This is a genomic window from Aneurinibacillus sp. REN35 (assembly GCF_041379945.2).
In the GTDB taxonomy this organism is placed as follows: Bacteria; Bacillota; Bacilli; order Aneurinibacillales; family Aneurinibacillaceae; genus Aneurinibacillus.
This window is the reverse complement of the sequence record NZ_JBFTXJ020000018.1, coordinates 1-56102: the sequence shown is the minus strand read 5'-3', so window position 1 is coordinate 56102 and position 56102 is coordinate 1. Positions and strand designations below refer to the sequence as shown.

The window sequence follows — 56102 nt, the reverse complement described above, 5'->3', positions numbered from 1 at the left end:
CCGAAAAATCGCCCGATTGCCTCTTTCCTGTTTGTCGGACCAACCGGTGTTGGTAAAACAGAGCTGACAAAGGTCCTTGCAGAAGAGTTGTTCGGTACGAAAGAGTCCATGATTCGGCTTGATATGAGTGAATATATGGAGAAGCATTCCGTTTCCAAACTAATTGGTTCTCCTCCGGGTTATGTGGGTCACGAGGAAGCGGGACAACTGACTGAGCGTGTCCGCCGCAACCCATACAGCATTATTCTGCTCGATGAGATTGAGAAGGCGCACCCGGATGTGCAGAATATGTTCCTGCAAATCCTTGAGGATGGACGCTTAACCGATAGTCAGGGACGCACCGTAGCCTTTAAAGACACAGTCATTATTGCCACAAGCAATGCAGGTGTAACAGAGAAGAAGATTACGGTAGGATTTGGCGCAGAGAACGCACCGCAGGAGACTGACGTCATGGCTTCTCTTGCATCGTATTTCCGACCTGAATTTCTGAACCGGTTCGATGGCGTGGTTTCCTTCCGTCAGCTCGGCAAAGAGGATTTACTGCACATTGTTGATTTGATGCTGCAAGATGTCGTAATGAATTTGAAAGAGCAGGGAATGGACATCACCGTAACAGAAGAGGCAAAGGAAAAGTTGGCTGAACTCGGCTATGATCCGTCCTTTGGTGCTCGGCCGCTGCGTCGAATGATCCAGCAGTACGTAGAAGATGGTATCGCAGATGTGGTGATTGAGGAAGAGGATGTCAAGCACATCTCTGTAGATGTGGAGCAGGATGCGATTTGCGTGAAGAAGAGAACGTTATAACGAAAACAAGCAGGAGTCGGGCAGATTTTGTTCGGCTTCTGCTTGTTTTTTTGTCGTTTGCCATGTGGATGCTATATCCTTTGTAGTATTTTATGGAGGAAATGGCAATAAATTAATGATTATGCATTACATGGACTGAATCGAAAGATATAATGAAAAGAGTAGGGGTTTAGATTGATTTTCATTATCATCAGAGAGAAGAAAGGAAATGGAATGTTTGAGAAAAAAAAGAAACCATCTTATATTATAGAATCTTGGGAGAGATGCCGGAAGGTGGAAGCACATGCTAGAACCGTTTGTTTTTCTCCAATGATGAGCCGCGCAGAATTGACAAGGAAACAAGCGGAATATGAGGAAATCCTGTCTGTGGTTCAGCAGTTTTTCCAACAGATGACACATATGCTACAAGATGCACCTATTCTTTTCATCGTTACTGATGAAAGAGGTTTTATTCTTCATATTGAAGGAGATCAAGCCATTCAATCATTGATTTCCAGCCAGGGCATACAGGTTGGAATGCAGTGTACAGAAGAAGCGATTGGAACTAACGCTGTCGCTTTAGCCCTGCGCGAGAATCGCCCGATTCAGTTGGTAGGTGATGATCATTATCAAGAGTTTCTATATGAAAACGCATGTTATACCGTCCCATTTCGTTATATGGATAGGGAGCGGCTGTTGGGTACGGTTACGATCATGACAACCATATCTGCACAGAATGAGCTTCTATTGACAATGCTGTCAACGGTTGTGGGTTCTATTGAACGGGAACTGCAGCTGCGTAGGCAGAATCGTCAGTTGGATATGATGCACCATATCATGATGGATAGCGCACGCAACGGTATTATTGTTACGGACCGAGAAGGAAAAGTGACGGAGTTTAATCAATTTGCTGAACGAATGACAGGAGTTAGGTACTGTGAGATCGTCGGAAGAAACGTGGAACAAATTGAGGCGATTGGTCAATATATCTCCGATGTGGTTGTCCATGATAAGAAATATGAAGATGTTGAAATCGTTTTACATGCTAAGGAAACATCGGAGCGATTTGTGTGTTTATTTGATGCCCTCCCCATTCATGATCAGCATAAACGCGTGATTGGTGCCTTTGGACAGTTTCGCAATATAACTGAACGATATGAAGCAGAAGCAAAGTACAATTATTTAGCATATCATGATGAACTTACGGCTTTGCCGAACCGCCGCTATTTTAAGTACAAGGTTCTTGACTGTATTGGCGAAGCGGAGCAGCAGCAAAAACAGATGGCGGTGCTGTTTATTGATCTTGATCGGTTTAAGCTTATAAATGATACGCTCGGCCACTCCAATGGCGACAGGCTGCTGAAGGAAGTGGGAATACGGCTGCAAAATCAGCTTACCTCACAGGGAATCGTCGCGCGAATGAGCGGTGATGAATTTATTCTGCTGCTGCCTCATATTGAAAAAGAAGCGGATATTGCTTGTATTGCTGATCGCTTGCTTCATGTATTTAAAGAGCCGTTTAATATGAGCGGCTACGAGTTTCATATTACAGCAAGCATGGGGGTGGCCGTATATCCGCAGGATGGAACGGATGTAGAAACACTGCTGATACATGCCGATACGGCGATGTACTGTGCGAAAGAGAACGGAAAAAACAAGTATGTTTTTTTTGCCGAGAGTATGTACAAAAAACCGCACGAGCGCATCCTATTAGAGACGTCGATGCATCGAGCGTTAAAAAATAAAGAGTTTATCCTGCATTATCAACCGCAAATAGATGTGCGAACAGGAAGCATACGCGGGCTTGAAGCGCTGATCAGATGGCATCATCCTGAATTCGGCTTGGTTCCCCCTCATACGTTTATCCCGATAGCGGAAGAGACGGGATTGATTGTGCCGATAGGTGAATGGGTGCTCCGCGAGGCATGTATGCAGAATAAACGCTGGCAGCGTTCGGGAATGCCGAAATTCCGGGTGGCTGTCAATCTATCCATGCAGCAATTCCTTACATCGAACTTAGTTGATACAGTGCGGTGTATTCTAGAGGAGACAGAGCTGGATGCCTCCTGTCTGGAATTAGAGATTACCGAGACGATGACCATGGATGTCGACTATGCTATCCCGACACTGAAGCAGCTGCATGAACTAGGTGTACAGATCAGTATTGATGATTTTGGAACAGGGTATAGCTCGCTCAATTATTTAAAAAAGTTCGCCATCCATCGGCTGAAAATAGACCAGTCGTTTGTGCGCGATATTATGACGGACCCAAATGATGCAAGTATTGTGGAAACGATTATTTCCATGGCGCATAATCTCGGGCTTGAAGTAATCGCTGAAGGTGTAGAAGATGTAGAGCAGCTTCATTTTCTGCAGCGCCAACATTGCGATGAAGTACAGGGCTATTATTTTAGTAAGCCGATGCCTGCGGCTGATTTTGAAAAGCAGCGCAAACAATTGCAGCAGGCAGCCAAAAGGAGCGTTGGTCTTTGAAGTGGACGCAACCTTTTGTTTTGTTTCCACGTAAGTAAAATGAGAAGCCAATGAATACCATCTATATAATACGGAGGGATCGAATATGATTGTAACAACGACCAGTACGCTGCAAGGAAAAGAAATTGAAGAGTACCTTGATATTGTATCAGGCGAAGCGATTATGGGGGCAAACGTCGTCCGGGACTTTCTAGCAGGTATTACAGACATCGTGGGCGGCAGAAGCGGCGCTTATGAGAATAAGCTGGCTGAAGGAAGAGAGATTGCGATGCAGGAAATGAAAGAAAAAGCACGTCGCCTCGGAGCGAATGCGATCATCGGCGTCGACCTTGATTTTGAAACGCTGCGTGAGGGCATGATGCTGTGTGTTGCCACAGGTACAGCTGTTCGCATTCGATGATGCGGGCTGCATAGGAATAAGGTTCTTTCTTCTTTTCCTTCCTGTGCTATAATCAGAAGATGTGAATGCCCCCACATGCTGCCAAAGGTGCATTGTGCGCCGGGCGTGTTCTGTTCTGGCGTGAGGGGAATACATTCATAATGCACAAGCTATTTTTTCATTGGGGAGGAGTGACGGAAGTGAGGAAGCTGTTTTTAGCCCTGCTTCTTTTTCTTCTAACGACAGCGACCGCATATGCGGACGCAGCGCCAGGAGATACCATCGTAACATACGGTAAAGATTTGACATCGACACAGAAACAACAAATTCAAAGTCGTTTTGGAGCGCCGAGCAATGCCCAGGAGCTTACTGTAACGAATCAAGAGGAACATAAATATCTTGACGGTCTGTTGAGCAAAAGTGTAATTGGGAGCCGAGCCCTTTCATCGGCAATGATTCAGCTTGCAGAGCCGGGCCAAGGCATTCATGTAGAAACAAACAATATAACTTGGGTCAGCAAGGCCATGTATGAGAATGCACTGGCGACTGCTGGTGTAAAGGATGCGAATGTAAAGATTGATGCGCCATTCCGTGTATCCGGCACGGCGGCGTTGACCGGTATCATGAAAGCGTATGAGACGGTTACAGGCACCAAGATTGATGAGAATCAGAAAAAAGTCGCTAATGAAGAAATGGTCACCACCGCAAAAATCGGGGAGCAAATCGGTGATAAGGAGAAGGCGGCTGAACTTTTGACCCGTCTGAAAGCCGAGCTTGCCAAGCAAACCGGCAATATGACGGATGATCAATTGCGTGAGATGATCCGCAACGTAGCCAATCAGATGGGCCTTCAGCTCTCTGATGCTGAAATTGAATCACTGGTAAGCATTCTGCGCAAAATTCAAGACCTTAATATCGACTGGAACAAAGCATTGGATCAGATTTCTAGCTATAAAGGGCAGGTACAGGATTTTCTGAATAGTAACCCGGAAGCCAAGTCACTGGTACAGGAAATTCTCACGTTCCTAAAGAATCTCATAGACCAGATCCTTGCCTGGTTCAGATGATAAGGTTGAGTTTAAGTTTGACATTTCTAAGAAAACAAGGTAGGATAATTTACAATTCAAACAAATGAATAACAGTAAGACACTCTTATCTAGAGAAGCGGAGGGATATGGCCCGATGAAGCTTCAGCAACCGCAGGCGCTGCCTGAAAGGTGCTAATTCCATCAAAGCATAGTTGATGCTTTGGCAGATGAGAGGAGGACCTGGTACATTATGCATCCAACCCTCTTCTCCGGAAGAGGGTTTTTTTATATGGCATTATACATAAGCGAAAACAAAAAACAGAGGAGGAAACATAGATGAAGACATGGAAGATTGCTCTACTTGGGCTGGGAACAGTGGGGTCCGGCATTGTGACGATTCTGCGTACACATGCACAACGGATTGAGAGGCAGACAGGCGCACGCTTTGAAGTGGTAGGTGTATTGGTGCGTGATCGTAAGAAGCCGCGGCAAGTAGAAGTGCCCCACCATCTACTTACGACAGACATTGAAGAAATCTGGGAGAGGGGGGCTGACATTGTGGTGGATGCGATGGGTGGGCTTGACCCAGCTCTTGGCTATATGGAAGAAGCGATCAGCCGTAAGTGCCATATCGTATCCGCGAATAAGGAATTGATCGCGGCATATGGTGCGCACCTGCATGATAGGGCAGAAGCGCAGCAAGTCTCCCTTCTGTATGAGGCAAGCGTAGGCGGCGGCATCCCGATTCTCAATGTGCTCAGCCAACTGCTGAATGCAAACCGTATTACACGTATATACGGTATTTTAAATGGAACGACCAATTACATTCTAACCAAGATGGAAGAAGAACAGCAACCATATGATGATGTGCTGGCGCAGGCGCAGGCGCTTGGATTTGCAGAAGCCGATCCGACGGCTGATGTGGAGGGACATGATGCGTTCAATAAAATCCAAATCATCGCACGTCTGTGCTTTGGTGTCGATGCACAGGCCATTGGCAGCGAGCGGATTGGTATTACGTCCATTACAGGAGAAGAGATTGAATTATACGGAAAGCTTGGCTATCGGATCAAGCTGCTTGCAGCAGCAGAAGAGAGAGGTTCCGGCTATGACCTGCGTGTTGCTCCGACACTCGTACCATACGGACATCAACTAGCTGGCGTGAAGAATGAGTACAATGCGGTATATGTGAGCGGCGATGTGGTAGGCGATTTATTATTTACAGGCAAAGGGGCAGGTATGCTTCCGACAGGAAGTGCGATGGTTGAGGATATTTTGAATGCCGTGCGCAAAACGACATTTGTGCCGGATCGGGACGTGCGTACGGTAAAAGAAGAAGCGCAGGATGTACGGCACGTTGCATCGGTGGTGGCATTGTACGAAGTACCGCAGCAGGCTGAGGATTCAGCAAAGCAACGGATTCTTTCATTCTTATCTGCGGAAGCCGGCTTTCTGCATGCAGTGGACACACTTCAAACAAAAGAAGGCACATATATCGCGGCGATACTTAGTGGAGCCGATAGACAAGTGCTGCAGGCGTTTGCCGATCATGTAGGGGCTTCGCTTCGTCTTCGTGCGATTCTCGATGACAGCCTTGCTGTCGCTATCGAAGAAGCGGGTGTGACCCTTTCTCGATAATCATGTGCTGTGAATATGTGCTTTGTTTGTGTGGAAAGGATAAATACGGCGAAAATGTGCGCGAGACAAAGTAAAATGTAATTTTTCATAATATAACGTATGTCAGCAAGAATCAATCGCCATATAGAGCGTTTATCTCTCTATAACTATAAAAAACTCTCTATTTCTATAGCACAGGCGATTGGAGAATGGTTATGGATTTTCGGTATAATAAATAGCAGCAGGAAAAAATGTATAGGAGAGATTTGTATGGCTCAACGAGTAGCCACCGAATACAAGAAACTTGTCCTTGAGTTAAGCACATTACAGCTGCAGTCTTTTATCGAAATGTTTCAAACCGGAGAGTTTAAATCAGAAGTTCGAGTGTATGAGAACGGCGAGAAAGAAATCGTGTTATTTGATAGGGAGCGCCTGATTCCCCTGTCCTTTAAACTGGTTGGTGCCACCTATACCTTTGAGGGCGGCTATACCATCCGGGATGCGAAATTAGCCAACCATATGCGACAAGCTGTACGCCGCTTCAAAGGAAGCGCAGTTGTCCACCGTGTCTATCCGTCATATACGATGATCTATCATTACAACGAAGGAAAAGTAATGAAAATCATTGAGCAAAAAGGCGATAGTCAATCGCTTGTATTTGAATACCGGGATACGGTAGGAGACCTTCAGCGTCTCTTTGAAGCGAGAGGAGTGGAGGACCAGATTGCATGGCTTCGGGTACAGATTGATCAACTGCTTGATTTCCGCAATGGCCGTCTTGCTGCTCATCTGTCCACAGAAGACGTCGATCGTCAGTTAGAGAAGCTCTCTCATCAGTTATTTGTAGCAGAAGCGTAGAATACTATACAAGCATTCTCCAAGAAATAGCAAAAATGCATTGCATAAATTGTAGAAACATGATATATTCTCCTTGTTGTGAACAAAATAGGAACCAGGATTCACTCAAGGAAGTTTCTCCTCGAAATAAAGTGAATGACGTAGGTCCTAGCGAGAGTTTTGAACATGAAATTGCTAGGAGGGGGGACCGGAAGATGGAATATTCTACTTTCGGAAGACATGTTGCGATTGATACTTGGGGTGTTGATTTTGAGAAATTGAACAGTGCGGAATATCTGCAGCATCACCTCGTCGAAGCTGCGGAAGCCTGTGGAGCAACGGTTTTATCCGTGCAAGCGAAGCAATTTGAACCACAGGGCGCAACGGTACTGGTTCTGTTATCGGAAAGCCATATTTCCATTCATACGTACCCAGAACGAGGATTTGCCGCATTGGATTGCTATACGTGCGGCGATACGGTAGATCCTGAGCTTGCCATCGAATACATGGTAAATGTTCTGAAGCCGAAAAAGAGCTATGCTCGCAAGCTCATTCGCGGCGTAGGTGAGATGGAAGTTGTAGAAGCGGACGTACTCAAACAGAAGCAAGATGCATACAAAAATTAGGTAAACAAGAGTCCATCCTGGATCGCACCGGGATGGACTTTTCATATATTTGACAGAATTCTCTCTTGCTCTTGGTAAAATTGGCCTTTATTATGGGTAAAGGTAAGGGAATATATAGCGGAGGTTTAATGCATGAATCAACTACTTGATATGGAGAGCAAGCGCAAGACGCCGGAGGATGTACTGGGCTATATAAACAGCGGAGACGATCTGATTGTCCCACTCGCCAATGGAGAGCCGATTGTGCTTCTTGATACAATTGAGAAGCACGCGGAACGTTTTAGCGGTGTACGTATTCATCAGATGCATGCGTTGAAAGAGCGTGACTACATTTATGGCAAATGTGGAGATCATTTGCGCCATGTGGCCTATTTTTTGAGTGGTGCTTCACGCAAAGCGTTTCTTGCCGGAGAATGTGAGCTTGTTCCCAATCATTTTCATGAAGTACCGCGCTTGCTTAAAGAGACAACAAAGGCATCTATGATTCTAGCAGCAGCAGCGCCTATGGATGAACATGGTTACTTCTCACTCGGTACACAAGCAGATTATGTTGCTTCCTTCATCGGCAAAGTGCCGTTTTTCCTGGAAGTGAATCCGAATATGCCGCGTACGTTTGGTGCCAATCAGGTGCACATCAGCCAGGTTCTTGGTTATATTGACGTTGATTATCCCCTGCATGAAGCGAAGGAGCCAAAAATTACAGAGATTGACCGTCGCATTGCTGCTCATGTGGTAGAACGCATTCAAAACGGTGCTACACTGCAGGCGGGCATTGGGGCAATTCCTAATGCAATCATTGGTTTCTTGCAGAATCATAAAAATTTAGGGATTCATACAGAACTTCTAACGGATGGTGTAGTAGACCTGGCGGAAAAAGGTGTTGTTAATGGAATTGAAAAAAAGACACATGCCGGAAAAATCGTGGGTACGTTCGCGCTTGGTTCTAAAAAACTGTATGATTTCATTGATGAGAATACAGGAGTGGAAATGCTGCCGGTCGATTATGTGAATGACCCGCGCATCATTGCTCAGGAAGACAATATGATTTCAATTAATGCGACAACAGAAGTCGATTTCATGGGGCAGTGCGCATCCGAAACGATTGCTGGGCGCTATTACAGTTCAAGCGGCGGACAGGCTGATTTTGCGCGGGGCGCTCGATTTGCCAAGAATGGAAAGGGGTTCATCTGCCTGCATTCTACAACGCGCGATGAGTCAATCTCCCGCATTCGACCTCAATTGACCATCGGTTCTGCGGTAACTACATCCAAGAATGATGTAGACCATATTGTTACAGAATATGGGGTAGCGAGCATGCGTGGTAAAAGTATTGCGCAGCGTACCAGAGAGCTACTCGCCATCTCGCATCCAAAATTCCGTGAAGAGTTGGAGTTTGAAGCGAAGAAATTCGGTTTATTATAGTACCACAAGAAGTCGTTCCGCTGTATGCGGAGCGGCTTTTGCCATACTCAGAGGATAAATAAAAGTAAAAAGAATGAGGAAAAGTATAGAATAAGCCCGGCACATGGGCCGGGCTTATTCATGTAAACCTTATCTATGGGGCAGCGGTGATTCATGTATCACTTGCATGGAATAGTAACCGTTTTGCACAGGATGCAGAACTAAGCGTGCCTTTTTTTGCTTGGGGATGAGACGCAGGATGGTTGTAATCTCCTCTTCGCTGACAACGGTTTCATGTCCATGCGTAAGTTGGTGAAGCACATCATCATAATAAGGCGCAGCAGGCAAGCATTCGCAATGGTACGTATACATTCCGCATTTACAGATATACTTGTCTTCCATGGCAGAAGACTCCTTTCGCGATGATTTGTCATGTGCATCCTGATGTCATATTTATTATAGCATATGATATCTCAAATATTGGGAAGTGTATGTGATAATTGTGAATTTTTTGTAGCTTATAAAACGGTTGTGTATCTTATGAACCGGGTATAAAGGAGTGAAATCGTGAAGAAGGCGTTCTTTCTCGATCGGGATGGAGTTATTAATGAAAATCCGCACCCGATTAACCATGTAGGGCAATTTTTATTTATGTCCGGTGCGCTTGAAGCCATTCGCATGCTTCATGAATCCGGATACAGCGTATTTGTGGTAACCAATCAAGGTGGGGTCGGATTGGGGTTTATGAAGCAGGAAGCGCTCGATGAGATTCATCAGCATATGGATGAAGCCATTGTAGAGGCGGGTGGTAGGTTGGTTGAGATCGTGGCTTGCACACACAAGCCGAAGCAAGGATGTGCCTGCCGTAAGCCTGAGCCAGGGATGCTGCTTGATCTGATGAAGCGTCATGAGATTGATCCTGCACAGAGTTATATGGTAGGAGATTTCTATACAGATGTTCAGGCTGGGCATCGGGCTGGTCTGCAAACCATCTATATTAGTAAAGAGAATTTACAGAACAAAAGCCCACAGCCGGATTATATCTTTGGCTCACTTTATGAAGCGGTTGTTTCGCTTATTGGTACGAGCGAACGCTCAACATAAGCAGCACATATAGTAATAGAAAGAAAACATGTGAAATTGGAGGATGAAACCAAATATGAGCGAGATGAAGAGTTTATATGACCGTTATAATGTCCTGTCTACAAGTGAGCTAGAAGACATTCTATATGATATTGAAATGTCGGCGGCGCTGACGCTTGGTATGAATACATATACGGAGCAGCAGCATAAGCAAGTGCTGCGGCAGATTTTACAGGAGCGAGGTGTAGATCTCAGCCGATTGTTCGAAGGCTAGGTTAGATGAGTGTAGATAACATACAGATGATGCATTCTCGCTCTTTTGTTTTTATGATAAGATAAAACAGGTGAGCAACAAATCTATCCTAATAAAGGAGCCAAAGAGATGTATCATCGTACACAGACCAGACCTGTAAAGGTTGGGAATTTAACAATCGGCGGAAGCGATCAAGTTATTGTGCAAAGCATGACAACGACCAAGACCGCAGACGTAGCCGCGACGGTAGAACAGATTCACCGTCTTGAAGAAGCGGGCTGCCAGATTGTCCGTGTGACTGTAAACAATATGGAAGCGGCGGAAGCGATCAAGGAGATCAAGCAGAATATTTCGATCCCGCTCGTTTCTGATATTCATTTTGACTATAAGCTTGCACTCAAAGCGATTGAGAACGGTATTGATAAAGTGCGGATCAATCCCGGCAATATTGGCCGGCGGGAGAAGGTAGAAGAAGTGGTTCGTGCCTGCAAAGCGCACGGAGTGCCGATTCGGATCGGTGTGAACGCAGGTTCGCTTGAGAAGCATCTGCTTGAGAAATACGGCTATCCAACAGCAGAGGCGATGGTGGAGAGCGCCCTGCACCATATCTCCATTCTTGAGGAACTTGATTTTCATGATATTATCGTATCGCTGAAGGCGTCTAATGTACCGCTTGCGATTGAAGCGTATCAGAAAGCTGCCGCCGCATTTAATTATCCGCTACACTTGGGCATTACGGAAGCAGGTACATTATTTGCCGGTACGGTAAAAAGTGCTGCAGGGCTCGGTACACTGCTTGCGCAAGGTATTGGATCAACGATGCGCGTCTCTCTTAGCGCAGATCCGGTAGAAGAAATTAAGGTAGGGCGCGAGTTGCTGAAGACATTCGGGCTTTTATCTGATGCCGCCACGTTAATCTCCTGCCCGACATGCGGTAGGATTGAGATTGACTTAATCTCAGTTGCCAACGAGATTGAAGATTACATTGCAGCGATTAAGGCACCAATCAAAGTGGCGGTACTTGGCTGTGCGGTCAACGGCCCGGGAGAAGCGCGTGAAGCCGATATTGGCATCGCAGGAGCACGCGGTGAAGGCTTGCTGTTCAAGCATGGTGAAATCGCACGTAAGATTCCGGAAGATAAGCTTGTCGAAGAGTTGAAAAAAGAAATCGATGAATTAGCAGACATTTATCGTCGCACCGGCTCCCTGCCGCGTCCCGCGCATATGCAATAAACAGGAAAGTAAAAAAAGCGTCTAAGCGATGTTGCTTATGGCGCTTTTTCTCTTTCTGCATACAATGAAGGGATATTGTAAGCTGAAGGAGGAAGCAGGATGCTACCATTTTATGCTGCCGGCAGTTATCAGCCAATTATGTATCGTCCGCCAATGACACAGATGATGCAACAGCAGACGCCTAGTATGCAGACAAATTCGTATGCGATGTATCAGACAAATCAGCAGGCAGTACTGCCACTGTTGCAAAAGGCGGTACAGGGGGAGCGCAACGATGAACTGTTTTATGACTATTTAATTCAGAATGCCCCATCACAAGAAGATATTGATATTATTACATCTATCCGTAATGATGAGCGCAGGCACCGCCGGATGTTCAAGCAGATATACTATACGCTAACAGGGCAGATGATCGAAGCAAGCAGCAGTGAGCCTTTTGAGAAGCCGACAAGTTATCTAAACGGTATCCAGAAAGCGTTGTTTGGTGAATTGAGTGCGGTAGAATTATATCGAAGGATTTACTTTATGGTTCCCTATAAGGTATTTAAAAATATGGTGTTTGAAATTCTTACGGATGAAGTAAAGCATGCTTCAAAATACAATTATTTGTATGCAAAGAATAAATAGGAAAGATTACCTGTAATTTCACCCGATATTCGGGTGTTTTTTTATTTTCGATGAATCTTTTTGAAGTTTCATGTAGAATCTTGTCGATCCAAAATAAACTTAATTTATCAACCAGTAACGTAATTAAATAAATCCTCAATGAAAGCGGTGACAAAATGAAAAAATTCGGACTCGTATGGCAGATTTTCCTCGGTCTGATTTTAGGTATCGCCGTCGGGGCCATCTTCTATGGTAACCCGAAAGTAGCGGCCGTTCTTGACCCGATCGGAGCAATTTTTATTCATTTAATTAAAATGATCGTTGTACCAATCATTATTTCTACATTGATCGTAGGGGTAGCCGGTGTTGGTACCGGAAAGAACCTTGGACGACTGGGTGGTAAAACGATTATTTATTTCGAAGTGATCACAACGGTTGCCATTATTATCGGTCTGTTGGTAGCAAACATCTTCCAACCAGGCGCTGGCATTAATATGAACAACCTTGCACAATCTGATATTAGTAAGTATGTAAATACAACACAAGAAACGCAATCGCACGGATTTGCCGAAACATTGGTAAACATCGTACCAACAAACGTGGTCGATGCGATGGCAAGCGGCAACAATTTGGCGATTATCTTCTTCGCTGTTATGTTTGGTCTGGCTTTAGCAAAGCTTGGTGAACGCGGTAAGCCGCTCATTCATTTCTTTGAATTAATTGCAGAGACAATGTTTAATCTAACCAATATGGTTATGAAATTTGCTCCATTCGGTGTATTCGCACTGATTGGTGTAACCGTTTCAAAATTCGGTCTCTCGTCGCTGATTCCGCTCGGCAAATTAATGATTATTGTATATTTAACAATGATTTTCTTCATTGTTGTTATTCTCGGTATTATTTCCAAGTGGGCAGGCGTGAACATCTTCCGCTTGATGGTTATGCTGAAAGAAGAGCTCCTGCTTGCGTACTCTACAGCAAGTAGTGAAGCAGTACTTCCGCGTATTATGGAGAAGCTTGAGAAAATGGGCTGTCCAAAAGGAATTGTATCTTTCGTTATTCCGACTGGCTACTCGTTCAATTTAGATGGTAGTACGCTGTATCAAGCGCTTGCGGGTATATTCATCGCACAGATGTACGGCATTGACTTATCCATCACGCAGCAGATTACCTTTGCGCTTGTACTGATGCTAACATCCAAAGGGATTGCCGGCGTACCTGGACTCTCCTTCGTTGTTCTTCTGGCAACGCTTGGTTCAGTAGGAATTCCGATTGAAGGTCTTGCCTTTATCGCGGGAATTGACCGTCTGCTTGACATGATGCGCACGGTTGTAAACGTAGTAGGTAACAGTGTAGCAGCAATTGTTATGTCGAAGTGGGAAGGCCAATTTAATAAAGAAGAGGCCAATGAGTATCTTGAAAACTTTGGCCGCACTGCACAAAGCAACTAAGAATATGCATATGTAAAAGGGGCTGTCCCAAAAGTCGAATGAGACGAATGGGACAGCCCCTTTTTTTCAAACAATAGGATTATACGACATAAATGTCGCTCCCTTTTCCAAAAATCTGATGAGTGGCGCCGTGGCGATCAAGTACGATAAGCAATACACAGCCTTCGGCAAGTTGTTTTTCATACTTGTCTGCTTGATGCTCGCTAAGTCCAAGGTGTATTAATTCATTACGTACTACTTTATCTTCTGAGCGGAATGCATTAAGTATGGCATCTTTAAAGCCAATCTCCTCCCAATCAATATTGTTTGTCTCAGCAAGAAGATTAAGCCAATCCTGCTTGGCATCACTATGGGCAATAATAAAAATATCTTCCGACTTATACCCGTGCTTATGTAATCGGCGTGCATCTTCTAAAAGCTTTGTTTCTTCCTTATATATGCGTACAAAAACTTGTCCTGCGGTCATATTGTTTCCTCCTGTACGTGTGATTATCTTATTGTTACCTCTTCTGCGCGGTGTGAAAACACAGATGAAATTTTACTTGCATAGGAAGCTAACTCTTCCATAATATTAAGAATGGAGTGGGACTTCACTTGAATGTCGTATTCTTTACGCTCTATATTATTTTGATTTTACTCATCATCGAGATGTCTACCATGCTTTTGCAGGCGACAGGGCTTAAACGGGAAGTGGCCAAATTTCAAGCGATTTCACTTTTGACCGGTACCGGCTATACGACAGCGGAATCGGAGCTGATTATTGAGCATCCGCTTCGGCGGCGCATTGCTTCGTTTTTGATTATTTTCGGAACCATTTCCTTTGCTGTTATTTTATCGTTTGTGATCAGCTTTTTTGTTACGACAGTGATTCATTTCTCAGATCTCGGTATTGGTCTTGTCATCCTGGTCTGTGCTTTATTTTTACTGCGCACACAGGCGCTGCGTCGGATAATCAGAAGAAATGTCGGGAAACGGGTGGAGCGCTATCACAGGCGTCATATTCCAAGTGAAGAAGCGTTGGTGGATGAGAGGGGCTGTCTGCAGCGGTTTCGTGTAACGGCCGCCCATACGAGGATTGTAAATATTGCACTAAAAGAGTTGAATTTAGCGCAGCAAGATGTGAAAATTATGAGTATAAAGAGGAACAAGCTAACCATCAAAAATCCGACGGGAAGTACAACAATACAGCCTGGCGATATTGTGTTAGTATATGGTGATGCGGATACTATCCGTAAGTTTTTCATTCTCAGCGGGGGTAGTACAAACAAAGAAGGGTAATGAAAAACAAGATAAGGGGTTTGATTGAGTATGAAAAAAGGGTTGTATGAGCGCTACGTACCGGATACGCTGCTGTATGCGGGCGAAGCAGGACAACTGCATAGAGGACATGACAGCGTGCTAAGGCGCGACATTCTGCTGTATATTTTTCCGCGGACTTCTGCCCATGAAGATAGAATTATGCATGTATCTTCTGCACTGCAGATTCTTGACCGTGGTGAGACGGCGGAAGAAGCGTTTGTCATTCTGGAATATGTACCAGGCTTTCTTTTGGATGCGCAACCGAAGGCACGCAAGCTATCATTGAAAGAAGCGCTTGGCATGGCCCGCCAATTTGTTGGCATTTTAGAAGAAGCGAACCGAACAGACGGACGCGGTCTTCTGTTTACGAAACATAATCTCTGGCTGACGGAGGCCGGTGAAGTAAAGATGGTAAACAGCTGGGCGGTGAACCCTGCGGCAGCTGGACATGAAATCAGTGACATTTTTCGTCTGATGCATCACTTGATGTTTGGCGAGGTTAGCATTGAGCTTCCCATCAACCAGATCATTGAAGAGATGGCGCTGTCTTATCCGGGCGATCCGTTCGTTATCCGCAAGTCGCTGCGCGCGATTTGGCGACGTGAAGAGAAGAAGGGTAAGGAGCAGTACGGACACATGATTGCCCAGACACTAGAAGATCTAACGTCGCTGTATCATTACATCAAAAAGACGCAGCCAGGCGTACGTACTCGTGCGGTAGATACAATAGAGGAAGAAGCCGGAGAGAAAAAGACAGAGAATCTCGCAACGGGCTATCGACCTCGTGCTCAGAAAAATATGAGACAGGCAAAGCCTGCAAAGAAAACGCGGATCGGACGTAGGTTTTCTACGAAGCGAATCGCCGCGATTGCCGTAGTGGTTATCGCATGCGTTACTATATTTTCTGCCTTGCAGAATAATCAACCGGGTTCTGCCAAGTCTGTTGATCCCGTATCGCAGGCAAAGACCGAACCGGCTCCACAAGAGAAAAAGACTGGTATTGAGGTACCCGACGTGGAAGGTTTAACGCTTGCTGAAGCGGGTCAGAAGCTGAATGCCGCGGGTCTTCGTTATAAATATTATCTGGAGACTTCGATATCTAAAAGCGGAATCGTAATTAAACAAAACCCAGCCGCCGGAGAGAAAATTTCCCGCATTGATGTGGTGGAGCTTCAGGTTAGCGAGTAATTTCAGAAAACTTTGTTTTAAATAGCGCCATTGTGTGCTATTTTTTTATTTATAAGAAAATATAAACAGAAAGCAGGGATGATATGAATCAAGCGCTCGCAGGAATGAAAGTGCTCGATCTAACCCGTCTGCTGCCGGGGCCGCTATGCACGATGTATCTGGCGGATTATGGAGCGGAGATTATTAAGATTGAAGATCCTAACCTTGGCGATTATGCGCGTGATATGGAACCGATGCTTGCCGGGGCTGGTGCGCTGTATCAACTGCTCAACCGGGGCAAGAAGAGTGTAACATTGAATCTGCAGCATGATGAGGGAAAGGAAGTTTTGCGTAGGCTGGTCCGTGAGACAGATATTCTTGTGGAGGGGTTTCGGCCGGGTGTAATGAAGAAGCTTGGTCTTAGCTATGAAGAGCTGCAGCAGATTCATCCAGGTTTAATTTATTGTTCCATTACAGGATATGGCCAGAGCGGCCCCTATGCGGCGAAAGCGGGTCATGATCTGAATTATATTGGGTTTACCGGCCTGCTTCATGAGGCCATTGAGGCGCAGGGTACCTCGGGAGCATGCCTTCCGCCGGTACAGATTGCTGATATTGGAGCTGGTACATTGCATGCGGTCAGCGGTATTTTGCTCGCAGCTTTACAGCGAGTACGCACCGGGGTGGGCGAGTATATCGATGTTTCGATGACCGATGGAGTCTTGCCTTTTATGATTCCGGCGCTTAGCTATCATTTAGCGGCAAAAGAAAACGGCCATGCGGCGTTCAATCCGCTGACCGGCGCGCTGGCCTGCTATAATGTATATGAGACAAGAGATGGCAAATGGATGGCGCTGGGCGCGCTGGAAGCGAAATTCTGGCGCAGATTTTGCGAAGTGGCAGGGCTTGCGGACCACATGCCGGATTATTGGGCATTGGATAAGCAGGATTTAATTAAGGAAGAAGTTCGGGCATACTTTCAAGAGCGGACCGCCGCTGACATTATGGCTGCCTTTAAGGACGAGGATGTGTGTCTTACACCGATACTGCCGCTTGAAGAAGCGCTACGGAATGAACACTTGCGTGCGCGTGGTATGTTTGCGCAATGGGATGCACACCCAACGGTTGTACAGGTAAAAAATCCGCTGCTTACAGAAGCTGCGCTTGAGACGTTGGCTTATCCGCCGGCACGAGGCGCGGATACAGAAGATGTGTTGCGTCAGGCGGGATATAACAACAACGAGATTCAACAACTCAGAGAGAGGGAGATTATCTAACTTCTTCTGTTGGCCCCGCAATTAAGCTTGCTTCAAAGGCGTCAAGCAGTGTAAGGAAATGATTGGCCTCCCGCACGGTATGATCAGCAAGCAGCGGATGAATGTTGCCGCGCAATCGGCAGTTCTCAATCATTTCTTTGGCTGCTTGTTTGAAGTCGCGCAAGGATTCAACAGCGGGTCGGCTATCGCTAATCAGTCTCGTTAAGATTGGACCGGTCTGTGAGGCCGGCCGCATGGATTCTAGATCGACAGCTTGGAATAACAACTGATCGAATTGGTAGCTGAAGTCGCTTGCTTCCCCAATAAGGCTGCGCTCACTCGGATCAAGCAGGTGGGCAATGAATTTGGCATGATCGCCCATCAAGCGAAGGAAGAACACATTTTCGTTAATGATAGCATCCGGCAGCGGTTCAAGAATGCCCTTGTTTAACTGCTCCAGCCGATTCATGAAATAGGCCGCTTCTCTGCTGATATGATCAACCAAGAGCGGATAGTTATTGGTGATAATGGTACAGGAGAGAATAAGCTCAAGTACCCGCCGCTTGAATGACCAGATATGTGCAGCAGCCTGGTATACTTCCGTATTGAAGCGGGCAATTTGTTCCCGATCGGCATCGGGGGTAAGAAGATGTGCTTTCTCTTCAATGTTCTCGAACATGGAGTAGAAGTGGGCCGCTTCCTGAATCAGCTTTGGCTGGTCGACCGTAAAGCCGAGGCGGAGAAAAAGCGCATGCTCTTTCATGATCTGGCTCCAGAAGCGAATCTCTGTCAGAGAGCGTTCAGCAAATAAGTTTGACATATGGCGATCCTCCCATATTTATCGGGTTCTGATTAATAATTGTGCGTCTGTTATATGGGTATGAATCAAATTAGAAGTTTAGAAAGCGATTTTGTAGAGTTGCAACGTGTTAATTTCGGCACAAACGAGGTAAGATAGTGAGGAGAGAATTGGTTTCAAGGAGGATAAAAAGATGCAAGAAATAAAAACGGTAGAGCAATTTCGAGAAGCGGTTCAATCCGATACGCTGACTGTAGCAAAATTCTATACAGACTGGTGTCCGGACTGCCACAGAATTGATCCATTTATGCCGGAAGTAGAAGAGGCTTATAAAGATCGGCTTGTCTTTATCAGTGTAAACCGGGATACGTTCCCTGAGCTGGGTGAAGAGTTGGGGATCTTAGGGATTCCAAGCTTCGTCGCTTTTCGCGACGGCCAGGAGATCGTGCGCTTCGTCAGCCGTGCCGGCAAAACGCGTGAGGAAATCGAGGCATTCCTCGACCGGGCTGTACAGGTGGTACAAGCATTATAGTATATACTGGATTTATGTGATAGGCAGAAAACAAGAGAAGAAGATGCGTTCTTCTTCTCTTTCTTGTGCGCTATTTTCCATAGACCGGTGTATGGGCATCGAGCGGATGTATTGTAAGCTGGTCCGCATGGTGTTCGAGCCAGGATGCGATGATTAGCATCTCATCTACTTCTTCAATTGTGGGCGCTTTGAGTGTGCCTTTTGCTTGTTCGTATAAGCGATACGCTTGCGCGAGCATTGACTCAGTGTAAGGCCCTGTCCCCGACTCCTCTTTAAGCGTAGCGATGAGACGGCCGTGTACGATGACAAGACCGATGCAGCCAACTTCCGGGTTCGTAGATAGAATGAGCGCATGATGCCGGGCAACGGATCGCTTAATGCGGCCATTGTAGCGGGCAAGATTAATTAGCTTCTGCCACTGCTGGGCTTCCTCGAACTGAAGCTCGGCGGCGCTGCGATCTCGCCAGAACTCAAGCTTTGCCCGCATGATGGGATTGCATTCGAGTACATCGATTGCTGTCTGTACACCTTCACTATAGTACGCCTCGCTATTGGGATCGATACATGGTGCCAAGCACTGCTTCATATCAGCATACAGGCAGGAATGATGCGGCAGCGGGCCTGTACAACGCCTGAGCTTAAGCCAGTTGTTCAGCGCATCGACGGCCGGATACAGCCAGTTCGCCTTGCGATACGGTCCAAAGTAAGTTGCGCCGGGAATGACAGCATCGCGTGAGACTTCAATATACGGATAGGGCTGGTCGGTGCGCAGGACAATGAAAGGATATGCTTTGTAGTTACGAAGCGCCTGATTATACAGCGGAAGATGCATACGGATCAATCGTGCTTCTACGAGCAGTGCTTCAAGTTCGGAGGCGGTAAAGCGCAATTCTACACTGCATGCAGCATAAATCATGCGTTTCGTTTTTGATGTGTGCTGTTTATTGTTATAGAAGTAGGTGGAGATTCGTTTTTTTAAATTTTTGGCTTTGCCGATATAAATAATATTGTCGGCTTTGTCACGGTATAGATAGACTCCACATTTTTCAGGCAATGTGAGATGGAAGCCAGGCGTAATTGTATATCTCATAATCAGTCCTCGTTAGTTCATTCATTCTCTACTATTTTATCACAGCACATAGTATGTTACGTTTATTTTTTTATGAACAGATGTTTGGAAGGGGTAATAAAAAGAAGAGAGGAGAAGGGAATCATGTCAGTCATAGAACACAAAAAAGAAGCGCCGAAACAAGTTGGTTGCATGATCATTACAGTTAGCGATACACGAACCGAAGAAACGGATAAAAGCGGACAGCTTATCCGAAAGTTTTTAGAAGAGGCAGGTCATCACGTTGCCAGGTATGCGATTGTAAAGGATGAAAGGGAAGCGATTGCCCGTGCAATTGAAGCAGGCGCAGAAGATGCTAATGTTCAGGCCATTCTTCTCAATGGCGGGACGGGTATTGCGAAGCGGGATGTAACGTATGAAGTGGTCGCCTCCGTTCTTACAAAAGAGCTGCCGGGTTTTGGTGAGATATTCCGGATGCTTAGCTATACGGAAGACATTGGTTCAGCAGCAATACTCAGCCGCGCGATTGCGGGTGTATATAAAGACCGGGCTGTTTTCTCAATGCCAGGTTCATCCGGGGCGGTTCGACTCGCAATGAGCAAGCTGGTCATCCCTGAGCTAGGACATGTTCTGCGAGAAATCTATAAGTAGAAGACCTATGGAAAAAGGAAGCCCTCCTCATCGGCTTCCTTTTTTCCGTAATGTCTATTCTTTGTTTTCGCCCAAATCATGCGGTCGATCATTATATGCTGCGACATCCTGCCACGCATTTTCCCGTCCGGCATCACTTTTCTTCGTTGTGCGAGAGGATAGAATCTCTTCTTCAACAGGTCGGTTCTGTTGATGGTCGCTTGCATGCGGCACATAGGCACCGCTGTCTTCAGCGTCATGTGTTTCCTGATGTTCGATACAGTAGCGTGCCGTAGGCATTGCTTCTAGTCGTTCATACGGAATCTCTTTCCCGCATGCCTCACAGGCCCCATACGTTCCCTCCTCAATTTTCTGCAGCGAGTGCGTAATGTCTTCAAGCTCCTGCTCTTCGTGTTCACTTAATGTGAGGGAGAGAGATCGTTCATACATTTCAGAGCCCAGATCGGCCGGGTGGTTATCATAACCGGATAGTTCGCCGGTATCTTCATTCATCGGTGTAGATAAATCCGGTTCTGAATCTCCATTGATTCCTACAAGTTCTTTTTTCTGTTGCTGCAATTGCTTTTCTAGGTGTTGTAGCTGGTGATTGTTCATATGAAAGAACCCCTTTCGGAATGGATAGATAAAAAATAAGTGAAGCATCACCAGTTATTTTCCCTTTCCTGTATAAGTTGAAACGGGAGTAGATGTTAAGCGTTCGTTTAATAGAATGAAAATTCGATTAAAATTTCCGAGGAAATGATAGGTGAATACTACTGCATTTCCTATGAGTAGTTTGGCTTACACATAAGAGATGAATGTAAAAAGATGGTTGACATTCCTTTATAGTTCGATTATTATCGAACTATAAAATTGTTTCATATATATAGAACAAAAAGTAAAAATCCTCGTAGTTTTTATGATGGAGCTGAAATATATGTATGATATAACGTTCGATCAGGCCCCTGCCTATGAACTGGTAGTGAGCCTATACACATACCTTAATAAAAAAATATACAAAGAATTGGATATGGGCAAGGAGTGGGTAAAAGAAACGGGTTCTCAGCTATCCGCAGATCTGTCCGAACGCTTGGAGGGAAAGGGATGCTGCGAGCGTATGAGAGAAGCGTCTCTTTTGGTATGGCGCTGTCAGGATGAGCGGACAGCGGAAGGATTCTTAGCCTGGCTTGAGAGACAGTCACCGGGTGATTTGTTTGAATTGTTGGCCCCGTGGATGGATGCGTGTCCAAGCAATATCGGAAATACACGTGATTGGATGCTGTCTGTACTGACTGATTGGCATGAGCAGTATTTCCGTCATGTCGACCCGGCGATCTTCGCAGGTCTTGCTCGGGATAAAGAAGAGAAGAGCAGCCTGCTTAGCGACTGGAGTGCACCAGATATTGTAGAAGAGGTGTCGGGTGGATTGTACTTGCGCCCATCGGAGACGTTGAAGCAAGTCGTGCTTGCTCCCCAATATCATGCTTCGCCCGTTATTCTTTTGGATGCATACGGACCGATAACAACCCTGCTGTATCCGTCTGATGCATACATGACCCAGGAAGATATGCCGCCGCGTGCGCTGCTGCGTGTCGCCCGCTGTCTGGCAGATGAAAGCCGCCTGCGGATTTTACGGTTTTTGACGCATGGGCCGCGCACCTTCACAGAAATTGTAGGACACATCGGACTTGCCAAAAGCACAGTTTCGTATCATATGATTATGCTGCGGGGGGCGGGACTGGTTCGCGCATATGCGGAAGGAGAATGTGTCCAGGAGTATACGCTGCGCAAAGAGGGACTAAAGAAGCTGGGATCGCATCTGCTTTCTTTTTTGAAAATATAAGTAGACGCTTTGAAAGGAGGTGAGATCAAATGGAGAGCGTCTATTATTTGGATGAGATGAGGCGGGCAGGACAGAGAGAAATTGAGAAATATGCACGTGAAGCCTGGAAGTTCTCGCAAGTTACAGAAGAACGATACACAAAAAACACCAGCGCGGCAACGCTGGTGGTACAAAAAGATAGATTGCTGATCAAGCAATCGTAACCTACCATTATCATAACATAAGGCACCCCCGGTGACGAGGGTGCTTTTTTTATGGGTTGATATAGACGGGTGTGCCAATGGGAACAATCTGGGCCAATTCGTTTACATTCTCATTGTACATACGGATGCAGCCCTTGGATACATCCTTGCCGATGGATGCCGGATTATTGGTGCCGTGGATGCCATATCCCTGCTTTGATAAGCCGAGCCACATACTGCCGTATGGTCCGCCGGGATTGGGTGCGCGATTGATAATATAAAATGTGCCGATCGGTGTTTGTGTCAGCATTTTTCCTACCGCAATCGGATAGATGCGTATGGTCGCCCCGTTTTGTTTCAGTGTAAGTGTATGGGCCGCGCGCGCGATGTGGATGGAGTACGCCAAGAAATCACCTCCTGCACTAGCGTATGATGAAAAAGAGAAAAGCGTTAGGCGTAGGAGGAAGAAGCCAATGCCTGCTTGCCGAGCACGGCCATCTCGACTTTTTCTATGCTGTTGCAGTACGGTGTCAGCATATCTGCTATGTCCGTCTTGCATGGAGCGAGCAGATGCGAGGCGATCCGCCAATCACAAAACCAATCCCCCAACTCGGCGGGACTTTGTACAGTATCCGACCATGCATCTACAAGCTGGGGACTGTATAGACGCGGAACACCCGGTTTTAGCTTAGTACCGCTCAAGTGGGGAATGTACGGCGCATGCGGTCCTGCTTTTTGCACCGTACCAAAGAGGTGCGGCCAATAGTCACTGCGTGATCCGGTATGTGAATGAGCATCTGCCCACCGCAATACTTCATCAAGCACAACCGGTTGGCCGAACAATGCGGCATACAACTGCTTGCCCATCAGAATGCGTTTGCGCAGCGAATCAAAGTGATGCACACAGCAGCCGCACAATGGACAGGCAATCTGTGTATTGGCTGTATCGCTGGCCTGCCGTGGAAATAAAATGTGATTAAGGCCGAGTATATCCTGAAGAATGAAATCCATGGTCTGAAGCACTGTTTTCCGGTAGTGGAGGTTTTGGATAACCCGGTCTTCAATATAGCTTTGCTCATTAATAATGAGGCCCACGGTAAGCAGGTGCGAATCTCCTGTATGAAAGAATTCATCCCATATGCTCGTACTAAATCGTGAGACGCCAAAGTATGCGAGCAAGTGTGAGAGATTTCGCTGCTGCTGTCTCCCCGCTTCATAAAGCAGTAATTGCGGAAAGGCATCATGGAAGATCAGCCAGTTTCCGCGTTCCAGAAAGGAAAAGAAAGCATGCTGCTGCTCGTCAGATAGAAGCCGGGTTAACCATTCACCGCGCAGATCCGTCATATTCCAACCGGCGTTGCGTGAGACGAGATGGGCAAGCAGAGCCCAATGAACTTCCGGATGTCTGCGGTAAAATTCATAATAGGCAAGCGTTCGGGTAATGTTGTTGCGGTTGTATGCCTCTGTTTTAGAGCGGATGCTATAAACCAGTGATTTTTCATCGGGTGAGAGGCTATCCTCACATAAAGGAATGGACGGTTGTTCCGTTTGCTTTTGTTTAAGTGTAAAAAGCAGACGTGCAAAGCGGATGTTTTTGCTATGTGTCCATAGCGTCCATGTATCTTGAAGCAGATCAAGCCAAAGCATACGAAGTTCTCCTTTCAATGGATATGCTTTTTATCAGTGTTTCTAGCCAGTTCTTGCTGTATACGCAAGAGATGGTATAAGGCATACGATCGCAGGAGCAGCTAAGGAGTTATACACGATGTATAAAAATTCGCGCAATTTTTTGTTTTCGGGTCGGATGCCTTTCCCTTCAGTGATTCATTATGATGGAGGAGTACATACATAGGGCAGTTATACAGGGAAAGGGGAGGTTCATAATGAAAGAAGCGGTAATTGTAGCGGGTGTACGCACACCTGTTGGTGCGTTTGGTAAGTCGCTGCGGGACGTGCCGGCAACAGAGTTGGGCAGACAGGTACTTGAGGGATTACTGACAAAAACATTGTATCCCAAAGAAGCGGTAGATGAAGTGGTGTTCGGGCATGGTTATGTGCATGGTGGAGGGTTGAACTCCGCACGTATCGCTTCACAGCATGCCGGGTTTCCGAGAGAGGTACCCGCTCATATTGTCATTAAAGCCTGTGGATCGGGGCTAAAAGCAATAACGAGCGCTGCGCTTACAGTCATGGCGGGCCAAGAGAATGCGGTCATCGCTGGCGGCGTTGAGAGTATGAGCGGTGTGCCTTATATCGTAAAGAATCGTTGGGGCGGCAAATTCGGTAATGTGATCATGGAAGATGCACTCATGGCTGATGGATTGACCTGCTCGCTTGAAGGTGAGCATATGGGAATGACGGCAGAGCGTTTGGCGGAACAGTATGGAATCTCGCGTACAGAACAGGATGAATTTGCGCTTGCAAGCCACCAAAAAGCGATTCAGGCAATCGAGCGAGGCAGATTTATAGAAGAAATCGTTCCGGTCAAAGTAACAAAACGAAAAGAGACGCAGTTGTTTGCGGTAGACGAATCGGTACGTACGGATGTGCGTCTTGACAGTCTGTCAGCACTTCGGCCGGTATTTAAAAAAGACGGAACCGTTACTGCGGGCAATGCTTGTCCGATGAATGACGGAGCTGCAGCGGTATTGATGATGTCACGAGAGAAGGCCGAGGAAATGGGAGTCACTCCTCTTCTTCGTGTTAAAGCGTTTGCCAGTGCAGGCGTTGAGCCAAGCGTGATGGGGATCGGTCCTGTTCCGGCTACGCGTCGGGCTCTTGCCAAAGCAGGCTTAACGCTTGCAGATATTGGGCGCATCGAGTTGAATGAGGCGTTCGCAGCACAGGCACTGGCGGTAATGAAAGAGCTTTCGCTTACCCCGGATATTGTAAATGTGAACGGCGGCGCGATTGCGCTTGGTCATCCTGTCGGTGCAACCGGAGCGAAATTGACAGTAACGCTGATGAACGAAATGCTGCGTGAAGGTATAAAATACGGTATGGTAACACTGTGTATGGCTGGTGGAATGGGTCTGTCTGTTATTTATGAGAATATGACGGTGTAGCAAGAGGCAAGAGAGCCGAAGATAGCGTACCTACGCTGTTTTCGGCTCTTGCTTTATCGCCTGCTTCCTGCCGCCTTTTGTAAAATGTTCTCCGTGCAAAATTTATATTGTAAACATTGTATAAATATTGTCTAATAAAAGAAAAGGCAAAGAGTTTTATGAACACAAGTTCATACAGCGCTTGTTTTGGGTAAAGAAGGAGAAACGGAGGAAAGAATAGAGAGAAGGATTGACGAGAGGAGATTGTCGATGATTTCATTTGACTTTACGGGAAAAATTGTAGCTATAACCGGAGCAGGAAAAGGAATTGGAGAGGGCATTGCCAGAGCGTACGCGGAGCAGGGGGCCTCTGTGATTCTTGCTGAGCGGAATGAAGAAGATGGACGGAGAGTCGAGGCTGCGATCCGCGAAGTGGGAGGAAGCGCGCGCTTTGTGCCAACAGATGTGAGCCATCCTGAGCAAATTACTGCCTTGATAAAATGCATAGAAGAGGAATATGGTCGTCTTGATATCATGATTAACAACGCCGGTGTTTCTCGTTGGAAATCACCTTACGAGATTACGGTTGAGGAGTGGGATGAGATTCTCAATATCAATCTACGGGGCGTATTCTTAGGCGCGCGTGAAGCTGCCAGACTCATGCGTAAGCATAACGGAGGATCGATTATCAATATTGCGTCAACGCGTGCGTTCATGTCTGAACCCGATTCGGAAGCTTATGCAGCATCAAAAGGAGGAATCTTTGCGCTTACCCATGCGCTGGCTCTCTCCTTTGCAAAGGATGGAATTCAAGTCAATGCGATTAGTCCCGGTTGGATCGAAGCAAACGACTATGAAGGACTGCGCGAGGTCGATCATGCCCAGCACCCTTCTCGTCGCGTTGGAAAACCGGAGGATATTGCCCGTGCTTGCCTGTATTTGACGAGTGAGAACAACGAATTTGTGAATGGACAGAATATCATCATCGATGGCGGGATGACGAGGAAGATGATCTATGAAAGCTAAGCACCATCTGCTTCCGTCATTTTGGTACGCTGCTGCTCGCAGTGCAGAAGTCACAGCGAAGCCGGTGACGCGAAGAGTATGCGGGATTGATGTAACCTTGTATCGTCTATCGAATGGACAGATACGCTGCGTGCAGGCATATTGTCCGCATCGTGGTGCTGATTTTGGACTTGGACGAATAAAAGGGGATCATTTGGTATGCCCTTATCATGGTTGGGAGTTTGATTCCCGTGGTGTGTTAGCTTGTGTACCGAGCATAACAGACGGCAGCTGCCCCTCTCTTCAAATAAAGACATTCCCGGTGCAGGAAGCCGCTTCTTATATTTGGGTTTTCCCTGGTGAGACTGCGCTTTCGGAGCAGGTTCCCCTTGGAATTCCAGGGCGTGTACAGAATCCAGCACTGCGCGCTGTACCATTTGGCGGTATGTGGCATGCTCATCATACACGCGTAGTCGAGTCAGTACTGGATGTGGCACACCTGCCGTTTGTTCATCCAAATACAATAGGTACGCCCGATCGGCCCGGTTGTGAGACATTACAGTTTGGTGTGGTAGAATCATCCATGCTCATATTTCCACCCGGAAATAAGAGTAAGGAGGCACCGCCTCCGCTGCCGCGCGTGATTGAGAGCACCGAAGCGCTAGAACGGTTCAGTGAAGGACGGCCTTGTATTCGTTTTACCTTTCCTAATCAATGGCTGCTGCAAATTCCAATGGGAGGGGAGCGATACATGTATCAATATGTCACCTTTACACCAATTGACGAAGAGCGGACAATGATTTACGGTCTTGCCATGCGCACCCACTTTAAAAACATCCCATTTTTCGATAAACTGGTTGGACGGCAGAGCAATCGTGTGCTCAATCAGGATAAAGCTGTGGTGGAATCACAACGGCCACGCCAAGTACCGTATGAGATTCGGGCAGAAGCCCATGTGTTTGCGGATGGGCCGCAGGTACAGTATCGCCGCATGCTGCGCAATCATCTTGTAGAGAATCAGGATTCATCTCATGCATAGAAAGCGCAGCGATAAGCAGTAAGAGAGGGAAGGGGATCATATGCAGCAGATGATGGATAGACGCTTTCATCTAAGAGGGAACAAAACGACAGCCAAAAAAGAAATCGTGGCGGGTACGGTTTCCTTTTTTACGATTGTCTATATTATTGCCGTTAATTCATCCATTCTTGCTGAGGCCGGAATCCCTATTGAAGCGGGAATGATCGCGACCATTTTAACCGCCTTTACAGGTTGTGTATTAATGGGTCTTAGTGCAAATGCCCCCATTGTGCTCGTTCCCGGCATGGGCATTAACGCTTTGTTCTCCTACACGCTAGTACAAGGGATGGGCCTTACATGGCAGGAAGCACTGGCAGCAGTTGTACTCTCCGGTCTCTTATTTGGCGTTGTGGCGTTTACTTCGCTGTCCGCTTTGATTACACGGGCAATTCCGCAATCGCTTAAGGAGGCCATAACAGTTGGGATTGGATTGTTTCTTGCCTTCATTGGTCTGCAAAAAGGGGGAATTGTCGTATCGAGTGCGACGACATTTGTAGCATTGGGGGATTTCGGAAGTGCGCCTGTGCTGTTAACGCTGGCTTCACTCATACTTACGCTTGTGCTGTTTGTCAAAAACGTTCCGGGCCACTTTCTTGTAGGTATTTTCTTTGGCACGGCACTGGCGGCGTTGTTTGGGCAGCTCGATCTGGCACGGATGGGTGGTACCGACTTGTCGTTTTCCGGGTATGCGGCTGTGTTTGGTGCGATGTCATTTGATAAGGTGACGTCGGTAGTGTTTTGGGTGGCTACATTCTCAATGGCACTTGTGGTTGTATTTGAGAATATTGGGCTTATTGGCGGGCAGTTACGTATGGTGGGCAAGCCAGAGGCATTCGATCGCGCGCTGCGAACCAATGCGCTCTCCGTGATCGCCTGTGGAGTATTTGGAACAAGCCCAACCGTTGCTACAGTAGAGAGTGCAGCCGGGATTACAGCAGGCGGCAGAACAGGTCTTACAGCAGTGACGACCGGATTGTTGTTTTTGTTCTCCCTGTTTTTTATTCCATTCCTCACCGTCATCCCGGATAGTGCGATTGCGCCTGTGCTGATTATCATTGGGGGATTAATGATTCAGAGCGTACAGAACATTAATCTGCAGGATTTCTCCGAGGGATTTCCTGCATTTCTTATTATCGCGCTCATTCCGCTCACGTATAGTATTGTAGATGGGATCGCCTTTGGATTTATTGCATATCCGCTGCTTAAGCTCGCTCTTGGCAGGGCAAAGGAAGTTGGACTGCCTTTGTATATTATTGCTGCCTTGTTTGTGCTTAACTTTGTGCTGCATGCGATTGGAGCATAGAAGAGCGATGCACGGTTATTGCTGCCGGATGTGTTGAAGCTCGATATTGATCCTGCGCAGCTCTTTATAGATTTCTACGGTCTGGGCATAGGACACCTTAGGGTCTTTCGTTTTTTCGATCAGCTCATCTTTTATGTTTTGCAGAAAAATGATCCGATTTAATAAGGTCATCATACCGGGCTCCTTTCACTTTACTATATAATTATTCTATGCATGGGGAAATATGTTGTCTTATCATACGGCATATAATATAACAAGCTATCTGCATAATACGAGTGCCGACCTCAAAAAAGGTCGGCACTTGTCATATTTATTGGTAGTCCGGCATAAGATTGCGCCCTAGATACGGTTCAATTGTCTCTGATACAGCAAATACGGTATGCGCCAAATCATTATTGGCAAATGCGTGCTCACAATTTTCTTTGTAAGCGATTTCTTCTTTAAAGTATCGTAAGTGGCGATCGATAACTTCATCAGAGTATCCGCGCGCTTGCTGTTTTTTTATAATGGAATCAGGGTCCGTGTGAATACAGATGCGAATGACTCTATCTCCGTAGTGCCGCTTCAGTATTTCTGCTCCATAGTGATTCAAAATCAGATAAATGAAGCCCTTGCGTTGTAAATAATGCTCAATGTCGTCTTCTTTGATGCCATAGCGGATGTTATCAAGGTCGAGCGTCTCGATGAATTCGTCATTCGCTCCCATGATTGCAAACTGTTCTTCCGAGACGAAGTGGTAATCCTGTCCGTCTACTTCAACTGAGCGCCGCGCTCGGGTAGTATAAGGGATGACTCGCTGCATGCTCAGTGTCTCGCCTACCATGTCCGCGACTGTCTTGCGTCCTGCGCCATAGGGACCCGTAAAAACGAAGATCTTCTCATGTGCCTGCAATTCATACATGGACAACCCTCCTTGTTGAAATAGGGACTAATTATAATTATATGAAAAAAATTTCCATTATGTCTTGAGACGGTAGCACTATTTGTCTAAAAACATAGAAAAATTACTATTTTAATGAAGGATTGTCGAATGAATATAGTTGAGTGGAGCCAATTTTTTTTATACAATGTACGGTATATAAATACTGCGTATAAGAGGTGAAACAAATGAAATTTCGCTTCAGTTACCATGATGAGTATGAAAAATATTTGGCAGAGCAGATGCGGGCGGATCTTACCATTCAATCGTATATGATGGAGATGACCATTTTTTTTGCCTGGCTTGGTCGCGTTCATCCACATATGGAGCTGCACAGCATCGGCTATTCAACCGTAACACAATTTGTTGAAGAGGAATTGGCAGCCGGTAGGCAAATTTCGACGGTGAATAAAAAAATCTCTGCTTTGAAATCGTATTTTCATTTCTTATGGCTGAAAGGTGTCATCGGACTTGATCCGTGTGCCAAATTAAAGCGCCGTCCTGATGTGAAGGAAGAGCAGGCGTTTTATTTGACGGATGAAGAAATTGATTTCCTGTTTGATACGATCAAGCATAATGCCGCTTCGAAAAATAATGAAGCCCTATATTGGCGCAATATGGCCCTTGTCACGGTATTTCTTTTTGGCGGTCTGCGAATTCAAGAGGCGTCGAATGTACTGTGGAATGAAATCGTCTGGCAGGATGGCAGCGCAATTATCGGTATTTCCTTAGGCAGTATAAGGCGAACTGTGCTTACGGAAGAGGAGGCTCGTTACCTGCGTGCTCATCGTACGCAAGCCGAAGACACACCGTTTGTCTTCACCTCCCGTCAGGGGGAGAGAATGAGTCCGCGCAGCATGCAGTTTATTCTTACTACGCTGGGGAAGAAGTCGGGCTTGCATCTGCATGCGCAAAAGCTGCGTAATACATTCGTTGTCCATAAGCTGCTGCGGGGCTATAGTGTGGATGAGGTAGCGGATATGCTAGGCATTGAGCAGTTGATTTTGCCGGATCATATTATGGAGGAAGTGCAGACGGGACGATAAATAAGAAGGCGCTAATCAAGCGCCTTGAGTATATCGAAAAAGCAACTTAAAATTTCTTAACTTGATCTTACATTTATTTAAGATATAAAAAAATTCAATGCCAGATACCGAGGTGATTTAAAATCATCTCGGTATCTGGCATTTGATGTGAGTTCTAATAATGCGAAAATCAATCGTATATTACGTTTTTTCCTTGTTCCCTTAACTTTTTTAGAGATGTAAGCATATGATTTATTTCTTCATCGGAATGTCTTTCCCATGAACTTAATTCAGCTACTATTTTCAAAGGAGATTTAGACCTATAAGAACGTGTTGGATTTCCAGGGAATTTTTTGTCAGTTACGTTCGGATCATTTTCAAAATCGCCTAATGGTTCTACGACATAAATTCTCTCTTTTGATTTAGATTTCGCTAATTCAGCACCCCATTTAGCAGCGTCTAATGTTGCAGTAAAATATATATGGTTAGATTTTTTGTCCTGATAATTGGATAAGTGCAATGCTTCAAGCAGGTCTCCAATTTTCAGTTCTGCTTTAGTACCATGAAAGAACGGTCCGGGATCCAAGATATTTTTTTTGTCATCCATATAGACACACCCCTTATACTTTTTGACTTGCGTATAACAGTATAAGGTAATAGATGGGTGAAAAAGTAGTCTATAAATAATTACCAAATGTTGTTATAATATAAGTAGAGAGTAAAACATTAATGGTATGTAATCATTCTTTGATAATGAAAGTTTTTTGTAAAAGAGAAGGGCAGCATATGCTGTTCTTCTCAAAATGTAGAGATATACTCGACAACCAGAAGGCGCTAATCAACTAATCAAGCGCCTTTTTTGATGAAGAAGATGGTTCAGCAAAAAACATTTTTAGAAGCGGCGGAGTAATAATCGTAGTTAGAATGACAACGATCACGACCGAAGTAAAATATTCAGGGGCCAGCAATTTCGCTTCTAGGCCAATCGCTGCAATGATAAGCGCTACCTCTCCGCGTGATACCATACCCGAGCCAATCGCAAGCGAGGAACGCCGCGAAAAGCCGGTCATTCGAGCGCCAATTCCAGAGCCAATCATTTTCGTAATGACGGCAATAATCGTTAGAAGCACGATAAACCACAACTGGCTTCCAATACCCGCAAAAGAAACTTCCATGCCGATGCTGACGAAAAAAACCGGAACAAATATAGCATAGGCAATCGGCTCAAGCTTGTGTTCAACCTCCTCTTTGTATTCAGTCTGGGAAATGGCAATGCCTGCCGCAAACGCCCCGATAATTCCCGCAATTCCAAGAAGCTCTGCGTAGTATGCGAACGAAAAACATACAATCAGTGCCGCGCTGATGACTGACTCGGTTACTTTAAGGGGAGCTAAGATGCGCATGATCCACGGAATTAGTTTCCATCCAATAAGAATAGTTGTACCAAAGAAGAGGATTTTTTTGCCGATTACAGCACCCAGACTCACATCTCCGCTGCCTAATACACTCATGACAAAAGCCAGAAGCACAACGACCAATACGTCATCAACCACTGCCGCCCCTAGAATGGTTGTACTCTCGCGTGTATTCATCTTGCCTAAATCACGCAGCGTTTGCACCGAGATGCTGACAGAGGTTGCACATAATAGAAGTCCTAAAAAGATGGCATGCTCTTGCGCAAATCCGATTGATTGCCCCATTAGGTAGCCGCCGGCAAATGGAAGTATAATTCCACCAATCGCTACAGCTAGTGCTGCATTCCGATTGCGATTCAATTCCTTTATATCTGTTTCAAGTCCAGCCATAAACATAAGCAGTAGTACGCCGATTGTGCTTAATTCATCAATTAGCAGCGAACTGTCAATCCATCCAAGTACGGCAGGACCGATAATAATACCGATGATGAGCTTACCGAGTACGGCTGGCTGTCCGGCCCTGACGCTGATATCTCCGGCAAGTTTTGTGCTTAGTAGAATAACAACCAGTTCAAAGAAAAACAGCATGGTTTATCTGACTCCTCCTTCTTGCTGTTGACTGTATGGCTTCATTTGTCTATTTGCTCCGTTTTTTTATAATCTATTCCGGGTAAAAATAAGGATAAAGTTCCTCTTTTTTAACTATTTTATACCAGAATACATACATACTAAAGGAGCGATGAGATGTGGCCCGAATTACTGCTGTAGGAACTGCCGTACCTCCCCATATTTTACGACAGGATGAGATTCGCGAATTTGCACGCCGTCTGTTTGCGAATTCATTTCGCGATATTGATCGGCTGCTGCCCATTTTTCAGAATGGACAGGTCGACACCCGCCATTTTTGTGTACCGCTTGAATGGTTTGGGATCTCTCATTCATTTGCCGAAAAAAATGCGTTGTTTCAAGAATGGGCTGTACGGTTGAGTGTAGAAGCTGTAAAACATTGCCTTGCACAGAGCAAAGTAAAAGCTTCCGAGATTGATCATATTCTGTTTGTTACAACTACCGGCATTGCTACCCCAAGCATTGACTCCCGCATTATGAATGCCTTGAATATGAATCCCCATACGAAACGCACCCCGATCTGGGGATTAGGATGTGCCGGAGGAGCTGCTGGGCTTTCTCGCGCAAAGGACTACGTGACAGCCTATCCGAGTGAGCGCGTACTGCTTGTTGCAGTTGAATGCTGTGGGCTGACATTTCAACATGAAGATCGTTCAAAAAGCAATCTTGTCGCCACGTCGTTATTTGCTGACGGGGCAGCGGCTGTGCTTGTGGAAGGAAACGAATGCTCTTCTGCCCAAGGTGTAGGGATTGAGATGATAGATACAATGAGCACATTATGGCAGGACACACCGGATGTAATGGGGTGGGAGGTTAATGAATACGGATTGAAAGTGATTTTCTCCCGTGATATACCCACGCTTGTAGATCAGCTTTTTCGACCGAATATGGAGGCATTTCTTGCCCGTCATCACATGGTAGGGCGTGACATCAGGCACTTCATTACCCATCCAGGCGGTAAAAAGGTGATAGAAGCTTATGCTGAGATGGTACGCGTCGATCTTGCTTATTTTTCCCATGCGCTAGATATCCTACGTCGATTTGGTAACATGTCGTCCGTTACTGTATTGTTTGTGCTGCAAGCATTCTTACAGCAGGGGCTTGCACCGGATGAATACGGCGTAATAACGGCATTAGGTCCCGGCTTCAGCTCGGAGCTGCTGCTGGTAAAGGGGTGAGGCGTGATGCTTATATTTTACGTTGTATTTGTTCTTTTACTCACACAGCGCTTACTTGAACTTCGTGTGGCTAAGCGCAATCAAGCATGGCTGGAGAAAAGGGGCGGGATCGAGATCGGCGCAGGACATTATCCGTTAATGGTTCTGCTGCATGCAGGTTTTTTTATTAGCTTATGGATAGAAGCTGCCTGGCGCGGCTATCCGTTATCTGCCGGATGGCCGCTGATCGGGGCTGTGCTGCTCATCGTACAGATCATCCGCTACTGGGCGATTGTGTCGCTCGGTCCGTACTGGAATACCCGCATTATTTTTGTTCCGGGCGCTGACGTAGTACAGCGCGGTCCGTATCGCTTTTTACGGCATCCGAACTATACCGTGGTCGTATTGGAAATTGCCTTGTTTCCGCTGCTGTTTCAAGCGTATAGCACCTGCGTCCTGTTCAGTTTGCTGAACGCTTTCATGCTGCGCCACCGCATTCGTGTCGAGGAGCGGGGACTTGCGGAATACACAGATTATACAGCGACGATGGGACGTGTCTCCCGGTTCATTCCAAAAGTTCCTGAAGAAAAATAAGCAAAAGTCTTGCCAATCTCGTTGAAAAGGTTTAATGTATTTTTAATATTTAAAAAAGCAAATCTAATCGAGGTGGCTGGACAATGAAGTATGCATTTGCACAACGAACACGAAATTTCGAATCATCAGCGGTACGGGATATTCTCAAGGTGGTTGGTCAAGGGAATATCATTTCGTTCGCCGGGGGATTGCCCGACGATGATTTGTTTCCTCTTGGCGCAGTAGAGGAAGCGTACAAGCGGGTGTTTGAAGAGGGCAAGCATACGATGCAGTATGGATTGACCGAAGGCTTCACTCCGCTGCGCGAAGCGCTGGCGGACCGGATGGCTGTACGTAAGCAGGTACGGATGGACGCAGAGAATATTCTGCTGACAACCGGCTCGCAGCAGGCGATTGATTTATTCGCCCGTATTATGCTGAATCCGGGAGATATTGTACTTACGGAAGATCCTACATACCTAGCGGCGTTGCAGGTATTCCAATCCTATGAAGCTCAGGTTGTGCCCGTAGCATCGGACGCGCACGGTATGTTACCGGAAGACCTGGAAGAGAAGATGAAGTTACACCTCCCTAAATTCGTTTATGTGGTACCGACATTCTCAAATCCGCGTGGTACCGTGTGGTCAAACGAACGTCGGAAGGAATTACTGCGGCTTGCTAAGAAGTACAATGTGGTAATTTTTGAAGATGACCCGTATGGAGAAATCCAATTTGATGAGACAGCAAACTATACGCCGATCGCGGCGTTGGATAATGGAGAAACCGTTCTGTATACCAGTACATTCTCGAAAACCGTAGTACCGGCACTGCGGACCGGTTGGGTTATGGGTCCTGAGCAAATCATCCGTATGATGGCCCAGGCGAAGCAGGCAGCGGATCTTCATTCAAGCTCCATTGACCAGCAGGCATTATATCATCTGCTGCGCAATTTTGATCTGGACACACATATCGCAGGGTTGCGTGTGGTCTATAAAGAAAGAATGCAGGTTATGCTCAATCAATTGCAGCGTCCTAATCTGCCGGGTCTTGAATATGTTGTTCCACAGGGCGGTATGTTTTTCTGGGTAGCGCTGCACGAGAGCATTAACACGAAGGATCTGCTTCCAAAAGCGGTGGAAAACGGTGTAGCGTATGTACCGGGTGCTCCATTCTATGTAAATGAACCGAAATACAATACGTTCCGTCTGAACTATACGCACTCTGTACCCGAGAAGATCGAATATGGTATGAGCCAATTGGTACGTGTGCTTGAAGAAGCCTATGCCACTATCTCAACAGATAAAGCGATGGCATAAATTTTTTAAAAATACGATGCATTGTAGCAAAAAGCAGTCGTTTCCTAAAAGGAGCGGCTGCTTTTTTGTATGAATCGTTTCTTTATTATATTGCACGACGAAATTCCGTCACATCATTGTGTCGGAATTGTGAAAGAGAGTACACCTGTGAAAAACATCACACCAGCAGATGACGCAAAGCCGTAGTATAAAGATAACAAAACGGCCGTTTTCTTACAAAACGCTATGCCAACAAAAAAGGGAAGTGAAAGCATGAACACTTTTTCGCTTGAGAAATCATTTTACTCTCGTGCAAGCATGTATTCGTTCATTATCGTACTGGTTTTGTTTTTAACGATGTTCCTTGGCACGAATCAGTTTAAACATATTGACCTGGCGCTTTCGGGCTACATGGTCGCTTCGATTGTCTGCTTCATCGGCCTCGCTTTCCGGATTGTCGCTTTCACCATGCGTCCGGCAACCCGGCGGGTGGATAGACGAAGCCGCAAAAATTTAAAAGATAAGACACGCAAGAAACGCTCCGCCAAAGCGATTGCAATGACACTGTTTGAAAACATTGTGCTGCAAAAGTTCATTTTCAAGCGCGGACTGTACCGCGGCATTCAGCACTTCTTGGTCGCATATGGCTGTCTTGGTTCATTCGCCATTACATTCGGTCTCGTGTTCGGGTGGTTCCACTTTGAACTGGTCGATCCAAGTCACTATGCAGTCTCGGTTCTCGGCTTGAAGCCATTCGTGATGCATGTGGAAGGCTGGCTTGCTTTCATGATTTACAACGGTCTGAACTGGACCGCAGCGATGTGCCTGATCGGCATATCCATGATGTTTTACCGCCGGATTAAGGATCGGGATCTGCAGGTTACACAGCGTTTTGAATTCGATCTCGTGCCGCTGTTCATCATTTTAGCAGTCACCGTTACAGGTCTTGCACTTACGGTCAGCGCGGTTCTGTTCCACGGCACGTTATATATGACAATCTCGATGATTCATCAGCTTACGGTCATTACATTACTTATTTACTTTCCGTTCGGGAAGCTGTTCCACTTCCCGCTGCGTCCACTGGCAACGGCCGTTCCGCTCAATTATCAGGTAGGGGAGGACATACCGGTGCACAACTGCAAACGCTGCGGCACACCGTACGCCGCTCAGGAGCAAATTGAGGATGTCGTCAGCATTCTAAAAGACAACAGCTTCGATCTCGAGCTTGAGGATGGAAGCTATCTCGCCGAATACTGCTGGGATTGCCGCCGCAAGATGCGGGCGATGCGCCAGATGAATATGATAAGTCCTCGTACGAAAAATCCGTACGAACCGATTGATACGAATACAGGCATTTCAATGCCGGGCTTTAGCAAAAAGAAAGTCTAGGGGGATATAAATCATGGCAACTGAAACGAAAAACCTCCACCGCGAAGGTGAAAGCTTTATACCGACACACTGCTCGTACTGCGGCATGCAGTGCGGAATGAATATCCGCGTCAATGATCATACAGGTGAAGTTGTAGGGATTGAACCGCGCTATGAATGGCCGGTAAACCAAGGTCGCCTTTGTCCGAAAGGGGTTACCGCCTACCAACAGGTAGAGCATCCGGACCGGATTTTGCGCCCGCTCATTAAAAAGAACGGAAAGTTCGTTGAGTCTTCTTGGGAGGAAGCGTATGACGTAATCGAACGCAAATTTAAAGAAATTCAGGAGAAATATGGAAAGGACGCTCTCAGCGTGTATGGCGGCGTATCCATGACAAATGAAAAGTGCTACCTGGTCGGCAAATATGCCCGCGTCGGTCTGCAGACAAAGCACATTGACTATAACGGCCGGTACTGTATGTCCTCCGCGGCAGGCGGATTCAACGCGACGCTCGGCATGGACCGCGGCTCAACGCTGCCATGGCCGGACCTGATGCATTCGGATTGCTTCTTTTTATCCGGTTCCAATACAGCCGAGTGCCATCCGACCAGCATTACTTGGTTCTGGCGCGGACGGGACCGCGGTGCGAAGCTGATTGTCGCTGACCCGCGTGAGACGCCGACCGCCCGCATTGCAGACGTACATCTCGATCTGCGTCCGGGTACGGATTCAGCTCTTGCAAATGGTATTGCTCACATCCTAGTCAAAGAAGGCTATGTGGATGAGGAATATGTAGCGCAGCGTGTGAATGGCTACGAAGAATTAAAGCAAACGCTGGAACAGTTTACACCTGAATACACGTCGCAGTTGACCGGCGTTGCCAAAGAAAAAATCATAAAAGCCGCCCATATTTATGGTCAGGCACAAAAATCGGTCGTGATGTTTGCCCGCGGTGCCGAGCAGCAGCGCAAAGGCGTAGATAATGTAGGCTGCTATACCAACCTGGCACTTCTGCGCGGTCAAATCGGAAAATTCGCCAGCGGTGTTGCCACCTTTACCGGACAAGGAAATGGACAGGGCGGTCGGGAACACGGACAAAAGGCTGACCTGCTGCCGGGCTACCGGAAGCTTACAGATCCGGAAGCGATCAAATACGTATCGAGTGTATGGGGCATCGACCCTGCTGAAATGCCTGGACCGGGCGTATCCGCCTATGAAATGCTTGATTCCATTCATCACGGTACCGTGCGCGCGATGCACGTGATCTGCAGCAACCCGGCGGTGTCATCACCGAATGCGGAGCATGTGTGGAAGGCGTTAGAGAAGCTTGAATTCTTAGTGGTCAATGACTTCTTCTTATCAGAAACAGCCGAGTTTGCCGATGTCGTTCTTCCGGCAACAACGTGGGCAGAAGATGAAGGAACGACAACCAATACGGAAGGCCGTGTTATTAAAATCAATCGAATTCGCAAACCGCTTGGTGAATCGAAGACAGATTGGGTAATTATGAAAGAAATAGCAGAACGTATGGGAAGAGGGAAGTACTTCCAATACGAAAATGCAGAGCAGATTTTCAATGAGCTTCGTGTCGCATCCAAAGGCGGCAAAGCCGATTACTACGGCATTACGTATGAGAAAATCGAGAAAAATCAAGGTGTATTCTGGCCTTGCCCAGATGTAGACCATCCAGGAACACCGTATATGTACGAGGAATCGTTCCCGACACCGGATGGTAAAGCCAACTTCCGTGTGGTCGAATGGCAGGAAGCCGGAGAAATTCAAAGCAAGGAATTCCCGGAAATTCTAACCACAGGTCGTGTTGTGTTCCATTACCTGTCAGGCAACCAGACTCGACGCATTGACTTCTTGATGGAGAAATGCCCAGAGCCATACGCAGAGATGCACCCAGAGATGGCTAGCAAGTATAACCTGCAGGACGGGGAAGAGGTCGAACTAGAGACGCGCCGCACCAAAATGAAACTTAAAGTTCGCTTAACGAAAGCGATTCGTAAAGATACCGTATTTGTTCCGTACCATTGGGGTAAAGAGCTGTCCATTAATCAGTTAACGAACCCGTGTCTTGATCCCGTTTCCCGCATGCCTGAGTTTAAAGTGTGCGCGGTACGCCTGAGAAAATCTTGAGGAGTGAACCAGCATGAACAAAGTGCTATATCTTGAATTTGAACGTTGCATAGGATGCCGTGCCTGTCAGGCGGCCTGCCGGGAATGCGGTGGACACGATGCGAAAGAACGTAATTATGTGGAATACATTGATTTTATGGAAAGCCGCCAGACGTTTCCGATGATGTGCATGCACTGTAAAGACCCGGCTTGTGCTCGGGTCTGCCCAGCCAACGCCATCCAGATCACAAAAGACGGTGTGGTATTATCCGCGATGGAAGAAAAATGCATCGGCTGCCGCAACTGTACGTTTGGCTGTCCGTTCGGTATTCCGAAGTTCGACTTTGAGAAGAACATCATGTACAAATGCGATATGTGCTATGAGCGTACGTCACAAGACATTTCACCAATGTGTGCGTCGGTGTGTCCGTCTGAAGCAATCCGCTTTATCGGTTTTGAAGAGATGATGGAGCTGCGCCGCAAGCGTGCGCAGAGCAATCTGCTCGAAGGGAAGAAGCCGACCGAAAAAGATAAATGGAAATTCGTTCCCGAAACTTTCGGCGTCTATACCGAATAACGGCACCAAACTGGAAGGAGTGTACGGGCCATGCCTAAACACGAAACAGGAAAAAAGTCTGAATCTGATCTGCTTCACCTCGTAGATAACGTAAATCGTGAAGAAGACGTTGATTACAATCGCAGAAGCTTCTTAAAAGCAATGTTTGCCGCCGGATTAACGATGTCGGCCGCCACGCTTCCATTCTCAGTAGGTGCTCTGACCGGCAAAGACAAAGAAGCATTGCCTAAGACAAAAATTGTTGAGCTAAAAAATTTACCTAAGGGAGAATCCGTGGTCTTTAATTATCCGGATGAGAGCCAGCCGGCCGTGCTTGTTCATCTAAACAACGGCAAGCTAAAGGCCTACAACAGCAAATGCACGCATCTACAGTGCAGCGTATTCTGGAGCGCGGAGCAGGAAAAGCTAGTCTGTCCCTGCCACCACGGTTTCTTCTCGGTAGATAACGGCCAGCCGCTTGCCGGACCGCCGCAGCGCGAGCTGCCGCTGATCGAGCTTGAAGTCAAGGACGGCAGCGTGTATGCCGTCGGAAGGAAGGTGCGCCATCATGCCTAAGACGCCAAAAACGCCCAGACCTTCCCGGCCGTACTTCTATGCGATTATTATTCTTACATTCATCCAGGCGCTGCTTCTGCAATATGTAGTAGAATCCTATTTTGGACAGCATGACGCACGCATTCCGTGGATATCCGGAGCTTCCCTTCTGCTCTCCGGCCTGATGATTTTTCTTTATAAAAAATGGGCGGAAAAAGAAAAGTCCGCTCGCCAAAGGGGAAAAGAGTTATGAAAACGAAAGGTCAAACCGCCGCTCTTGTAATGTCAACCCTAGCCATGGTAGTCGCATTCGCCGTCTGGGCTTCGCTCTCACCAATGGCATCACAATTGCAAAAACTGTTTGATTTGACAGCAACACAAAAAAGTATTCTTGTTGCCACACCTGTATTACTCGGCTCGATCATGCGAATTCCGCTCGGTATTATGACCGACCGCTATGGCGGCAAAAAAATGTATACATTGCTTATGTTATTCTTGATTATTCCGCTTGTAGGTATTAGTTTTGCCAACAGTTATAATGCGTACTTATTCTGGGCGTTCTTCATCGGTATGGCCGGTACCAGCTTTGCGGTTGCTATTGCATATGTCTCCCGTTGGTATCCGGCGGAACAGCAGGGAACCGTACTCGGGATTACGGGTATGGGGAACTTCGGGAACGCGGTTGCAGGCTTTATCATTCCGACGCTTGCCGTTGCCTTTGGTCTCTCTAACGTTTTCTTGATTCTTGCAGGTGCAGTGCTTGTTACAGCAGTGGTTTTCTGGTTTACAACAAAAGAGCTTCCGAAGCCGGAGCAGACGAAGACATTCGCCCAGGCGCTTTCCGTTGTAAAATTTAAAAACACATGGCTGCTGTCCGCCTTCTACTTCTTAACATTCGGCAGCTTCGTCGCATTCAGTATTTACCTTCCGACACTTCTGCAGGACTTGTTCAATGTTTCTGCGGTAGATGCAGGTCTTCGGGCAGCAGGTTTCGTAGTGATTGCAACGCTGATGCGTCCGATCGGCGGGTATCTTGGCGACAAAATTGGCGCAGGCCGCATTCTGACATATGTCTTTTTGATGATGATCTTCTCAGGTATCCTGATTTCGTTTATGACATCGAGCATCGTTGCTTTCTCAATCGGATGTTTGACGATTTCCTTCCTTGCCGGTATTGGTAACGGCGCTGTTTTTAAATTGGTACCGACGCTGTTCCCTGGCAGCACGGGTGCGGTGACAGGATTTGTCGGCGCGGCTGGTGGTCTTGGTGGATTCTTCCCGCCGATCATTATGGGTACCGTTAAGGATATGACAGGATCGTACTTCATGGGCTTCTTCTTCTTCGTTGCTTTTGCGGTGCTTTGTCTGATCCTTAACAAGCGATTTTTTGATAATAAAAATAATGCATCATTCGTAGGGAAACAAGCGATGCAAAAATAAATGACAAGGGTAGCTCTCACGGAAACGGGGGAGCTACCTTTATATCCAGCAAAAGTGGTGAGAGGTATGATCAACCGTTTGTTTACAAGACAAACCGAAAAGCAGGCAATGACAGACCCGACGGATCATAGGTTGGATGTGCGGCGGCTCGACGATTTTTACATAGACAGCAAGCCGCTTCGGATCATGCAGGATTTTTTGCTTTCAGGCATTCATGTTGCGTTAACCGGTTCGCCGGGTACGGGAAAGACGGAACTGGCGCGAAAGCTGGCCCAAGCGTTTGAGTTGCCTGAAGTATTCATTAACGTCGGAACCATCCGCTCGCCGGGTGATTGGTGGGGCTATATGGAATACAGAGAAGGTGAAGGCACGTACTTTCATAAGACAAGATTGACCAGTGCCTTCGAATCCGGCCAGGCACACGTCATTATTCTCAATGAACTCAACCGGTGCGCCCCGCATTGCCATAACCCAATTTTTGATATTCTGGATGGAAATCAAAGCATATATATTGAGCAGCTTGATACGCTGCTTGAAGTGCCGCGTGGAACGATGTTCATTGCCACGCTCAACGAAGGCCGTCAGCATACGGGCATCTACAAAGCGGATGCAGCACTTGAAGACCGATTCGAGTTTATGCGGCTTGAGCTGCCCCCTGAGCCAGCAATTAGCCGCCTGCTTTCTTCCCGCTACGGCATTTCTGATAAGCAGGCAAAGCTTCTTGCGGCTGTTACGGTGCAGATCGCCCGGCTGGCGCAGGAAGAGAAGCTCACTCGCTCCTTTGGCATGCGTCCGGCTCTCCATGCGGCCCAGCTTTTAGCACGGGGCAACACAATGGGAGATGCTCTTTTTTATACGTTTGCCAACCGCTATCGACAGGGTACACCAGAGGAATATGCACTGGTTCTTCAACTGCTTCAGGGACTGACCCCGCCAGGGACAATGGAGGAGGCGCGATGACACGCGCACTGTCCACTGTATGGCTCGGAGCGGCAGCGGAATGGACATATCAAGGTGAAACAATCGAAGATTTGCATGCGCTTGGACATGTATTGAAATTGATGCGCAATGCGTTAGATATTGTACAAGGGGAGGAGAGGGTGGAGTTGTTCTATGCAAGCGAAGCATCTCCTACTTCCTCTCTCAAAGAGCGCAGGATCGCTCTTTCTTCTGCTTGGCTGATGAAGCCGCCTGTCGGCATGACATTTGCCGACGGCGTTGATATATTGTTTGCACAGGCGCTGCATGAAGCGGCGCACTGCCGCTATACGGATACAGCCGCAGCCGATCAGGATTTGAGTGGCTTGGAGTTTCCGATTTATCACATGATTGAAGATATGTATGTGGAAAAGCGGACCGTGCTGCGGTTTCCGGGCTATCGTCCGTTTTTTGCAAAACGGAATGCTCTTCTCTATCAAAATGCAAAAAGAGAGACGGGCAGCGGGGTACAATCCCGGATACTCAATCAGTTCCTGTATGCGCTTCATCAGACGGAACTTGATGATCGGCTCGATCCGCTGATTGAAGATATGGCGTGTGAAGTAGTCATGCTGATTGACGATGCATTGGAAAATAGGGTGGAGCTGAATCGGTTGGAGTTGGCGCAAAAGGTGGCGCATGCGCTTTTTTCAACGCCTGCTCCTAGTGAAGCGCCCTCGCTTATGATCGAGTTTGAAGGGGAAGCCGGCGGTGAATATACCGCAGGTTCCTTGTCCGGCTACGGACTCTTAGGCATCGTTCACACACAGCATCTTAGTGCTATGCATCAAGAATATAAAGCAGGTGGCCTATCAAATTGGGGTGCACGTCTTATCCAGCGGCAAGTGGAAGAGGCGAAGCAGACCATAGAGCGAATGAGTGAAGAAGAAGCGGATGATGCCTGTTATGTGACGGTGCCTGTCATTGACGCAGCGGTGCATGCGCGCTATATTCAATCTCTAGAACGTGCGGCTCCTTATATCGCATGGCTTCGTCAGCGTTTGATTTGGATCGAATCCCTCCAGGAGAGGAAGGAATACGGCTTGCGTACGGGAGAGATTTATGAGCCGGATCTCTATCTTGCCCCGTACGATCCCAGATTTTTCTGCCGTGAAGAAGAATCTGCATCACGACCGGTCCAATGGTCACTGTATCTATTGGTAGACGAGAGCTTCTCCACCCGTCTGCCATGTGCGTCTGACTCTGTATTAACGCGCTCTGATTTGTCGCTTGATCTGACTATGGTGTTTGTTCATGCGCTTGCGGATCTTTCAAATATTCATGTCACGGTGCTTGGATATTCAACACGACCAGGCACAGGCGTACTAGAGATTAGCGAGCTGTATACGGATGAGCACAGGGAAAAAGAGAGACTGGCGGCGCTGACGCCGAAGGAAGCGACACCGGAATACAGTGCGCTTGCTTACGTTCATGCACGGGCGCAGACGGATGAATACGCCACAGAGCGTCGTGCCTATATCGTGCTCTCAGACGGAACGCCGGATGATTATCGCTTTGTCACGCCGCATGAACATCGGGAAAAAATTAAAGCGCAGGTGGCACAAATTAAGCGGGAAGGTGATCTGTGCATCCACCTTGCACTTGCTTTTGACAGTGGACTTGATGACGTATATCCTCTGCATGTTCCGTACGTGCCAGACCATAAAGAGATGCTTAAGCAATGCAGCCGCCTTCTGGTCTCATTGCTACCAACCTACAACTAGGAGGAATAAGGATGCCGTATACCGTTATGATCCAAGAGCCAACAGCTGACTTTCTTACGATTACAAATCTGCTGCAGGAGCTTGGCTACCGCCAAAAAACATTAAATGATTACTCTTATTTTATCGAGCATAGAGAAAATAAAGCACATGTTGCGATTGATAAAACCATCACATTTATGATTCATGAGCAGATTTCCTTATCCGCGCTAGAAGTGATGCGCCGCATAATTATTGAACTGAAAAACAGGGCGGGAGGTACGATTGCGGACGGAGACTATCATATCGGATATTTGGCTGACGGAACAAAAACAAGCCTATTCCGCAACTGGGAGCGCTGGGTAAGTTTTCTGCACGCCGCACGCTTTCAAACGATCGAAGGCAGCCATGTGCGCGTATACGATACCGCCTACCGTGAATTGGGGGTAGGTGTGCTTCTTGCGTATGTTACACAAGAAGATGCGGAAGGGATTATCCGCATAACAAACTGTGATCTGAAGACAGAGGAGGGCGTGCGCGCCTTTTCGGCTGAGCCATATATGATCGTAGAGGCAACAGGCGAGTGGGTAGATCCACAGGAGGTAGAAGAGTAAGCATAATGTATGTGCAACTTTCGTAGGTTTCTCGCTTGAAATGCGATACAATAGAAGACGAAAACATTGTCAGAAAAGGAGAGGACAGGATGGATGGAATCATTCTTGCCGGGGGACAGAGCTCGCGCATGGGTACGCCCAAGGAGCTGCTTCTGATAGACGGAGTGCCGCTGATTGAGCGAACGCTGCGCCTTGTCTCAGCCTCCGTGGACCGCTGCACCATCATCTCCAACCATCCGGAGCGGCTTGCCGCTGTATCGGATAAGGCAGCCATGTATCCGGATGATGTGCCGGGACAAGGTCCGCTTGGCGGTATTGCAACGGCAATGCGCACAGCTTCTTCTGATATTCTTCTGGTAGTGGCTTGTGACATGCCTGCTCTTACATCAGAAGTGCTGCAGCGATTATGTGCGCATCACCCAGTTCTCGAATCCGACTACGATATTGTCTATCCTGTATGGAATGGACGCGCACACCCGCTGTGCGCACTGTATCACCGCAGACTTTACTCGCTTGTCCAATCGCTTCTTGCTGCGGATCGTAGGCGGATGTTTGATTTGATTGACGGGGCGCGAGCACTTTCCTGGAATGTGAGCTCGTTTGCTTCCACTGATCCTTTCTGCAATGTAAACACGGTACAGGAATATGAACAATTTCAAGAAGGGGAGAGACCATGAGATTTCATCGTGATCCGATTCAAGTAAAGGAAGCGCAGGAGCGCATTCTTGCGTTTGCCGCACCCAGCGAGAAGGAGAACGTGCCGCTGCTCGAATGTGAAGGGCGCAGACTGGCAGAGGCGATTCGTGCCACTCATGCCGTTCCCCATTTTCCAAAATCACCATACGATGGTTTTGCTGTGCGGGCGGAAGATACGGTTGGCTCCTCAGTCGAGATGCCGGTAGAACTTGAAGTGGTCGGAACGATTGCCTGCGGCGACGAACCGACCTTCGCAGTCGGTAAGGGGCAGGCCGCTCGAATTATGACAGGGGCTGCGATTCCGGAAGGTGCGGACTGCGTCATTATGTTTGAGATGACGACAGAGAATGAGACGCGTGTGGAGCAGTATGTAGGCATCAAGAAAGAGATGCAGGCTGGGGAAAACATTATCCAATTCGGCGAAGAGAAAAAGGAAGGCGATCTGCTGCTTGAGGCCGGAAAACGTATCGGGCCTGGAGAGATGGCGATCCTTGCAAGCTTCGGCTATGCGGAAGTTCCCGTGTATCACCTGCCGCGCATTGGCATTCTCGCAACCGGGTCGGAATTATTATTGCCGGAAGAGCCGTTGCGCTACGGTAAAATCCGCAACAGTAATAGCTACATGACCGCAAGTCAGGTTCGGCAAGCTGGCGGTATTCCTGTTTTGTACGGGAATTTAGAAGATGACCCGGATCAAGCTGTTGAGCGAGTGCTTACGATTCTAGAAGAGACAGATATGCTTATTACGTCAGGCGGCGTCTCGGTCGGTGACTTTGATATCATGGTAGAAGTGTTCAACCGGCTCTCCGTGGATCTGTTGTTTAATAAAATTGCCATGCGCCCGGGCAGTGTAACTTCAGCTGCGCGCTATAAAGATCAGTTTATCTTCGGTCTATCCGGAAATCCCGGCGCTTGCTTTGTCGGTTTTGAGTTGTTCGTGCGTCCGCTGCTCGCTGCGATGCAGGGCAAGCAGGATGTGAGCCTTCCGGAAGCTACGGCTATTCTCGGGGTCGATATGAAGAAGCCATCTCCTTTCACCCGATTCGTTCGCAGTTCATGGCGTATTGAAGAGGGACGGGTGGTAGTCTATCCGGTCGGCCGAGATAAATCTGGTGTGCTGACGAATATTACAGATGCCAATTGTCTTATGCAGATTCAGCCGGGCGGAAGCGGTGCGGCCAAAGGTGACACCGTTACGATTCTGATGCTTCCGTACAACGCAGGCCAGTAGGGGGAAGGCAGGATGACGCAGGAAATAAAGCATCCGCCTGTAATACAGGTCGTAGGGTATTCCAATAGCGGAAAGACAACGCTGGTTACGAAATTGATTGCTCATCTGGTTGTACAAGGTTATAAGATAGGAACCATTAAGCATGATGCCCATGACTTTGAGGTGGACAAGCCGGGTAAGGATACATGGAGACACAGGGAAGCGGGCGCTTCCATGGTCTCGATTACATCCGCACAGAAGACAGCCATTATGATACAGGAGCATCGTTCAGTAGAAGAGCTGCTGCCGCTTTATCATGAGATGGATCTCGTGCTGATCGAAGGGTACAAATTCGCAGGATATCCAAAAGTTGTGCTGCTTAGGCAGCCTGAGCATCTGGCGTTGCTTTCAGATGTTACGTCCGTGTTGGCTGTAGCAAGCTGGAAGCGGTTTGCAGACATTACGTATCCGCAGTACGACATAAACGATACGGAAGGCATCGTGCAGCGAATGCTTTCACATGTAAAAGGAGAGACACGATGAAGCTGTTTGAAATTACGGAAGAAGTCATCCCGGTGGAACAGGTTATGAACAAAGTTGTTCATCCTCACTGTGGCGCCGTGAATCTGTTCGTAGGTACGGTACGGGAATTAACGAAGGGAAAACGAACCCTGTATCTCGAATATGCTGCCTATAAGGAAATGGCAGAGAATCAGCTTGCAAGAATTGGCCGCGAAATTCAAGAGAAGTGTCCGGATGCGCGGGTGGCGATTACGCACCGCATCGGTCGGCTTGAAGTCACTGATATTGCGGTTGTCATCGCGGTAGCTACGCCGCACCGTGCCGATTCCTATGAGTATTCGCGCTATGCGATTGAGCGGATCAAAGAGATCGTTCCCATCTGGAAGAAAGAGCATTGGGATGATGGTGAAGCATGGATAGGCGATCAGAAGGAGACGACCGCTTATCCGAGTGGAAAACCGGAGATCGGAGGGAACTAAGTAAAAATGATTACCATAAAGCTTTTTGCAGCGATGGCGGATGAAGCGGGTGAAGACACATTGACACTTGCCTGGACAGAAGGTCTATCGACAGGAGCGGTGAAGGAGTGGCTGAGTGAGCAGTATCCGACGCTTAGCCCGCGCATTCCATCCGCGATGATAGCTGTTAACCAGGAGTTCGCTTTTGAAGAAGCAGCACTGCGCGACGGAGATGAGGTTGCATTCATTCCGCCTGTAAGCGGAGGTTGATCAGCATAGAACCAGGAGCATGAAGAGGCATACAGCGCCTTTCATGCTCTTTTTTTGCCCACAAAGCGCAAGGCGTCCCCGCTTATAATCAGAGAAGCGATACAGCACGTAAATGTTCCCATTTTTTATTTTGACGTTTCAGCGAAGAAAAGTTGAGGAATTCAGTGTAGAGTATAGGAATATGATGAAAGGTGGGAGAACTGATGTTTGGATTAACGGATGTCATTAAATTTATCATTTCCTTCTTCTTGATCCTTCCGATCGTCACGTTGCTTCATGAGGCAGGACACATTTTTTTCGCTAAGCTGGTCGGCGCAAAGAAGATTAGACTCGCTGTAGGAATAGGAGCCCCTCTCTGCAAAATAGGAATTTTTGAAGTGAAAAAATACTATTTTATGAACGGCGAATGTTATTATGAACGGTTGCGGTTCAACAACCGGTTTACGAATGGCTTGATCTATGCGGGTGGGATTATCTTCAACAGCGTATCTGCCTTGCTTGTAAATAGTCTCGTCACATCCGGCGTGCTTGAGGAGAGCATCTATTATTATCAGTTTATTTACTTTTCTTTTTATGTTGTATTCTTTTCCGCGCTGCCCATGAGCTATCCAAACGGCGGTTTCACCGATGGAAAGCTGATCCTAGATCTCATTCGCAATAGACCGAATGTAGGAATGAACGAAGTGGTATATGTTGTGGAAAAAGAAGACGAAGAGACGCCGGGCTGGCAGCTGATGAAGCAAACGGAAGAGAACAAGGAAAAGGTGCGTGATTTTCCGCATAAAGCGGCTGCCGTATACGAAGGCGAGCGGGCAGCGGAGAAAAATAAACCTAGCCGCTTATTCATCTATTCAAACGATGGAGATGTAGAAGAGGAACGGGTATATACTGCGCTACCGGAATAACGCCATCTCATTCAAAAAAGCCGATTGTTGCTGGGGGAACCAGTGAGCAATCGGCTTTTTGTATTGCGATTGATCCAGTTGTTACCATATAATGTTTGTACATTGCATGCACATAGAAAATATAAGGGATAAAGGTGGGAGAGACACATGAAAAAAAGGGGGAGACCGGACTTTATCCTTCTGATCGTTACATTTTTGCTGGTAGGCTTCGGTGTGGCGATGGTGTACAGCGCGAGCTCGATTTATGCGCTGGACCGGTATAAAGATTACGCATATTTTGGGAGAGGACAGGCTATTCGCTCTGTATTCGGCATTATCCTGCTGCTTGTTGCGATGAACATTCCGCGCCAATTTTACAGGAGGTATTTCCTTCATATTTTGGCTGTATCATTTATCCTGCTGCTCATTGTTCTTATTCCGGGTGTTGGAATATGGCGGAATGGGGCCAGAAGCTGGCTTAATTTTGGGGTGACGCTGGTGCAGCCCGCAGAACTGGCGAAGATTTCGCTGATCATTTATCTTGCAGCAATCATTACGAAGAAGGAAGCCCGTTTTTCCGAGCTTAAAAAAGGCTTTCTTCCGGCAATCTCTGTCGTTACCGTGTTTTTTTTACTGATTGCCGCACAGCCGGATTATGGGTCAGGATTTATTTTGGGACTTACCGCTGCCTGTGTTATTTATGCGGGTGGAGCTCGTTTTAAGCATTTGGCAATTTTGAGTGTGCCGCTGATTGTTTTTACGGCGATTTATGTCCTTCTATCTCCGTATCGCCAGCATCGCCTGTTTATATTCTTGAATCCGTGGGAAGATGGAGCAGGCGGGCTTGGCTTTGGTTATCAGCTTATCCACTCTTTCAGCGCCTTGGCTCACGGGGGAATGGTAGGGGCTGGATTTGGAAAAAGCATTGAAAAATATCTATATTTACCCGAAGCGCATACGGATTTTATTGTTGCCATTATTGGTGAGGAGCTGGGGTTTTTAGGACTTGTAGTATTTTTGCTTGTGTATCTGCTGTTTATCTGGCGCTTGCTTGCTGTAGCTATCCGTATTCAAAATATCTTCTCAAAGCTGATTGCCATCGGGATTGCAAGCATGATATACATTCAGTCCTTTATTAATATCGGTGGTGTCGTAGGACTTATCCCTCTAACGGGCGTTCCGCTTCCGCTCGTTAGCTACGGTGGCTCCTCTCTTTTGGTAACACTTTTAAGCGTAGGGATTGTGCTTGGCTTGTCGCGTGAAATTGATCAGACGAAAGCAGAGAAGCTGGCAAATGAACAAAAAAAAGCGAAAAGAGAGCAAGGCACTGTTTGGCAACGTACAAGGGCAAGCCGCTAACAAGACCTTGTATACAACCATAATTAAGGTATGTAAACAATATGTGTTATGAAAAATAAAACGAGAAATAGAGACGGACTCCCTTCTCTCATGCTAAACAGGCTGGAGCATGAATAGCTCCAGCCTGTTTTTTTATCATGTATCGCTTATGCTTTTCCCGGATAGGGTGAGAGAAAGCTCTCATATATAGGCAGCGTAGGAGCCAGCCATACTTGTCCGGTGCCTTCAAAAGTTTGCAGAAGGCCATCCCCGCTTGTCACGCTTCCCACGATTGATTTCGCAGAGCGCTCTACCGAGAAGGAGATGTCTCCAATTCGTGCGAATGCGAATGTACCGTCGACTTGCAGGCGATCATTCTGCAGCTCCACGACATGAATTTCATTAAGCGGTACCGGACAATGGATGACAAGCAGACCGGCTCCCGCGACTTCCGTCTGAAACAATCCTTCACCGCCGAACAGAGCGGAAGAAGCATTCTTCTGTGCTACGCTTGAAACCTTGAGTGAAGCATCGCCTGCAAAGTAGATGCCCTTGTCCAATACGACACGTTGGTTAGCTACGGGAATAATAGCATAATGGCCAAAGGATGGTTCAAGATAAATCTCTCCGGTGCCGGTGTAGGTCGGACGGAATGCGGCTTCCTTGGTCAATGCGCTGCTTAGGAAGCGCTGTGCCATACCGGTCATGCCGCCTACGCTGTTCTCAAGTGCGATTCGTCCCCGCAAATACTGCAGAGCACCCTGTTCCACGGTAAAGCTTCCTTCATTCAGTGTAGCTTTAATCTGGTGCAGCTTGACGCCGTTACGTCGTGCGTAATACAGATTAGACGCCATAGACACATGATGAAAGCCACCCAAGTTCTCAAACTCCAATACTTCTAACTTGAGGCTTCCATCTGTGCTGGTCTTTGCATCAAGCACGCGAACATTATCGTTATACATCACATCGCCTCCTCTTTTTCATTGTACTATATGATCCATAGCCAGAAAGTTTCATTTTTATCGGAATGTATTCTGCGTTTCTGGTAAGTTTCGTTTATAATGAGAGAGGAATTTATTGATGAATATAGAAAAAGGGATGTTTTAAATATGAACATTTTAACTGCAGAGAACCTTTCAAAATCGTACGGAATGAAGACGTTATTTGAGAACATCTCGCTTGGCATCCAGGATGGAGAACGAATCGGAATCATCGGTGTGAACGGAACAGGCAAGTCGACGCTGCTGAAGGTGCTGGCTGGCATTGTACCTCCGGATGGCGGCACCGTTACGTCAGGGAATCGGATGCGCGTAGAATTTCTATCGCAGAATCCCCAATTTGAAGAAGAAGGAACCGTGCTGGATCAAATCTTTGCCGGAGATTCACCGCTGATTCAACTGATAAAGGAATATGAGCATACGGTAGAGCGGATCAGCCGTGAGCCAGAGAACGAAAAGCTTCAGCAAAAGCTTGCGGATTTGAATGAACAGATGGATCGTACCGGCGCATGGGATGTTGAGGCAAATGCGAAGTCGATTCTAACGCGGCTCGGTATTTATGACTTCTCGACAGAGGTTAGGCTGCTCTCGGGCGGGCAGCGCAAACGGGTCGCGATGGCGCGGGCGCTGATCAATCCGGCGGATCTGCTGATTCTAGACGAGCCGACCAACCATATCGATAATGAGACGGTGGAATGGCTTGAAGGATACTTATCCCGCTTTAAAGGCGCCCTGCTGCTGATTACGCATGACCGGTATTTCCTTGACCGTGTCGTAAACCGCATCATTGAACTTGATCGTGGATACCTGTATTCCTATGACGGAAACTACAGCTATTTCCTTGAGAAGAAGGCGGAGCGTGAAGAGCGGGAACAAGCGTCGGAAGCAACGCGGCAGAATATCTTACGCAGAGAACTTGCGTGGCTGCGTCGAGGCGCCAAAGCACGAACGACAAAGCAAAAGGCAAGGATCGATCGTGTTCATGCCTTGCAGGAGAATAAACCGCAGGAGAAGCAGCAGGCGCTTGAGATTGAATTGAAATCCCAGCGACTTGGCAAAAAAATCATTGAGCTTGATCATATCTCGATGGCCTTCGGCGAGCGGACTATGATTCGAGATTTTAGTTACATCGCGGTACCGGGAGACCGGGTGGGGATCGTTGGACCGAACGGGAGCGGTAAATCAACCCTGCTCAACATCATTACCGGAAAGTTTGCTCCAACCGCCGGTGAGGCGATTCTTGGTTCGACCGTACGTATAGGTTACTACGGTCAGGAAAATGTGAATATGGATGAAAATCAGCGTGTCATTGACTATATTAAGGAAGCCGGACATGTGATTCATTTGGCGGATGGAAAAACCGTGTCTGCCGGACAGATGCTAGAGCGGTTTCTTTTTGCGCCGGATATGCATGGGACGCTGCTAGGGCGGCTCTCAGGCGGGGAGAAGCGCCGCTTGTATTTGCTTCGTGTCTTGATGGGTGAGCCGAATGTCCTGCTGCTTGACGAGCCGACGAACGACCTCGATATTCAGACGCTTTCCATTCTCGAAGACTATTTGGAGAATTTCCCTGGTGTTGTCATTATCGTATCGCATGATCGGTATTTTCTTGATCGGACAGCGGAGCGATTGTTTGCCTTTGAGGGCGATGGTGTGATTACCGAATATATGGGCAATTACAGTGAATATATCGAACTGCGTAAACTAGCAGAGAGCAGAAAGGCAGCGTCGAAGGAAAAGACAGAGACCGTGGTGCGGGAGAAAAAAGACAGGCCGCGCAAACTTTCCTATAAGGAAAAGACCGAGTTTGAGAGCATTGAGCAAGACATTGCAGCATTAGAGGAGCGAAGCGAAGCGCTTGCGCGTGAGATGGCGCAGGCAGGTAGCGATTACGGGAAAATTGCAGACTTGACGAAGGAAAAAGAACAGGTGGATGCTGAATTGGAAGCCAAGGTGGAGAGATGGACCGAACTGAGCTTGTTAGTTGAGGAAATCGAGGCCGAGAACAGCTAATCATTGGCTTTGCATCCGCTCAAGCAGCATGCTATGATAGAAAGAACGTATGTTTATTCACACAGATATGTGTATGACGATAAAGCAGTAGATTACTAAAGGAGGACGTTATGGCAAAAAAATCAATGGTTGTCAAACAACAACGGAAGCCAAAATTTAAAGTGCAGGGATATACACGCTGTGAACGCTGTGGCCGTCCGCACTCCGTGTATCGTAAATTCAAATTATGCCGTATTTGCATCCGGGATCTGGCCTATCAAGGTCAGCTGCCCGGCGTGAAAAAAGCGAGCTGGTAATATGCAACCGGTAAACAGGACATGCTGTTTGCCGGTTTTTTTGTGTGAAAGAGGGACGATGCACATTGACAGTTCCAGTAGAATCAAATATTATCAATATCAATAACGATAATATTAAAGGAGTGGTTTCATCATGATTATTGTAACGACAGAGAACATTGCCAACCATCGCATTGTAGAAATCAAAGGCCCTGCTTTTGGTTTGACCGTTCGGGCAAGAGGACTTGGCAAGGATATTACTGCTGCATTGAAAGGGCTGGTTGGCGGAGAAATCAATCAGTATACGGAGATGTTAGAAGATGCGCGCAAGCAAGCGCTCGATCGCATGGTGCAGAACGCTCAGACTATGGGAGCGAATGCCGTTGTGATGATGCGCTTTGATTCGGGTGAAATCGGTGCGAACATGAGTGAAATTGTAGCATACGGTACAGCTGTCGTAGCAGAGCCGATCGAGATATGAGTTGGGGAAATCTGATTGCCGGATATGTTGGACTTCAGTTCGCATTGGTGCTTGTTATTGTGCTGCTGTCCTGGCTGATCTGGGATAAGCGTTTTAAAAATAAGTCAAAGCAGGACGTACCACAGGGCTTTGTTCGGACAGAGGAAGTCTCCTTCGACCCGACTACGGGCAAGAGACTGCGTGTTTATTATCAGCCGGATACAGGGGAGCGCTTTTATAAAGAAGAAGCGGAGTAGATGTGTTTTCGAAAAAGGATTTTCTCGATATTTGTCGAAAAAATACAGAATAGTGAAGAAGAATAGGAGGATATCGAGTGGAGAACACAGTGCAAACGAACAATGAAGTAGTTTTTCAAGTCGTAAACGGGGTGGGACATATCCTGTTGAACCGTCCAAAGGCGCTCAATGCGCTATCGCTGTCTATGGTTGATGAGATCGGTAAGAAGCTTGCCGAATGGGAGCAAGATTCTGCCGTTACGCTTATATTGATCGAAGGAGCAGGAGAAAAAGGGTTGTGTGCGGGCGGGGATATGCGCTCGTTTTATGATAAACGCGACGAGGATGTAGAAGAGCATGCCCTGAACTTTTTTTCCATTGAGTACAAAATGAATTTGGCGCTGCATCACTATCCGAAGCCGATTCTTGCCTATATGAACGGTATCGTCATGGGTGGTGGGGTTGGCGTGTCCATTTTTGCGAGCGATCGCGTGGTGACTGAGCGCTCAAAATTGTCCATGCCGGAGATGAATATCGGGTTCTTTCCAGATGTGGGCGGAAGCTATTTCTTGAACCAAATGCCAGGTGAAATGGGGCTTTATCTTGCGTTGACGGCTCATTTGTTTACGGGAGCGGACGCTGTATATCTCGGTGCCGCTGATTATTATATCGAATCCGCACAGTGGAATGCGGTAAAAGAAGAAGTGCAAACGCTCGATTGGAGCAGGGTGGAGCGTGAAGAGGCTGGGGTCAAACTGCGTGAACTCATTACGAAATATGCCGTAGACAATATGCCTCCTGCACCGCTTGCAGAGGTGCAGGAAAAAGTTGATCAGCACTTCGCCTTTGACTCGGTAGCAGAGATTCTTGCTTCCCTTGAGCAAGCAGCACAGGCGGGAGATGAATGGGCGAAAGAGACGGCACAGACGCTGCGCGGCAAGTCGCCGATTTCGCTTGCTGTAGCCTTGGAACAACTGCGGCGCGGCAAGAGCATGTCGATTGCAGAATGCTTCCATATGGAGATGAATATGAGCATGCATTTCATGCATAGTCATGATTTCTATGAAGGGGTGCGTTCAGTCCTGGTGGATAAGGATCGGAACCCAAGCTGGAATCCGGCAACTATCGAAGATGTGAGACGTGAAGATGTAGATGCATTCTTTGTAAATCCGTGGGAAGGCAAAGCCCATCCGCTCGAAGACGAGCAGAGATAACTGAAAAAGGCGAGCGTCCGATGTATTGTCGGCGCTCGCCTTTTATAATAAAATAATTCGCACAAAGCGTTTGATATACATAAAAATCAAGTGGAAATGAAGGGGATCAGATGACGAACTTTTATTTTTTTACACGAGTGTTGATTAGCCAAAAAAAGTAAATAAAAAACGAAAAAGAGGCGCCTTT

At 47.1% G+C, this 56102-nt stretch carries 60 protein-coding genes, 1 pseudogene and 1 riboswitch (1 of these 62 running past the window's edge); of the genes and pseudogenes, 49 read left to right on the top strand and 12 right to left on the bottom strand.

Features of this window, described 5'->3' with window-relative positions; translation table 11 throughout:
* From AB3351_RS21700 to AB3351_RS21665, 8 genes are all read left to right on the top strand, one after another.
* Window positions 1-804 carry the 3' portion of an ATP-dependent Clp protease ATP-binding subunit gene (locus AB3351_RS21700; protein WP_371149209.1) on the top strand. The gene continues 1341 nt to the left of window position 1, outside the view, so only the last 804 of its 2145 coding nucleotides appear in the window; the start codon falls outside the window, past its left edge; it ends in the stop codon at window positions 802-804.
* 273 nt (window positions 805-1077) lie between these two features.
* Window positions 1078-3276, top strand: coding sequence for a putative bifunctional diguanylate cyclase/phosphodiesterase (locus AB3351_RS21695; protein WP_371149208.1), 2199 nt, complete (start codon window positions 1078-1080; stop codon window positions 3274-3276).
* An 85-nt stretch (window positions 3277-3361) separates the two neighbouring features.
* The gene (locus tag AB3351_RS21690; protein ID WP_371149207.1) at window positions 3362-3676 is read left to right on the top strand and encodes a YbjQ family protein; all 315 of its coding nucleotides are present in this window, start codon (window positions 3362-3364) and stop codon (window positions 3674-3676) included.
* 140 nt (window positions 3677-3816) lie between these two features.
* Window positions 3817-4722: a DUF1002 domain-containing protein gene (locus tag AB3351_RS21685; protein WP_371149206.1), complete on the top strand. Its 906-nt coding sequence runs from the start codon at window positions 3817-3819 to the stop codon at window positions 4720-4722.
* 82 nt (window positions 4723-4804) lie between these two features.
* Window positions 4805-4917: riboswitch (SAM riboswitch) on the top strand.
* Window positions 4918-5019: 102 nt separating this feature from the next.
* Window positions 5020-6321, top strand: a complete 1302-nt coding sequence (locus AB3351_RS21680; protein WP_371149205.1) for a homoserine dehydrogenase — start codon at window positions 5020-5022, stop codon at window positions 6319-6321.
* A 249-nt stretch (window positions 6322-6570) separates the two neighbouring features.
* Window positions 6571-7158, top strand: a complete 588-nt coding sequence (locus AB3351_RS21675; protein WP_371149204.1) for a non-ribosomal peptide synthetase module — start codon at window positions 6571-6573, stop codon at window positions 7156-7158.
* A 194-nt stretch (window positions 7159-7352) separates the two neighbouring features.
* Window positions 7353-7763 carry an adenosylmethionine decarboxylase gene (gene speD, locus AB3351_RS21670; protein ID WP_371149203.1) on the top strand — a complete coding sequence of 137 codons (411 nt, stop codon included), beginning with the start codon at window positions 7353-7355 and terminating at the stop codon, window positions 7761-7763.
* A 132-nt stretch (window positions 7764-7895) separates the two neighbouring features.
* Entirely contained in the window at window positions 7896-9185 is a 1290-nt protein-coding gene (locus AB3351_RS21665) for an acetyl-CoA hydrolase/transferase family protein (RefSeq protein ID WP_371149202.1), read from the top strand.
* A gap of 129 nt (window positions 9186-9314) precedes the next feature.
* On the opposite strand, the gene AB3351_RS21660 is transcribed toward AB3351_RS21665, so the two are convergent.
* The gene (locus AB3351_RS21660; RefSeq protein WP_371149201.1) at window positions 9315-9566 is read right to left on the bottom strand and encodes a hypothetical protein; all 252 of its coding nucleotides are present in this window, start codon (window positions 9564-9566) and stop codon (window positions 9315-9317) included.
* Window positions 9567-9731: 165 nt separating this feature from the next.
* Here AB3351_RS21660 and AB3351_RS21655 point away from each other — a divergent pair, with 165 nt between their 5' ends.
* From AB3351_RS21655 to AB3351_RS21635, 5 genes are all read left to right on the top strand, one after another.
* Window positions 9732-10268, top strand: coding sequence for a D-glycero-alpha-D-manno-heptose-1,7-bisphosphate 7-phosphatase (locus AB3351_RS21655; protein ID WP_371149200.1), 537 nt, complete (start codon window positions 9732-9734; stop codon window positions 10266-10268).
* A 55-nt stretch (window positions 10269-10323) separates the two neighbouring features.
* Window positions 10324-10521, top strand: a complete 198-nt coding sequence (locus AB3351_RS21650; protein ID WP_371149199.1) for a hypothetical protein — start codon at window positions 10324-10326, stop codon at window positions 10519-10521.
* A 108-nt stretch (window positions 10522-10629) separates the two neighbouring features.
* Window positions 10630-11733: a flavodoxin-dependent (E)-4-hydroxy-3-methylbut-2-enyl-diphosphate synthase gene (gene ispG / locus AB3351_RS21645; RefSeq protein WP_371149198.1), complete on the top strand. Its 1104-nt coding sequence runs from the start codon at window positions 10630-10632 to the stop codon at window positions 11731-11733.
* 99 nt (window positions 11734-11832) lie between these two features.
* Window positions 11833-12360 carry a ferritin-like domain-containing protein gene (locus AB3351_RS21640; protein WP_371149197.1) on the top strand — a complete coding sequence of 176 codons (528 nt, stop codon included), beginning with the start codon at window positions 11833-11835 and terminating at the stop codon, window positions 12358-12360.
* A gap of 155 nt (window positions 12361-12515) precedes the next feature.
* Complete coding sequence (locus AB3351_RS21635) at window positions 12516-13790, top strand: cation:dicarboxylate symporter family transporter (protein ID WP_371149196.1); 1275 nt, start codon at window positions 12516-12518, stop codon at window positions 13788-13790.
* A 79-nt stretch (window positions 13791-13869) separates the two neighbouring features.
* Here AB3351_RS21635 and AB3351_RS21630 read toward each other — a convergent pair whose 3' ends face one another.
* Complete coding sequence (locus AB3351_RS21630; RefSeq protein WP_371149195.1) at window positions 13870-14256, bottom strand: general stress protein; 387 nt, start codon at window positions 14254-14256, stop codon at window positions 13870-13872.
* 128 nt (window positions 14257-14384) lie between these two features.
* Here AB3351_RS21630 and AB3351_RS21625 point away from each other — a divergent pair, with 128 nt between their 5' ends.
* The 3 genes from AB3351_RS21625 to AB3351_RS21615 all read left to right on the top strand — a co-directional run bounded on the left by AB3351_RS21625 (window position 14385) and on the right by AB3351_RS21615 (window position 17533).
* Window positions 14385-15068, top strand: coding sequence for a TrkA C-terminal domain-containing protein (locus AB3351_RS21625; protein WP_371149194.1), 684 nt, complete (start codon window positions 14385-14387; stop codon window positions 15066-15068).
* Between the two features lie 30 nt (window positions 15069-15098).
* Window positions 15099-16277 (top strand): PASTA domain-containing protein, encoded by a 1179-nt coding sequence (locus AB3351_RS21620; RefSeq protein ID WP_371149193.1) that lies wholly within the window; start codon window positions 15099-15101, stop codon window positions 16275-16277.
* Window positions 16278-16360: 83 nt separating this feature from the next.
* Window positions 16361-17533, top strand: a complete 1173-nt coding sequence (locus AB3351_RS21615) for a CaiB/BaiF CoA transferase family protein (RefSeq protein WP_371149192.1) — start codon at window positions 16361-16363, stop codon at window positions 17531-17533.
* Here AB3351_RS21615 and AB3351_RS21610 read toward each other — a convergent pair.
* Window positions 17526-18332 (bottom strand): DUF2935 domain-containing protein, encoded by an 807-nt coding sequence (locus tag AB3351_RS21610; protein ID WP_371149191.1) that lies wholly within the window; start codon window positions 18330-18332, stop codon window positions 17526-17528. The two genes, AB3351_RS21615 and AB3351_RS21610, sit on opposite strands and share 8 nt — an antisense overlap.
* A gap of 172 nt (window positions 18333-18504) precedes the next feature.
* Here AB3351_RS21610 and AB3351_RS21605 point away from each other — a divergent pair, with 172 nt between their 5' ends.
* Window positions 18505-18843 carry a thioredoxin family protein gene (locus tag AB3351_RS21605; protein WP_371149190.1) on the top strand — a complete coding sequence of 113 codons (339 nt, stop codon included), beginning with the start codon at window positions 18505-18507 and terminating at the stop codon, window positions 18841-18843.
* Between the two features lie 70 nt (window positions 18844-18913).
* Here the strand turns inward: AB3351_RS21605 and AB3351_RS21600 are convergent, their stop codons facing one another.
* Complete coding sequence (locus AB3351_RS21600) at window positions 18914-19933, bottom strand: GIY-YIG nuclease family protein (protein WP_371149189.1); 1020 nt, start codon at window positions 19931-19933, stop codon at window positions 18914-18916.
* Between the two features lie 123 nt (window positions 19934-20056).
* On the opposite strand from AB3351_RS21600, the gene AB3351_RS21595 reads away from it, so the two are divergent.
* The gene (locus AB3351_RS21595) at window positions 20057-20563 is read left to right on the top strand and encodes a MogA/MoaB family molybdenum cofactor biosynthesis protein (protein WP_371149188.1); all 507 of its coding nucleotides are present in this window, start codon (window positions 20057-20059) and stop codon (window positions 20561-20563) included.
* A 54-nt stretch (window positions 20564-20617) separates the two neighbouring features.
* On the opposite strand, the gene AB3351_RS21590 is transcribed toward AB3351_RS21595, so the two are convergent.
* The gene (locus AB3351_RS21590) at window positions 20618-21157 is read right to left on the bottom strand and encodes a TraR/DksA C4-type zinc finger protein (protein WP_371149187.1); all 540 of its coding nucleotides are present in this window, start codon (window positions 21155-21157) and stop codon (window positions 20618-20620) included.
* Window positions 21158-21479: 322 nt separating this feature from the next.
* Between AB3351_RS21590 and AB3351_RS21585 the strand changes: the two genes are divergently transcribed.
* Both AB3351_RS21585 and AB3351_RS21580 read left to right on the top strand, forming a co-directional pair.
* Window positions 21480-22385, top strand: coding sequence for an ArsR/SmtB family transcription factor (locus AB3351_RS21585; protein ID WP_371149186.1), 906 nt, complete (start codon window positions 21480-21482; stop codon window positions 22383-22385).
* A gap of 29 nt (window positions 22386-22414) precedes the next feature.
* The gene (locus tag AB3351_RS21580; RefSeq protein ID WP_371149185.1) at window positions 22415-22588 is read left to right on the top strand and encodes a hypothetical protein; all 174 of its coding nucleotides are present in this window, start codon (window positions 22415-22417) and stop codon (window positions 22586-22588) included.
* 49 nt (window positions 22589-22637) lie between these two features.
* Here the strand turns inward: AB3351_RS21580 and AB3351_RS21575 are convergent.
* Together AB3351_RS21575 and AB3351_RS21570 are read right to left on the bottom strand one after the other, a co-directional pair.
* Window positions 22638-22973: pseudogene (locus AB3351_RS21575) on the bottom strand (L,D-transpeptidase); the annotation flags it as partial.
* A 44-nt stretch (window positions 22974-23017) separates the two neighbouring features.
* Entirely contained in the window at window positions 23018-24214 is a 1197-nt protein-coding gene (locus AB3351_RS21570; RefSeq protein ID WP_371149184.1) for a DUF2515 family protein, read from the bottom strand.
* 236 nt (window positions 24215-24450) lie between these two features.
* Between AB3351_RS21570 and AB3351_RS21565 the strand changes: the two genes are divergently transcribed.
* From AB3351_RS21565 to AB3351_RS21550, 4 genes are all read left to right on the top strand, one after another.
* Window positions 24451-25632, top strand: a complete 1182-nt coding sequence (locus tag AB3351_RS21565) for a thiolase family protein (protein ID WP_371149183.1) — start codon at window positions 24451-24453, stop codon at window positions 25630-25632.
* 249 nt (window positions 25633-25881) lie between these two features.
* Window positions 25882-26637, top strand: a complete 756-nt coding sequence (locus AB3351_RS21560; RefSeq protein ID WP_371149182.1) for an SDR family NAD(P)-dependent oxidoreductase — start codon at window positions 25882-25884, stop codon at window positions 26635-26637.
* On the top strand, window positions 26627-27655 hold the full coding sequence (locus AB3351_RS21555) for a Rieske 2Fe-2S domain-containing protein (protein ID WP_371149181.1): 1029 nt from the start codon (window positions 26627-26629) through the stop codon (window positions 27653-27655). Before AB3351_RS21560 ends, AB3351_RS21555 begins: the two co-directional genes overlap by 11 nt.
* Before the next feature lie 40 nt (window positions 27656-27695).
* Window positions 27696-28997, top strand: coding sequence for an NCS2 family permease (locus AB3351_RS21550; protein ID WP_371149180.1), 1302 nt, complete (start codon window positions 27696-27698; stop codon window positions 28995-28997).
* A 15-nt stretch (window positions 28998-29012) separates the two neighbouring features.
* Here AB3351_RS21550 and AB3351_RS21545 read toward each other — a convergent pair whose 3' ends face one another.
* A complete protein-coding gene (locus AB3351_RS21545; protein ID WP_371149179.1) occupies window positions 29013-29171 on the bottom strand; it encodes a hypothetical protein in 159 nt (52 codons plus the stop codon).
* 136 nt (window positions 29172-29307) lie between these two features.
* Window positions 29308-29898, bottom strand: a complete 591-nt coding sequence (locus tag AB3351_RS21540) for a guanylate kinase (protein ID WP_371149178.1) — start codon at window positions 29896-29898, stop codon at window positions 29308-29310.
* Between the two features lie 206 nt (window positions 29899-30104).
* On the opposite strand from AB3351_RS21540, the gene AB3351_RS21535 reads away from it, so the two are divergent.
* Window positions 30105-30962 (top strand): tyrosine-type recombinase/integrase, encoded by an 858-nt coding sequence (locus AB3351_RS21535; RefSeq protein WP_371149177.1) that lies wholly within the window; start codon window positions 30105-30107, stop codon window positions 30960-30962.
* 169 nt (window positions 30963-31131) lie between these two features.
* Here AB3351_RS21535 and arr read toward each other — a convergent pair whose 3' ends face one another.
* Window positions 31132-31548: an NAD(+)--rifampin ADP-ribosyltransferase gene (arr, locus tag AB3351_RS21530; protein ID WP_371149176.1), complete on the bottom strand. Its 417-nt coding sequence runs from the start codon at window positions 31546-31548 to the stop codon at window positions 31132-31134.
* A gap of 235 nt (window positions 31549-31783) precedes the next feature.
* Complete coding sequence (locus AB3351_RS21525; RefSeq protein ID WP_371149175.1) at window positions 31784-32944, bottom strand: cation:proton antiporter; 1161 nt, start codon at window positions 32942-32944, stop codon at window positions 31784-31786.
* Between the two features lie 158 nt (window positions 32945-33102).
* Between AB3351_RS21525 and AB3351_RS21520 the strand changes: the two genes are divergently transcribed.
* The 19 genes from AB3351_RS21520 (at window position 33103) to ftsW (ending at window position 50740) form a co-directional block, all read left to right on the top strand.
* Entirely contained in the window at window positions 33103-34161 is a 1059-nt protein-coding gene (locus AB3351_RS21520; RefSeq protein WP_371149174.1) for a type III polyketide synthase, read from the top strand.
* A gap of 6 nt (window positions 34162-34167) precedes the next feature.
* Window positions 34168-34734: an isoprenylcysteine carboxyl methyltransferase family protein gene (locus AB3351_RS21515; protein WP_371149173.1), complete on the top strand. Its 567-nt coding sequence runs from the start codon at window positions 34168-34170 to the stop codon at window positions 34732-34734.
* An 83-nt stretch (window positions 34735-34817) separates the two neighbouring features.
* Window positions 34818-36029 (top strand): aminotransferase-like domain-containing protein, encoded by a 1212-nt coding sequence (locus AB3351_RS21510; protein ID WP_371149172.1) that lies wholly within the window; start codon window positions 34818-34820, stop codon window positions 36027-36029.
* Window positions 36030-36281: 252 nt separating this feature from the next.
* Window positions 36282-37397, top strand: a complete 1116-nt coding sequence (locus tag AB3351_RS21505) for an MFS transporter (protein WP_371149171.1) — start codon at window positions 36282-36284, stop codon at window positions 37395-37397.
* Window positions 37398-37410: 13 nt separating this feature from the next.
* A complete protein-coding gene (fdhF, locus tag AB3351_RS21500) occupies window positions 37411-39519 on the top strand; it encodes a formate dehydrogenase subunit alpha (RefSeq protein WP_371149170.1) in 2109 nt (702 codons plus the stop codon).
* 13 nt (window positions 39520-39532) lie between these two features.
* Window positions 39533-40075 carry a 4Fe-4S dicluster domain-containing protein gene (locus AB3351_RS21495; RefSeq protein ID WP_371149169.1) on the top strand — a complete coding sequence of 181 codons (543 nt, stop codon included), beginning with the start codon at window positions 39533-39535 and terminating at the stop codon, window positions 40073-40075.
* Between the two features lie 30 nt (window positions 40076-40105).
* Entirely contained in the window at window positions 40106-40630 is a 525-nt protein-coding gene (locus AB3351_RS21490) for a Rieske 2Fe-2S domain-containing protein (RefSeq protein ID WP_371149168.1), read from the top strand.
* The gene (locus AB3351_RS21485; RefSeq protein WP_371149167.1) at window positions 40623-40862 is read left to right on the top strand and encodes a hypothetical protein; all 240 of its coding nucleotides are present in this window, start codon (window positions 40623-40625) and stop codon (window positions 40860-40862) included. Before AB3351_RS21490 ends, AB3351_RS21485 begins: the two co-directional genes overlap by 8 nt.
* Window positions 40859-42049, top strand: coding sequence for an MFS transporter (locus AB3351_RS21480; protein WP_371149166.1), 1191 nt, complete (start codon window positions 40859-40861; stop codon window positions 42047-42049). The genes AB3351_RS21485 and AB3351_RS21480 overlap by 4 nt, the downstream gene beginning before the upstream one ends.
* Before the next feature lie 66 nt (window positions 42050-42115).
* Complete coding sequence (locus tag AB3351_RS21475; RefSeq protein WP_371149165.1) at window positions 42116-43009, top strand: AAA family ATPase; 894 nt, start codon at window positions 42116-42118, stop codon at window positions 43007-43009.
* Window positions 43006-44751, top strand: coding sequence for a hypothetical protein (locus tag AB3351_RS21470; protein ID WP_371149164.1), 1746 nt, complete (start codon window positions 43006-43008; stop codon window positions 44749-44751). The genes AB3351_RS21475 and AB3351_RS21470 overlap by 4 nt, the downstream gene beginning before the upstream one ends.
* Window positions 44752-44762: 11 nt before the next feature.
* The gene (locus AB3351_RS21465; RefSeq protein WP_371149163.1) at window positions 44763-45341 is read left to right on the top strand and encodes a hypothetical protein; all 579 of its coding nucleotides are present in this window, start codon (window positions 44763-44765) and stop codon (window positions 45339-45341) included.
* An 89-nt stretch (window positions 45342-45430) separates the two neighbouring features.
* A complete protein-coding gene (gene mobA / locus AB3351_RS21460; RefSeq protein ID WP_371149162.1) occupies window positions 45431-46018 on the top strand; it encodes a molybdenum cofactor guanylyltransferase in 588 nt (195 codons plus the stop codon).
* Entirely contained in the window at window positions 46015-47268 is a 1254-nt protein-coding gene (locus tag AB3351_RS21455) for a molybdopterin molybdotransferase MoeA (RefSeq protein ID WP_371149161.1), read from the top strand. The genes mobA and AB3351_RS21455 overlap by 4 nt, the downstream gene beginning before the upstream one ends.
* A gap of 12 nt (window positions 47269-47280) precedes the next feature.
* Entirely contained in the window at window positions 47281-47790 is a 510-nt protein-coding gene (gene mobB, locus AB3351_RS21450) for a molybdopterin-guanine dinucleotide biosynthesis protein B (protein ID WP_371149160.1), read from the top strand.
* Complete coding sequence (locus AB3351_RS21445) at window positions 47787-48248, top strand: molybdenum cofactor biosynthesis protein MoaE (protein WP_371149159.1); 462 nt, start codon at window positions 47787-47789, stop codon at window positions 48246-48248. Before mobB ends, AB3351_RS21445 begins: the two co-directional genes overlap by 4 nt.
* Window positions 48249-48254: 6 nt before the next feature.
* Window positions 48255-48497: a molybdopterin converting factor subunit 1 gene (moaD, locus tag AB3351_RS21440; protein WP_371149158.1), complete on the top strand. Its 243-nt coding sequence runs from the start codon at window positions 48255-48257 to the stop codon at window positions 48495-48497.
* Window positions 48498-48700: 203 nt separating this feature from the next.
* On the top strand, window positions 48701-49402 hold the full coding sequence (locus tag AB3351_RS21435; protein ID WP_371149157.1) for a site-2 protease family protein: 702 nt from the start codon (window positions 48701-48703) through the stop codon (window positions 49400-49402).
* A 147-nt stretch (window positions 49403-49549) separates the two neighbouring features.
* On the top strand, window positions 49550-50740 hold the full coding sequence (ftsW, locus tag AB3351_RS21430; protein WP_371149156.1) for a putative lipid II flippase FtsW: 1191 nt from the start codon (window positions 49550-49552) through the stop codon (window positions 50738-50740).
* Window positions 50741-50886: 146 nt separating this feature from the next.
* On the opposite strand, the gene AB3351_RS21425 is transcribed toward ftsW, so the two are convergent.
* Entirely contained in the window at window positions 50887-51681 is a 795-nt protein-coding gene (locus tag AB3351_RS21425) for an AIM24 family protein (protein ID WP_371149155.1), read from the bottom strand.
* Window positions 51682-51828: 147 nt separating this feature from the next.
* On the opposite strand from AB3351_RS21425, the gene AB3351_RS21420 reads away from it, so the two are divergent.
* The 5 genes from AB3351_RS21420 to AB3351_RS21400 all read left to right on the top strand — a co-directional run bounded on the left by AB3351_RS21420 (window position 51829) and on the right by AB3351_RS21400 (window position 55915).
* A complete protein-coding gene (locus AB3351_RS21420; protein ID WP_371149154.1) occupies window positions 51829-53730 on the top strand; it encodes an ABC-F family ATP-binding cassette domain-containing protein in 1902 nt (633 codons plus the stop codon).
* A gap of 110 nt (window positions 53731-53840) precedes the next feature.
* On the top strand, window positions 53841-54026 hold the full coding sequence (locus AB3351_RS21415; protein WP_371149153.1) for a type Z 30S ribosomal protein S14: 186 nt from the start codon (window positions 53841-53843) through the stop codon (window positions 54024-54026).
* Window positions 54027-54159: 133 nt separating this feature from the next.
* Window positions 54160-54486, top strand: coding sequence for a YbjQ family protein (locus AB3351_RS21410; RefSeq protein ID WP_371149152.1), 327 nt, complete (start codon window positions 54160-54162; stop codon window positions 54484-54486).
* Window positions 54483-54722 (top strand): hypothetical protein, encoded by a 240-nt coding sequence (locus AB3351_RS21405; RefSeq protein WP_371149151.1) that lies wholly within the window; start codon window positions 54483-54485, stop codon window positions 54720-54722. Before AB3351_RS21410 ends, AB3351_RS21405 begins: the two co-directional genes overlap by 4 nt.
* 77 nt (window positions 54723-54799) lie before the next feature.
* Entirely contained in the window at window positions 54800-55915 is a 1116-nt protein-coding gene (locus tag AB3351_RS21400; protein ID WP_371149150.1) for an enoyl-CoA hydratase/isomerase family protein, read from the top strand.
* Window positions 55916-56102: the final 187 nt, after the last annotated feature.

Excerpts from the sequence above, each read along its gene's own strand:
- AB3351_RS21690 (WP_371149207.1), top strand. The coding sequence starts at position 3,362 with ATGATTGTAACAACGACCAGTACGCTGCAAGGAAAAGAAATTGAAGAG.
- AB3351_RS21685 (WP_371149206.1), top strand. The coding sequence starts at position 3,817 with ATGCACAAGCTATTTTTTCATTGGGGAGGAGTGACGGAAGTGAGGAAG.
- AB3351_RS21680 (WP_371149205.1), top strand. The coding sequence starts at position 5,020 with ATGAAGACATGGAAGATTGCTCTACTTGGGCTGGGAACAGTGGGGTCC.
- AB3351_RS21675 (WP_371149204.1), top strand. The coding sequence starts at position 6,571 with ATGGCTCAACGAGTAGCCACCGAATACAAGAAACTTGTCCTTGAGTTA.
- speD (WP_371149203.1), top strand. The coding sequence starts at position 7,353 with ATGGAATATTCTACTTTCGGAAGACATGTTGCGATTGATACTTGGGGT.
- AB3351_RS21665 (WP_371149202.1), top strand. The coding sequence starts at position 7,896 with ATGAATCAACTACTTGATATGGAGAGCAAGCGCAAGACGCCGGAGGAT.
- AB3351_RS21660 (WP_371149201.1), bottom strand. The coding sequence starts at position 9,566 with ATGGAAGACAAGTATATCTGTAAATGCGGAATGTATACGTACCATTGC.
- AB3351_RS21650 (WP_371149199.1), top strand. The coding sequence starts at position 10,324 with ATGAGCGAGATGAAGAGTTTATATGACCGTTATAATGTCCTGTCTACA.
- ispG (WP_371149198.1), top strand. The coding sequence starts at position 10,630 with ATGTATCATCGTACACAGACCAGACCTGTAAAGGTTGGGAATTTAACA.
- AB3351_RS21640 (WP_371149197.1), top strand. The coding sequence starts at position 11,833 with ATGCTACCATTTTATGCTGCCGGCAGTTATCAGCCAATTATGTATCGT.
- AB3351_RS21635 (WP_371149196.1), top strand. The coding sequence starts at position 12,516 with ATGAAAAAATTCGGACTCGTATGGCAGATTTTCCTCGGTCTGATTTTA.
- AB3351_RS21630 (WP_371149195.1), bottom strand. The coding sequence starts at position 14,256 with ATGACCGCAGGACAAGTTTTTGTACGCATATATAAGGAAGAAACAAAG.
- AB3351_RS21620 (WP_371149193.1), top strand. The coding sequence starts at position 15,099 with ATGAAAAAAGGGTTGTATGAGCGCTACGTACCGGATACGCTGCTGTAT.
- AB3351_RS21615 (WP_371149192.1), top strand. The coding sequence starts at position 16,361 with ATGAATCAAGCGCTCGCAGGAATGAAAGTGCTCGATCTAACCCGTCTG.
- AB3351_RS21610 (WP_371149191.1), bottom strand. The coding sequence starts at position 18,332 with ATGTCAAACTTATTTGCTGAACGCTCTCTGACAGAGATTCGCTTCTGG.
- AB3351_RS21605 (WP_371149190.1), top strand. The coding sequence starts at position 18,505 with ATGCAAGAAATAAAAACGGTAGAGCAATTTCGAGAAGCGGTTCAATCC.
- AB3351_RS21600 (WP_371149189.1), bottom strand. The coding sequence starts at position 19,933 with ATGAGATATACAATTACGCCTGGCTTCCATCTCACATTGCCTGAAAAA.
- AB3351_RS21595 (WP_371149188.1), top strand. The coding sequence starts at position 20,057 with ATGTCAGTCATAGAACACAAAAAAGAAGCGCCGAAACAAGTTGGTTGC.
- AB3351_RS21590 (WP_371149187.1), bottom strand. The coding sequence starts at position 21,157 with ATGAACAATCACCAGCTACAACACCTAGAAAAGCAATTGCAGCAACAG.
- AB3351_RS21585 (WP_371149186.1), top strand. The coding sequence starts at position 21,480 with ATGTATGATATAACGTTCGATCAGGCCCCTGCCTATGAACTGGTAGTG.
- AB3351_RS21580 (WP_371149185.1), top strand. The coding sequence starts at position 22,415 with ATGGAGAGCGTCTATTATTTGGATGAGATGAGGCGGGCAGGACAGAGA.
- AB3351_RS21570 (WP_371149184.1), bottom strand. The coding sequence starts at position 24,214 with ATGCTTTGGCTTGATCTGCTTCAAGATACATGGACGCTATGGACACAT.
- AB3351_RS21565 (WP_371149183.1), top strand. The coding sequence starts at position 24,451 with ATGAAAGAAGCGGTAATTGTAGCGGGTGTACGCACACCTGTTGGTGCG.
- AB3351_RS21560 (WP_371149182.1), top strand. The coding sequence starts at position 25,882 with ATGATTTCATTTGACTTTACGGGAAAAATTGTAGCTATAACCGGAGCA.
- AB3351_RS21555 (WP_371149181.1), top strand. The coding sequence starts at position 26,627 with ATGAAAGCTAAGCACCATCTGCTTCCGTCATTTTGGTACGCTGCTGCT.
- AB3351_RS21550 (WP_371149180.1), top strand. The coding sequence starts at position 27,696 with ATGCAGCAGATGATGGATAGACGCTTTCATCTAAGAGGGAACAAAACG.
- AB3351_RS21545 (WP_371149179.1), bottom strand. The coding sequence starts at position 29,171 with ATGATGACCTTATTAAATCGGATCATTTTTCTGCAAAACATAAAAGAT.
- AB3351_RS21540 (WP_371149178.1), bottom strand. The coding sequence starts at position 29,898 with ATGTATGAATTGCAGGCACATGAGAAGATCTTCGTTTTTACGGGTCCC.
- AB3351_RS21535 (WP_371149177.1), top strand. The coding sequence starts at position 30,105 with ATGAAATTTCGCTTCAGTTACCATGATGAGTATGAAAAATATTTGGCA.
- arr (WP_371149176.1), bottom strand. The coding sequence starts at position 31,548 with ATGGATGACAAAAAAAATATCTTGGATCCCGGACCGTTCTTTCATGGT.
- AB3351_RS21525 (WP_371149175.1), bottom strand. The coding sequence starts at position 32,944 with ATGCTGTTTTTCTTTGAACTGGTTGTTATTCTACTAAGCACAAAACTT.
- AB3351_RS21515 (WP_371149173.1), top strand. The coding sequence starts at position 34,168 with ATGCTTATATTTTACGTTGTATTTGTTCTTTTACTCACACAGCGCTTA.
- AB3351_RS21510 (WP_371149172.1), top strand. The coding sequence starts at position 34,818 with ATGAAGTATGCATTTGCACAACGAACACGAAATTTCGAATCATCAGCG.
- AB3351_RS21505 (WP_371149171.1), top strand. The coding sequence starts at position 36,282 with ATGAACACTTTTTCGCTTGAGAAATCATTTTACTCTCGTGCAAGCATG.
- fdhF (WP_371149170.1), top strand. The coding sequence starts at position 37,411 with ATGGCAACTGAAACGAAAAACCTCCACCGCGAAGGTGAAAGCTTTATA.
- AB3351_RS21495 (WP_371149169.1), top strand. The coding sequence starts at position 39,533 with ATGAACAAAGTGCTATATCTTGAATTTGAACGTTGCATAGGATGCCGT.
- AB3351_RS21490 (WP_371149168.1), top strand. The coding sequence starts at position 40,106 with ATGCCTAAACACGAAACAGGAAAAAAGTCTGAATCTGATCTGCTTCAC.
- AB3351_RS21485 (WP_371149167.1), top strand. The coding sequence starts at position 40,623 with ATGCCTAAGACGCCAAAAACGCCCAGACCTTCCCGGCCGTACTTCTAT.
- AB3351_RS21480 (WP_371149166.1), top strand. The coding sequence starts at position 40,859 with ATGAAAACGAAAGGTCAAACCGCCGCTCTTGTAATGTCAACCCTAGCC.
- AB3351_RS21475 (WP_371149165.1), top strand. The coding sequence starts at position 42,116 with ATGATCAACCGTTTGTTTACAAGACAAACCGAAAAGCAGGCAATGACA.
- AB3351_RS21470 (WP_371149164.1), top strand. The coding sequence starts at position 43,006 with ATGACACGCGCACTGTCCACTGTATGGCTCGGAGCGGCAGCGGAATGG.
- AB3351_RS21465 (WP_371149163.1), top strand. The coding sequence starts at position 44,763 with ATGCCGTATACCGTTATGATCCAAGAGCCAACAGCTGACTTTCTTACG.
- mobA (WP_371149162.1), top strand. The coding sequence starts at position 45,431 with ATGGATGGAATCATTCTTGCCGGGGGACAGAGCTCGCGCATGGGTACG.
- AB3351_RS21455 (WP_371149161.1), top strand. The coding sequence starts at position 46,015 with ATGAGATTTCATCGTGATCCGATTCAAGTAAAGGAAGCGCAGGAGCGC.
- mobB (WP_371149160.1), top strand. The coding sequence starts at position 47,281 with ATGACGCAGGAAATAAAGCATCCGCCTGTAATACAGGTCGTAGGGTAT.
- AB3351_RS21445 (WP_371149159.1), top strand. The coding sequence starts at position 47,787 with ATGAAGCTGTTTGAAATTACGGAAGAAGTCATCCCGGTGGAACAGGTT.
- moaD (WP_371149158.1), top strand. The coding sequence starts at position 48,255 with ATGATTACCATAAAGCTTTTTGCAGCGATGGCGGATGAAGCGGGTGAA.
- AB3351_RS21435 (WP_371149157.1), top strand. The coding sequence starts at position 48,701 with ATGTTTGGATTAACGGATGTCATTAAATTTATCATTTCCTTCTTCTTG.
- ftsW (WP_371149156.1), top strand. The coding sequence starts at position 49,550 with ATGAAAAAAAGGGGGAGACCGGACTTTATCCTTCTGATCGTTACATTT.
- AB3351_RS21425 (WP_371149155.1), bottom strand. The coding sequence starts at position 51,681 with ATGTATAACGATAATGTTCGCGTGCTTGATGCAAAGACCAGCACAGAT.
- AB3351_RS21420 (WP_371149154.1), top strand. The coding sequence starts at position 51,829 with ATGAACATTTTAACTGCAGAGAACCTTTCAAAATCGTACGGAATGAAG.
- AB3351_RS21415 (WP_371149153.1), top strand. The coding sequence starts at position 53,841 with ATGGCAAAAAAATCAATGGTTGTCAAACAACAACGGAAGCCAAAATTT.
- AB3351_RS21410 (WP_371149152.1), top strand. The coding sequence starts at position 54,160 with ATGATTATTGTAACGACAGAGAACATTGCCAACCATCGCATTGTAGAA.
- AB3351_RS21405 (WP_371149151.1), top strand. The coding sequence starts at position 54,483 with ATGAGTTGGGGAAATCTGATTGCCGGATATGTTGGACTTCAGTTCGCA.